General features: G+C 62.0%; 36 protein-coding genes (2 of these 36 only partly in view). 18 read left to right on the top strand and 18 right to left on the bottom strand.

Annotation, left to right across the window (positions count from 1 at the left end):
• A protein-coding gene (locus KVH01_RS23200) for a type II toxin-antitoxin system Phd/YefM family antitoxin (RefSeq protein WP_225924326.1) crosses the window boundary here: on the bottom strand, nt 1–63 show its 5' end (the start). 297 nt of this gene lie to the left of the window's left edge; the window shows 63 of its 360 coding nt (coding positions 1–63); the start codon lies at nt 61–63; its stop codon lies beyond the left edge, outside the window.
• Between the two features lie 141 nt (nt 64–204).
• Nucleotides 205–1,137, bottom strand: a complete 933-nt coding sequence (locus tag KVH01_RS23195; RefSeq protein WP_217883060.1) for a LysR family transcriptional regulator — start codon at nt 1,135–1,137, stop codon at nt 205–207.
• A 117-nt stretch (nt 1,138–1,254) separates the two neighbouring features.
• Between KVH01_RS23195 and KVH01_RS23190 the strand changes: the two genes are divergently transcribed.
• From KVH01_RS23190 to KVH01_RS23165, 6 genes are all read left to right on the top strand, one after another.
• On the top strand, nt 1,255–1,743 hold the full coding sequence (locus tag KVH01_RS23190; RefSeq protein ID WP_043049516.1) for a DMT family transporter: 489 nt from the start codon (nt 1,255–1,257) through the stop codon (nt 1,741–1,743).
• Between the two features lie 4 nt (nt 1,744–1,747).
• Nucleotides 1,748–2,203 (top strand): DMT family transporter, encoded by a 456-nt coding sequence (locus KVH01_RS23185; RefSeq protein ID WP_217883059.1) that lies wholly within the window; start codon nt 1,748–1,750, stop codon nt 2,201–2,203.
• An 89-nt stretch (nt 2,204–2,292) separates the two neighbouring features.
• Nucleotides 2,293–2,463, top strand: coding sequence for a metallothionein (locus tag KVH01_RS23180; RefSeq protein WP_043049518.1), 171 nt, complete (start codon nt 2,293–2,295; stop codon nt 2,461–2,463).
• A 116-nt stretch (nt 2,464–2,579) separates the two neighbouring features.
• Nucleotides 2,580–3,356 carry an AraC family transcriptional regulator gene (locus KVH01_RS23175; protein WP_217883058.1) on the top strand — a complete coding sequence of 259 codons (777 nt, stop codon included), beginning with the start codon at nt 2,580–2,582 and terminating at the stop codon, nt 3,354–3,356.
• A gap of 69 nt (nt 3,357–3,425) precedes the next feature.
• A complete protein-coding gene (locus KVH01_RS23170) occupies nt 3,426–3,599 on the top strand; it encodes a DUF1427 family protein (protein ID WP_124400355.1) in 174 nt (57 codons plus the stop codon).
• Nucleotides 3,600–3,627: 28 nt separating this feature from the next.
• Nucleotides 3,628–4,587 (top strand): quinone oxidoreductase family protein, encoded by a 960-nt coding sequence (locus KVH01_RS23165; protein WP_217883057.1) that lies wholly within the window; start codon nt 3,628–3,630, stop codon nt 4,585–4,587.
• 911 nt (nt 4,588–5,498) lie between these two features.
• On the opposite strand, the gene KVH01_RS23160 is transcribed toward KVH01_RS23165, so the two are convergent.
• The 3 genes from KVH01_RS23160 to KVH01_RS23150 form a co-directional block, all read right to left on the bottom strand.
• Nucleotides 5,499–6,530 carry a purine-nucleoside phosphorylase gene (locus KVH01_RS23160; RefSeq protein ID WP_217883056.1) on the bottom strand — a complete coding sequence of 344 codons (1,032 nt, stop codon included), beginning with the start codon at nt 6,528–6,530 and terminating at the stop codon, nt 5,499–5,501.
• Between the two features lie 14 nt (nt 6,531–6,544).
• The gene (locus KVH01_RS23155) at nt 6,545–7,495 is read right to left on the bottom strand and encodes a nucleoside-specific channel-forming protein Tsx (protein ID WP_217883055.1); all 951 of its coding nucleotides are present in this window, start codon (nt 7,493–7,495) and stop codon (nt 6,545–6,547) included.
• 172 nt (nt 7,496–7,667) lie between these two features.
• Nucleotides 7,668–8,591: an AraC family transcriptional regulator gene (locus KVH01_RS23150; RefSeq protein ID WP_217883054.1), complete on the bottom strand. Its 924-nt coding sequence runs from the start codon at nt 8,589–8,591 to the stop codon at nt 7,668–7,670.
• A gap of 211 nt (nt 8,592–8,802) precedes the next feature.
• Between KVH01_RS23150 and KVH01_RS23145 the strand changes: the two genes are divergently transcribed.
• Both KVH01_RS23145 and KVH01_RS23140 read left to right on the top strand, forming a co-directional pair.
• Nucleotides 8,803–10,113, top strand: a complete 1,311-nt coding sequence (locus tag KVH01_RS23145; protein WP_217883053.1) for an ABC transporter substrate-binding protein — start codon at nt 8,803–8,805, stop codon at nt 10,111–10,113.
• 18 nt (nt 10,114–10,131) lie between these two features.
• Entirely contained in the window at nt 10,132–10,905 is a 774-nt protein-coding gene (locus tag KVH01_RS23140) for an L-iditol 2-dehydrogenase (protein WP_217883052.1), read from the top strand.
• 39 nt (nt 10,906–10,944) lie between these two features.
• Here the strand turns inward: KVH01_RS23140 and KVH01_RS23135 are convergent, their stop codons facing one another.
• Nucleotides 10,945–11,637 carry an NUDIX hydrolase gene (locus KVH01_RS23135; protein ID WP_217883051.1) on the bottom strand — a complete coding sequence of 231 codons (693 nt, stop codon included), beginning with the start codon at nt 11,635–11,637 and terminating at the stop codon, nt 10,945–10,947.
• A gap of 145 nt (nt 11,638–11,782) precedes the next feature.
• Between KVH01_RS23135 and KVH01_RS23130 the strand changes: the two genes are divergently transcribed.
• Genes KVH01_RS23130 through nadE form a run of 3 tightly spaced genes read left to right on the top strand, consistent with a single transcriptional unit; the run spans nt 11,783 to nt 14,470 of the window.
• Nucleotides 11,783–12,430 carry an isochorismatase family protein gene (locus KVH01_RS23130; RefSeq protein ID WP_217883050.1) on the top strand — a complete coding sequence of 216 codons (648 nt, stop codon included), beginning with the start codon at nt 11,783–11,785 and terminating at the stop codon, nt 12,428–12,430.
• 11 nt (nt 12,431–12,441) lie between these two features.
• Entirely contained in the window at nt 12,442–13,659 is a 1,218-nt protein-coding gene (gene pncB, locus KVH01_RS23125) for a nicotinate phosphoribosyltransferase (RefSeq protein WP_217883049.1), read from the top strand.
• A gap of 1 nt (nt 13,660) precedes the next feature.
• On the top strand, nt 13,661–14,470 hold the full coding sequence (gene nadE, locus KVH01_RS23120) for an ammonia-dependent NAD(+) synthetase (protein ID WP_217883048.1): 810 nt from the start codon (nt 13,661–13,663) through the stop codon (nt 14,468–14,470).
• Between the two features lie 121 nt (nt 14,471–14,591).
• Here nadE and KVH01_RS23115 read toward each other — a convergent pair whose 3' ends face one another.
• Genes KVH01_RS23115 through KVH01_RS23085 form a run of 7 tightly spaced genes read right to left on the bottom strand, consistent with a single transcriptional unit; the run spans nt 14,592 to nt 21,030 of the window.
• Nucleotides 14,592–15,623 carry an ABC transporter substrate-binding protein gene (locus KVH01_RS23115; protein ID WP_217883047.1) on the bottom strand — a complete coding sequence of 344 codons (1,032 nt, stop codon included), beginning with the start codon at nt 15,621–15,623 and terminating at the stop codon, nt 14,592–14,594.
• 13 nt (nt 15,624–15,636) lie between these two features.
• A complete protein-coding gene (locus KVH01_RS23110) occupies nt 15,637–16,734 on the bottom strand; it encodes an NAD(P)/FAD-dependent oxidoreductase (RefSeq protein WP_217883046.1) in 1,098 nt (365 codons plus the stop codon).
• Nucleotides 16,731–18,074, bottom strand: coding sequence for an FAD/NAD(P)-dependent oxidoreductase (locus KVH01_RS23105; protein WP_217883045.1), 1,344 nt, complete (start codon nt 18,072–18,074; stop codon nt 16,731–16,733). Before KVH01_RS23105 ends, KVH01_RS23110 begins: the two co-directional genes overlap by 4 nt.
• Nucleotides 18,071–18,361 (bottom strand): (2Fe-2S)-binding protein, encoded by a 291-nt coding sequence (locus tag KVH01_RS23100; RefSeq protein WP_043049533.1) that lies wholly within the window; start codon nt 18,359–18,361, stop codon nt 18,071–18,073. The genes KVH01_RS23105 and KVH01_RS23100 overlap by 4 nt, the downstream gene beginning before the upstream one ends.
• Nucleotides 18,361–19,155 (bottom strand): ABC transporter permease, encoded by a 795-nt coding sequence (locus KVH01_RS23095; protein WP_043049534.1) that lies wholly within the window; start codon nt 19,153–19,155, stop codon nt 18,361–18,363. Before KVH01_RS23095 ends, KVH01_RS23100 begins: the two co-directional genes overlap by 1 nt.
• 4 nt (nt 19,156–19,159) lie before the next feature.
• Nucleotides 19,160–20,005 carry an ABC transporter permease gene (locus KVH01_RS23090; RefSeq protein ID WP_217883044.1) on the bottom strand — a complete coding sequence of 282 codons (846 nt, stop codon included), beginning with the start codon at nt 20,003–20,005 and terminating at the stop codon, nt 19,160–19,162.
• Nucleotides 20,002–21,030 (bottom strand): ABC transporter ATP-binding protein, encoded by a 1,029-nt coding sequence (locus KVH01_RS23085; protein WP_217883043.1) that lies wholly within the window; start codon nt 21,028–21,030, stop codon nt 20,002–20,004. The genes KVH01_RS23090 and KVH01_RS23085 overlap by 4 nt, the downstream gene beginning before the upstream one ends.
• Before the next feature lie 240 nt (nt 21,031–21,270).
• Between KVH01_RS23085 and KVH01_RS23080 the strand changes: the two genes are divergently transcribed.
• The 3 genes from KVH01_RS23080 (at nt 21,271) to KVH01_RS23070 (ending at nt 24,140) form a co-directional block, all read left to right on the top strand.
• Nucleotides 21,271–22,101: an IclR family transcriptional regulator gene (locus KVH01_RS23080; RefSeq protein WP_217883042.1), complete on the top strand. Its 831-nt coding sequence runs from the start codon at nt 21,271–21,273 to the stop codon at nt 22,099–22,101.
• A gap of 88 nt (nt 22,102–22,189) precedes the next feature.
• Entirely contained in the window at nt 22,190–22,762 is a 573-nt protein-coding gene (locus KVH01_RS23075; RefSeq protein ID WP_217883041.1) for a DUF2239 family protein, read from the top strand.
• A gap of 22 nt (nt 22,763–22,784) precedes the next feature.
• Nucleotides 22,785–24,140 carry an MATE family efflux transporter gene (locus KVH01_RS23070; protein WP_217883040.1) on the top strand — a complete coding sequence of 452 codons (1,356 nt, stop codon included), beginning with the start codon at nt 22,785–22,787 and terminating at the stop codon, nt 24,138–24,140.
• Here the strand turns inward: KVH01_RS23070 and KVH01_RS23065 are convergent.
• Complete coding sequence (locus tag KVH01_RS23065; protein ID WP_043049540.1) at nt 24,124–24,711, bottom strand: TetR/AcrR family transcriptional regulator; 588 nt, start codon at nt 24,709–24,711, stop codon at nt 24,124–24,126. The genes KVH01_RS23070 and KVH01_RS23065 overlap by 17 nt on opposite strands.
• A gap of 132 nt (nt 24,712–24,843) precedes the next feature.
• On the opposite strand from KVH01_RS23065, the gene KVH01_RS23060 reads away from it, so the two are divergent.
• From KVH01_RS23060 to KVH01_RS23050, 3 genes are all read left to right on the top strand, one after another.
• Nucleotides 24,844–26,016 (top strand): MFS transporter, encoded by a 1,173-nt coding sequence (locus KVH01_RS23060; RefSeq protein WP_217883039.1) that lies wholly within the window; start codon nt 24,844–24,846, stop codon nt 26,014–26,016.
• Between the two features lie 272 nt (nt 26,017–26,288).
• Complete coding sequence (locus KVH01_RS23055) at nt 26,289–40,322, top strand: non-ribosomal peptide synthase/polyketide synthase (RefSeq protein WP_217883038.1); 14,034 nt, start codon at nt 26,289–26,291, stop codon at nt 40,320–40,322.
• A gap of 3 nt (nt 40,323–40,325) precedes the next feature.
• A complete protein-coding gene (locus KVH01_RS23050; RefSeq protein ID WP_217883037.1) occupies nt 40,326–50,813 on the top strand; it encodes an amino acid adenylation domain-containing protein in 10,488 nt (3,495 codons plus the stop codon).
• 129 nt (nt 50,814–50,942) lie between these two features.
• Here KVH01_RS23050 and KVH01_RS23045 read toward each other — a convergent pair whose 3' ends face one another.
• Together KVH01_RS23045 and KVH01_RS23040 are read right to left on the bottom strand one after the other, a co-directional pair.
• Nucleotides 50,943–53,375 (bottom strand): TonB-dependent siderophore receptor, encoded by a 2,433-nt coding sequence (locus tag KVH01_RS23045; protein ID WP_217883036.1) that lies wholly within the window; start codon nt 53,373–53,375, stop codon nt 50,943–50,945.
• A gap of 117 nt (nt 53,376–53,492) precedes the next feature.
• Nucleotides 53,493–55,145, bottom strand: coding sequence for a cyclic peptide export ABC transporter (locus tag KVH01_RS23040; RefSeq protein ID WP_217883035.1), 1,653 nt, complete (start codon nt 55,143–55,145; stop codon nt 53,493–53,495).
• A 202-nt stretch (nt 55,146–55,347) separates the two neighbouring features.
• Between KVH01_RS23040 and KVH01_RS23035 the strand changes: the two genes are divergently transcribed.
• Entirely contained in the window at nt 55,348–56,175 is an 828-nt protein-coding gene (locus tag KVH01_RS23035) for a formyltransferase family protein (RefSeq protein WP_217883034.1), read from the top strand.
• A 121-nt stretch (nt 56,176–56,296) separates the two neighbouring features.
• Here KVH01_RS23035 and pvdO read toward each other — a convergent pair whose 3' ends face one another.
• Together pvdO and pvdN are read right to left on the bottom strand one after the other, a co-directional pair.
• Nucleotides 56,297–57,169 carry a dihydropyoverdine dehydrogenase gene (gene pvdO, locus KVH01_RS23030; RefSeq protein ID WP_217883033.1) on the bottom strand — a complete coding sequence of 291 codons (873 nt, stop codon included), beginning with the start codon at nt 57,167–57,169 and terminating at the stop codon, nt 56,297–56,299.
• Between the two features lie 28 nt (nt 57,170–57,197).
• A protein-coding gene (pvdN, locus tag KVH01_RS23025; RefSeq protein WP_217883032.1) for a pyoverdine-tailoring periplasmic protein PvdN crosses the window boundary here: on the bottom strand, nt 57,198–57,671 show its final stretch. Its footprint extends 795 nt past the window's final position; only the last 474 of its 1,269 coding nucleotides appear in the window; its start codon lies beyond the right edge, outside the window; it ends in the stop codon at nt 57,198–57,200.

Raw genomic sequence — 57,671 nt, 5'->3', positions numbered from 1 at the left:
GGCTCGACCACTGGTCAAAGCCGCTCGTTCGGCACGTGATGGCTTGTAATACACGACATCCATGGCGTCTCTCCAAAAAAGAATTCGCCAAAGTCTGCCCCAACGCACCGTGCCCAAAAATACTGGCCCGCAAAATCAGAACGTGCCTACTTTTCCTACGAGGAAATTTCCCTCACCAGTGGCGTGTCTGGAGCGTACCAGGGGTCACCTATCCCAATACGGCACCACCCCAAAACACTCCACGAAATAATCAATCACCGTACGCACCTTCAACGACAGCCTCCGGCTGCCCGGCCACAACGCAGCAATCTGCTGAGGCTCCAGGGTCGTTGCGACTTCATAGTCGGTCAGCACGGCCCGCAAAGTGCCGGCGCGCAGGCTTTCGCCAATCAGCCAGGAAGGAAACACCACCAGCCCCAGGCCCTGTTCGGCGGCGTGGGTCAGGGTGTCGGCGTGGTTGCCGGTAATCGGGCCCTTGACGCTGTAGGGTGTCCAGTCGCCCTGGCCGTGGCGGAAGAACCAGCGTTGCTGGCCGGTGATGCCTTTGTAGGCCAGGCATTGGTGGTGGGCCAGTTCGTCGGGGTGGCGCGGCGTGCCGTGTTGCGCCAGGTAGGCGGGGCTTGCGGCGAGGCGAAAGCGCTGGGGCGCGAAGATGCGTGCCTGCATGCCGGAGTCATTGAGCACGCCAATGCGGAACAACAGGTCGGTGCCATCTTGCAGCGGGTCGACGAAAGTGTCGGTCTGCTGGATATCCAGCTGCAGCTTTGGGTAGCGCCGGCACAACGCGCCCAGCCAGGGAGACAGGTGGCGCTGGCCGAATACCATCGGCGCGTTGATCCGCACCAGCCCGCTGGGCTCGCTGTCCTGTTCCTGCAGGGCCTGGTTCGCCATTTCCAACTGTTCCAATACCAGGCGCGCGTGCCGCCCGAGCAGGCGCCCGGCTTCGGTGGGGCTCACGGCGCGGGTATGGCGATACAGTAATTGCTGGCCGAGGGCCTGTTCCATTAGTTGGATCTGCCGTGAAATGGAGGAGGGCGCCAGGCCCTCGCGGCGGGCCACTTCGGAAAAGCTGCCATGGTCCAGTACGGCCACGAACAGGCGAAGCGCCTTGAAGCTCAGTTCATTCAAGCCCTGCATCATGTCTCCAGGCTGTGCGTATTGCGCAAAGGTGTTGTCCGTATACTCCCATTTATCGCACAGGGCGGCCACCGGATAATGCGCGCCATGTTTCCTTTATTGATACGCAGGTGATGTATGCAGGCACGCACAATCGAGGGCTTGGCGCAGGCCAGGCCAAATAAAAACCTCCTACGGTTGCTGCTGTTGCCGTTGGTGATCCTGGCGGGCATGGGGCTGTCAGTGGAGGCCGGATTGCTTGGGCCGTTGGGCGCGCAGGTCGGACATTTGTGGGCGACCTTGAGCATCTTCGGTGTCGGCACGGCGATCCTGCTTCTGCTGTTGCTGTTCAGCGGCCCGCAGCAGGGCCCGGCATTCACCCAGCTGCCACGCTGGCAGTTGATCGGCGGGTTTTTGGGGCCGATGTATGTGGTGGTGCTGACACTCGCCACGCCGCACATCGGTATCGCCATGACCATGATTGCGATCCTGTCGGGCCAGGTGGGCAAGAGTGTGTTGATCGACCATTTCGGCTGGTTCGGCACGGCGCGCAAGCGCGTCAATGGCGAGCGCTGGATCGCGCTGGCGTTGATTGTGGCTGCACTGGTCCTGATTGCACGAGGGTAAGACGATGAATCTGATTCTGTTGTTGGTGGTGGTGATAGCGGCGGGGGCGGTGTTGAGCGTGCAGGCCGCGATCAATGGGCGCCTGGGCCAGACGGTTGGGGTGTTGCGCAGCAGCCTGCTGACCTTTGCCGTTGGCGCGCTCACCACGGCGTTGTTGGTATTTTTCTTCGAGCCGGCCCAGGCCGTCAGCCTGCTGGACGTGCCGAAGTGGCAATTGACCGGCGCCTTGTTCGGTGTGGTGTACATGCTGGTGATGGTCGGTGCGGTACCGGTGGTCGGCACGGCTGTCGCCACGGTGGCGGTGATTGTCGGGCAGTTGGGCATGGGCATGCTGATCGACAACTTCGGCTGGCTGGGCAACCCGGCCATCGAATTATCAGGTAGCCGCATCGTGGCGATGCTCTGCCTGGCCCTGGCGCTGGTGTTCATGTATCGCAGCAATACCCGGGCGGCCGACTGATGGCACTGAACCTTGGCGTCGTATGCGCAGTCACTGCTTAAGGTGCGGTGTTCGCCGCATCGCGACGACCATGAAAAAGGAGTCTGACCATGCCAGATCAAACCTGTGCTTGCCCACACTGCAAATGCGTACTGGGCAGCGATGCGATCATGAAGGACGGTAAGGGTTATTGCTGCCAGGGCTGTGCCGAGCACCATGCCCACGGTGAGCCTTGCGCCGCCGCGACGGGCTGCGAGTGCGCCAAGTCGGCCCACACCTGAGGTGTTCGACCTGCAGGCCCGGGCAAACCGGTGCCTGCAGGCTGAGTTAAAACAGTTCGCTTGTCGGCGGTGAGTCTTTACCATGCCCACCTGTCTTCGATTAATGTGCACCCGCCATGGCCCTGGCCGCGCCTCCCGACCTCAGTAATCACGCCGTCCCTGTGCAGCCGTTGGCGCGCACCTATCCGCGTGGGTTATACGTGGAGCCCCATAGCCACGATTGGGGCCAGTTGCTCTATGCCATGAGCGGTGTGATGTGGGTCGAGACGCCCCGCGAAGCCCTGGTGGTGCCGCCCCAGCGCGCCGTGTGGTTGCCGCCGGGGGTGGAGCACGGGATCCGTGTGGTTTCCGATTTGCAAATGCGCAATATCTACCTGCGTCCGGCATTGGCAGCGACGCTGGACAGCCAGGTGCAGGTCATCGAAGTAGGCCGGTTGTTGCGTGAATTGATCGTGACGTTGGTCGAACAAAGCGATCATGGCGATGCCGGCTACTACGAGGCGGTCGTCGGCCTGGCCCTGCTGGAGCTGCAACGCGCACGCCGCTCGCCAATCCGCATCGCCATGCCGGTGGCGGCTGATCGGCGGCTGATCAAGGCCTGCCAGGCGGTCATGGCTGCGCCCTCCCTGGAAATCCCCTTCGAGCAGCACGCCGAGGCCGCGGGCGCCAGCGTGCGCACCCTGGCGCGACTGTTCCAGAACCATCTGGGCATGGGCTTTGCCGAGTGGCGGCGCCAGGTGCAGTTGGCGACGGCAGCCGCGGAGCTGGTCCAGGGCCAGTCGGTGAGCGGCATTGCCCGCGGCCTGGGTTATTCGCCCAGCAGTTTCAGCGACATGTTCCGCAGGGAACTGGGGGTATCGCCTTCGCAGTACGCGGGTTGGCCGAAATCCTGAAGCACTTGGCCGATGCCGACCCCAGGCGCGCCTTAAGCTGAGCCCATCAATCAACTGGGCCTAGCCTCCATGAACTATCTGATTTCCCTGGCCATCGGCCTGTTTGTCGGCGTGATCTACGGCGCGCTGGACTTCCGCTCGCCCGCGCCGCCAGCCATTGCCCTGGTGGGCCTGATGGGCATATTGCTCGGCGAAAAACTCTGGCCCATGGGGCGACAGCTGTTCAGCGGTTGGTTGTCCTGACGCCGTTTCCCCTCGAAGGATGTCTTTGATGAAAGCACTGCAATTTAGCGCCACTGGCGACCTCGCCAACCTGCACCTGGTCGATGTCGCCATGCCCGTGCCGGGCGCCGATGAAGTACTGGTCCAGGTAAAAGCCGCGGGCCTGAACCCCAGCGACGTAAAAAATGTACTCGGCCGTTTTCCCTACACCACGTTGCCACGCATTCCCGGGCGTGACTTTGCCGGCGTGGTGGTGGACGGCCCGCAAGCGCTGCTCGGCCAGGAGGTCTGGGGCACCGGTCGTGACCTGGGCTTTTTCGCTGACGGCTCCCATGCCCAATACCTTCGGGTGTCAGCCACAGGCGTGGCGCATAAACCCAGTCGCCTGAGCTTTGCCCAGGCCGCCAGCCTGGGTGTGCCGTATACCACCGCCTGGGATGCCCTGGAGCGCAGCGGGGTCGGTAAGGGCACGCGCTTGCTGGTGATTGGCGCCAATGGTGCCGTCGGCAGTGCGGCGTTGGCACTGGCCAGGATTCGCGGCGCCCAGGTGTTGGCGGCGGTGCGCAAGGCTGATCAGGTCGAGGCATTGCGGGCGCAAGGGGTTGACGCGATTGGCCTGGGCAAGCCGGAAGCACTCGGTGCCCAGGTGCATGCAGTGTTCGAGGGCGGCGCCGAGGTGATCTTCGACACCACCGGTTTCTGGCTGCCCGCTGCGGTGGCGGGGTTGGCGCCGTTCGGGCGTATCGCGATTATTGCCGCACCGGTCGACGGCCACGTGCAACTGCCGGCCCTGGCGCTGTACCGCAAGGGTGGGTCGGTGGTGGGAGTCAATTCGTTGCTCTATAGCTGTGAGCAATGTGCGGTGATGCTGGAGGCGTTCGGGCGGTTCTTCGATGAAGGCTTGTTGCCGTCGCCGACCGGCCTGCGCGAAGTAGCGTTGGCTGACGGAATTGAGTGCTATGAGCAAGTGAACAGCGGTAGCCCGGATAAAATCATCTTCCTGCCGTAAACCGTATCAAATGTGGGAGTCCCCACCACTCGGCACCTCGCCCAGGCTCGGTGTGCCCTCACTCCGGCTTGAAACCGTGGGCCGCCGTCATGGGCCATCCTTGGCCCAGGACGGCTAACCCGGCGTCCTGCCGGGTTACCCACGGCTTCAAGCCTGCGTTCGGCCAGCGTGGTTTAACGGGGCGCCTGAGATCAAGATCAAAGGCGACTCGCTGCGCATCGCAGATACGCTGGCGGCGCGTCTGCTTTTTTGTAGGAGCGAGCTTGCTCGCGAAAAGCCTGAGAACGCCGCGTTCTTTCTGGTTTCCCACGTCATCGTTAACGACCTTCGCGGGCAAGCCCGCTCCCACAGGGGTACGCGCAAGCTTCAACGATCAGGTCGGCTATAAGGCCGCCTCGCTGTGTTTTTGATCTTAGGCGCCCCGTTAAACCACGCTGGCCGGAATTCGACAGGGATTTGGGGGGTAAACCGGCAGGGATGCCGGTTTAGCCGCCCCGCGCCATGGATGGCGCGTGGCGGCGGCCCCCCAAATGCATGTCGGATTACGGGCACACCGAGCCCGGGCGAGGTGCCGAGTGGTGGGGCAAGAGCGTTTTGCTTACTTTGCCGCTTTTGCAAAGTGAGCCGCCGTAAGGGCGGAACCTATAGTGGGCCGTTACCTAAACAACGGATATGTACTCGCCCCAACAACCTCACAACCCGGTCACATCGCCGACGTGGCGCCGTCGCGCAGCAACCTGGACCGCCGCCAAAATATCCGGCGTTAAGACTAAATTTAAACTCTTTGAGACATCAGTAACTTACTTGACGTTTGATAAGAGGGGGCTTGCTCCCGATGGCGGTGTGTCAGTGTCAGATGTACTGACAGACACACTGCCATCGGGAGCAAGCCCCCTCCCACATTCAGATCTTTACTTGGTCTCAGGTACGCCTTTTTCCCACGCCGACCAATCTTTCACAATCGCCTGGACCAACGGATTGCCCGTGCGATACAGGTTTTCCAGCGCCGGTACAAAGCCGCCCTGGTCCGCATATTTGAGCAGGTTGTCTACCTCGCTGTAACCCGGGTAAGGCCGGTCAAAGTCCGAGCCCGCGCGCACCACGGCCAGGCGCTGGATGTCCACCAAGCCTTCGCGGCTGGCACGCAGCAGCGCTTCATAGGTGGAGTTGTCTTCCTGTTGGGTGGTGCAGTACTCGCCTTTATTGTCGGTGAGCAACTTGGTCCAGACTTCGGCGCGCTCGCTCAAGCGTGTGCCGGAAAACCAGGTGTTGCCCGCCAGGGTGTCGCAGCGCGTGACTTGTGGTGGCTGGTTGGCCGGGGCGGCAGGGTAGTGTTTGCGCCAGGCCGCCGACTCCTTGCTTTCCGTCAGCTCAACCTGGTGCGACAAGGCAAAGGCCTTGGCTTGCAGCTTAGGGTTCAGCTCGAACACTTCGGTCTTGTAGTCCAGTGGTGGTTTTTCGTTGGGGCCCTTGGTGTTGATGCCGATATAACCGGTCGGCCAATCCTTGGGCGCATCGCGGGAATCAAGCTCCCACTGGGTGCCAAACTCCACCAGGTAATGAGCCCAGGCAGCAGTGCCGATGGTGCCGTGCTTGGGGCTGATGCCGGCAATCCCGGCGATCAGGAAGTAACTCTGGCGCAGGTCGAACTTGGGCGACAGGGCCAGGGCCAGGGTCGATGCGGCAGCATTGGTCTGGCCCATGCCGGTCACCAGCAGGCACACGTCCTGGGTATTGCAGCGAATCACCGGATAGTCGGCAGACAAACCCGGCACGCGCACTTCTTGCTTGAGCTCCAGGCGGTCGATCCAGGTCTGCGCCTCGGGGGCGAACATGGTGATCAGCATCACCTTGGGCTTGATCGGCGCCGGGTTGTCCGCCAGCACCACGTGGGGCAGCAGGGCCAGGCCGACGGCCAGCGAGACACGGGTAAGTGTTTTCATCTATAGCTCCTTGATCAGAATTGGTAGCCCACGCCGGCGTAGTAACCCCAGCCGTCGGAGCGGGCGCGGAAGTTGCCTTCGCCGAAATTCAACTCGCTGCCGTCCTCCCAGTTACCGCCGTTATGAAAGTAACGTCCCACCAAGGTAAAACGCAGGTGAGTGAATGAGTACAGCAGCACGTTGGTGGCCACCAGGGAATTGGCGGTGCGCGCCGGGTTGTCCTTGTGCAGGTCGGAACCGAAATCGTAGTTGGTAAAACCGATATAAGTGAGCGAAGCACCATTGTCGAACTTGCCGATGGGCACGATGTACTTCATTTGCGCACGGTAGCCGTCCCAGGAATATTCATTGCTGGCGCCGTAGTTTTCCCATTGGTAGCGCCCGTAGAAGTTGGCCGACAGGTTGACCCGCGAGTGGGTCTCGATATCGGTACCCAGGCCGCTGTACAGGGTGTTGGCGCGGTTTTCCTTGTTGCTGCCATGGTCGTAGATCCAGTCAAAGGCCACATACCATTCCTTGAACGGGCCAATCGCCAGGCTGCGCCCCGCGAGGTAGTCGATGGAAATGCGCGGTTCATGCTCCATGAACACCGGCGAGCCATGGTCCCACACGCCTTTGTCATTGCTGTTACCGATGGTGAGGATCTTCGGTACGTCGATATAACCGTACAACTCAAAGGGCCCTTTGCGCCCGAAGTACTCGTACTCCAGGTAGACGTCGTCCTGGGGCTTGGGGCCGAAGCTGATGTCTTTGCTGCCGATCAGCGTCAGGTCCTGGTTGAACCACTCCGACAGATAAACGCCTTTTTTTGCCGGGGGATTGGCTTCTGGGCTGAGGGCTTCGCCCTGTGCTGAGTCATCGACGGGCTTTTCCTGCGCCAAAATGGGTGCACTGAGTACTCCCGTAACGGCAGCCAGTAGCAAGGAAACACCAAAGCAAGCGCGGGGCCTTGAGGTGGGGAGCATTGAAAATCCTTATTCGTACGCGGTTGGAGCCCGATTTGCCGGGTAGGGGTGAACTTGGCGCGCAAGTTCGTTCCGCAAACGTTTGCACAGGCTGTACCAACTTTGCTCAATGGCTTGAACTGTTTAGAAAAAACGCGAATTAGCCGACGGTTTGGTCAGAAAACCAACAGGCTCAGACCTTGCCGATGGGGTTGAATAGATGCAGTGCGGTCTGCCGCCGATATTCGCTCGGCGTCTGGTGCATTTCGATGCGAAAGTGGCGGTTGAAATTGGACAGGTTGGCGTAGCCCACCTCAAAGCAGATATCCGCCACCGACATCTGGCTTTGCAACAACAACCGGCAGGCACGCTGCACGCGGAACTTGCGCATCAGGTCGATAAAGCCGTGGCCGGTATTGCGCTTGAAAAAGCGTGAGAAGCCCGGTTCGCTCATCTCCAGTTGCCGGGCAATGTCCGACAGGCGCACATCCCCCGTCAGTTCGCGCATCAGGTAATCGAAGGCTTGGTTGATGCGTTCGGCACTGCGCGCATCCAGGGTCGGCGCATAGCATGGGCTGGCCAGGGCCTTGGCCTGTGAGGGCGGGGCATGTTTGAGGATATCGAGCAGTTGCAGGAACAGGATCAGGCGTTGCAGGCCATGGGCGCTGCCGATGGCTTCCATCAGCCTGGCGGCGTTAACCGCCGCCTCACCGGTGAATTCGACGCCACGTCTTGCCTGTTCAAACAGCGGCTGTAAATCGCCAAGTTCCGGCAGGGCCTTGCGCAGGGCGAGGAGGGCGGCGCCGTCGAATTGCAGCACCACATCGCGGCCACTCAGGTATTCGCCGGGGGCCAGGTCGCCGATCCAGTCGTGGGGCAGGTCGGGGCCGATCAGTGCGACGTGCCCGGCGCAGAAGGCACCGATATAGTCACCCGCCACCAGCTTGCCGCTGCCTTGGCGGATCAGGTGGATTTCGAATTCGGGGTGATGGTTCCAGCGCGCCAGCTCATAGGGATAGTCATGTTCGAACCAGCGAAAGCAGTGCTCCGGTTCGGGCAGGATCACTTCGAGTTCGGCTGGGCGGTGCTCAAACAGTTGGACGCGACTGACGGGCATGCTGATGCCTCTTGTAGGTATGCAATGGCCTTAAAAATACGCGCACTGGCAATCAGTGCGCTACTCCCGGTTTCACCTGGCACTGATACTTTTTTGCTCCTGGGCCCGAGGTTAAAAAAGTATCAGTCGCGGATTCGCCAAGCGTTTGTGAGGGCCAGGCCAAGCTGCTGTAATCGGGGCTCGACAACAAAAACAACAGGTGGAAACCGCCATGCTCAAGCTACCGCAAGCACTGTTCCTGCTGACCGGCCTGGCCCTGGCCATACCCAGCCACGCCGCTGAAACCGTCACCATCGCCACGGTCAACAACAGCGACATGATCCGCATGCAGCGTCTGTCCAAGGTCTTCGAAGCGCAGCACCCGGATATCCAGCTCAATTGGGTGGTGCTGGAAGAAAATGTGCTGCGCCAGCGTCTCACCACTGATATCGCCACCCAGGGCGGGCAATTCGACGTGCTCACCATCGGCACCTACGAAACCCCGTTATGGGGCGCCAAGCACTGGCTGGAGCCGCTGACCCAACTGCCGGCCGACTATGACATCGAGGATATCTTCCCCTCGGTTCGCCAGGGCCTGTCCGTCAACAATACCCTGTATGCCTTGCCGTTCTACGGCGAAAGCACCGTCACCTACTACCGCACCGACCTGTTCAAGCAAGCCGGCCTGAGCATGCCCTCACATCCGACCTGGACCGAACTGGGTGAATTCGCTGCCAGACTCACCGCCAAGGACAAAGACCAGTACGGCCTGTGCCTGCGTGGCAAGGCCGGTTGGGGCGAGAACATCGCCTTGCTGAGCACCATGGCCAATGCGTTCGGCGCGCGCTGGTTCGACGAGCATTGGAAACCCGAGCTGACCAGCCCTGAATGGGCTGCGGCCGCCAACTTCTACGTCAACACCCTCAAGCAATACGGCCCGCCAGGCGCGTCCAGCAATGGTTTCAATGAAACCCTGGCGCTGTTCAACAGCGGCAAGTGTGCGATCTGGGTGGACGCCAGCGTCGCCGGCTCCTTCACCACCGACACCAGCCAGAGCAAAGTCGCCGACCGCGTAGGTTTCGCCGCAGCCCCCACCGAAGTCACCGACAAGGGCTCGTCCTGGCTCTATGCCTGGTCCCTGGCGATCCCGGCCACCTCCAAGCACAAGGACGCCGCCAAGGCGTTTATCAGTTGGGCGACATCCAAGGCCTACATCCAGCTGGTCGCCGAGAAAGAAGGTGTCACCAACGTACCGCCGGGCACCCGCCAGTCCACCTACAGCGCGGCGTACCTGCAGGCCGCACCGTTTGCCCAGGTGACCCTGGAGATGATGAAGCACGCCGACCCCGCACATCCTTCGGCCAAACCTGTGCCATACGTGGGCATCCAGTACGTGACCATCCCCGAGTTCCAGGCCATCGGCACCTCTGTCGGCAAGCTGTTCTCGGCGGCGCTCACCGGCGGTATGTCGGTTGAGCAGGCATTGCAGCAGGCGCAGGCCAGCACCGAACGCGAGATGAAACGCGCCGGCTACCCGAAATAACTTTGACAGGACATTCCGATGAAACGACTCGAAGGTAAAAGCGCGCTGATCACCGGATCGGCGCGGGGCATTGGCCGTGCGTTTGCCCAGGCCTACATCGCCGAAGGCGCCACGGTTGCCATTGCCGATATCAACCTGCAACGGGCCCGGGCTACAGCAGCCGAACTTGGGCCTCAAGCCTACGCGGTGGCGATGGACGTCACCGACCAAGCATCCATCGACACTGCCATCGCCACGGTGGTGGCCCATGCCGGCAAGCTGGATATCTTGATCAACAATGCGGCACTGTTCGACCTGGCGCCCATCGTCGACATCACCCGCGACAGCTTTGAGCGGCTGTTTTCGATCAACGTTGCCGGCACCCTGTTCACCTTGCAGGCCGCAGCCCGGCAGATGATCCGCCAGGGGCATGGCGGCAAGATCATCAACATGGCCAGCCAGGCGGGGCGGCGTGGCGAGCCGTTGGTGGCGGTTTATTGTGCGACCAAGGCAGCGGTGATCAGCCTGACGCAATCGGCGGGGCTGAACCTGATCAAGCAGGGCATCAACGTCAACGCCATCGCCCCGGGCGTGGTGGACGGCGAGCACTGGGATGGCGTGGATGCGCTGTTCGCCAGGCATGAAGGTTTGGCGTCGGGCGAGAAGAAAAAGCGGGTAGGGGACGAGGTGCCGTTTGGGCGGATGGGTACGGCCGAAGACCTGACCGGCATGGCTATCTTCCTGGCTTCGAAGGAAGCCGACTATGTGGTGGCCCAGACCTACAACGTCGATGGCGGTAACTGGATGAACTAAAGCCCCGCGGATTTACCCATCGCTGTTCTTGCAAGAACGTCAGTCAGCAAAGCTTCGATCAAAGAAGTAAACCGCCCCAGGTTTCAAGTTTTCCATCGTCGCCTGGGGACGGCCGCCTTCGCCATTCTTCTTGCGCCCCGTCTCGCGCAGATATCCCGCCTCCATGAGTTTCAACAGGCGCTGGCGAATACTGGTCTTCAACACCGGCCGCGCCAGCACCAGGGAGAAGATCGTGGTCGCTTCCGGCGCGCTGAATTCATGGCCCAGGAACATCAGCGGCAAGCTGCTGTACAGCGACTTTGACAACAGCCGCTCATGCACGGCCGCCACGATGCTGTTGTGATCGAATGGCAGCTTGATACTGCCATCGGCCACTGAATTCAGTGAAAACCAGCCCTGGTGCCCGCCCAGCTCCATTTCATCCGCCACGATTGCCAGATAGTAAGTCGACGACGACCAGCAGCGCGGGTCGCGAAACGCGTCGCCCACCGTGCCCACCTGTTCGCTCCAGGCCAGGTCCAGGCCGACCTTGTCACTGGCGCGCAAGCGTTCCACCGCATCCTTGAGGCTCAGGTCTTGCACGTCGCCATTCACTACCACACCCGGCAATGCCCAATGCCCGGCGAACGGCTCAGCTTCGCGTTTATTCAGCAGCAGCTTCAATTCTGCAGCGGCGCGGCAATAACACAGCACGCAGAGATCGACGGTGTGCAGGTAGGCGCTAAGTGGCATGACAGGTCCTTATCAACAGTGGCCGGCATAGTCTAACGGATCGAACAGATATGTCATGAACTGACCTGCGCCTAAATAAACAAATGTTTCTTGCCATGAAAGTACATGACGTGTACTTTTGTTTTCAGGCCACCGGAGAATCGCCATGACCCTTGCTAAAACCGCTGTCGCTTCATTCGACGTCGACGCCCAGAAAAGCTTCACGCCGCTGTGCCCCAATGAATTGCCGGTGGCCGGTGGCGACCGCATCGGTGCCGAGCTCAACTACATGGCCAGCCTTGCCGGCCATCGCATCGGCAGCAAGGACGCCCACACGCCCCACGCGCCATGGGTGGTAGCGCAGCACAGCGAGATGCTGCAACCCACCGGCCTGGTCCACGCCGATGTCACCTGGGTCAGCCACTGTGTGCCGGGCACCGAGGGCTTCACCTTGCTCGACGAGTTGCCCAGCCCCTATGACTACGACTACTTCACCTGGAAAGGCGTCGAACCCGACCTGCACCCCTATGGCGCCTGCTACCACGACCTGCACGACAAGCTGTCCACCGGGGTGATCGAGTACCTCAAGGCCCAGGGCGTCGCCCGCGTGATCGTCGGCGGCCTGGCCCTGGACTACTGCGTCAAGACCACCGCACTGCAACTGCTCAAGGCTGGCCTGCAAGTCGTCCTGCACCTGCCGGCCTGCCGCAGCATCAGTGAGGAGGGCGGTGTACAGGCCGTGAATGAGTTGCTCAAGGCCGGTGCTGTCATCAGCAGTACCCGCGAAGAACTGGCCGCGATGGCCGCGCGTTAAGGAGACCCACCATGGAAAGTGCCTACGACAAGCAATCCCCAGTGATCCAGGGCCTGCTCGATACCGACTACTACACCTTCACCATGATGCAGGCGGTGTTGCACCAGCACCCCAATGTCGATGTGGAATACAACTTCATCGTGCGCTCCAGGGAAAAACTCGGGCACCTGATCCCGCAGCTGCGCGACGAGCTGGAAAAACTCGCCGGCCTGCACATGCGCGAAGGTGAGCTGCGCTTTTTGTTCAACCCGCGTTTTCGCGAATACCTCACCCCGGACTACGAGCGCTTCCTTGGCCTGTTCCGCTTCAACCTGCGCTATATCCACGTCAGTGAGGTCGACGGCCAGCTCAACATTCGCGTAATCGGCCCGATGCTGCACTGCATCATGTTCGAACAACCGGTCCTGGCCCTGGTCAGCGAATTGCGCAACCGTGACAAATACCCAGACGTCACCCTGGAGGACGTCACCCGCAAGCTGTACCAGAAATTCGACTGGCTGGAAAAAAACCTCAGCCGCGATGAATTGGCCGACCTGCGCGTGTCTGACTTCTCGACCCGCCGGCGCCTGTCCTTCAAGGCCCAGCGCGAAGTGGTAGACATCATGCGTCGCGACTTTCCCGGCCAGTTTGTCGGCACCAGCAACGCGCACCTGGCCTACGAGTTCGACCTGCCTCTGATCGGCACCATGGCCCACCAATGGCTGATGGTGCACCAGCAGCTGGGGCGCCTGCGTGAAAGCCAGAACGCCGCGCTGGAAAACTGGGTGCGCGAGTACCGTGGCCGCCTGGGCATTGCCCTGACCGACTGCATCAGCACGGATTTTTTCCTCAAGGACTTCGACCTGTACTTCGCCAAGCTCTACGACGGCCTGCGCCAGGATTCCGGTGACCCCATCGCCTGGGCCGACAAGGTGCTGGCCAGATACAAGGAACTTGGCATCGACCCCATGACCAAAGACCTTATGTTCTCCGATGGCTTGAACTTCGAAAAATGCCTGCCGATCCTGCGCCACATCCGTGGCAAGGCCAGGTTCGGCTTTGGCATGGGCACCAGCCTGGCGTGTGATGTGCAAGGTGTGGAGCCGCTGAGCATCGTGATGAAACTGGTACGGGTGCACGGCGAGCCGGTGGTGAAGTTCTCCGATGACCCGGTCAAGAACGTTTGCGAAGACGCCTCGTTTTTGCAATACGCGGCGCAGGTATTCAATGTCGGCAAGGTGGAGGTGTGACATGCAGGACCGTATCGCACAGGAACTGAATATCAATCGGCAACTGGTGAAGGGGGGCGAAGCCAAGGAAATCCAACGTCGCATCGACTTCATCAAGCGCACCTTGCGCAATTCGAACTGCAAAGCTCTGGTGCTGGGCATCAGTGGTGGCGTCGACTCGCTGGTCGCCGGCCGCCTGTGCCAGCTGGCGGTCGAGCAGCTGCGCGCGCAGGATTACGTCGCGCGGTTCATCGCCATGCGCCTACCGTACAAGAGCCAGGCTGACGAGCACGATGCTACCGCGTCCCTGGACTTTATACGGCCGGACCAGATCGATATCGTAAACATCGCCGCCAGTGTCGATGGCCTGATGAGCAGCCTGCCTGCCGGCGAGGTCGATGCTGAACGCGTGGACTTCATCAAAGGCAACGTCAAGGCGCGCACGCGGATGATTGCGCAATATGCCGTCGCCAACCTGCAAAACGGTCTGGTGGTCGGTACCGACCAAGGCGCTGAAGCGCTGATGGGTTTCTTCACCAAATTCGGCGACGGCGCCTGCGACCTGGCACCGCTGTCCGGCCTGACCAAAACCCAGGTACGCCTGCTCGGCACTGCACTGGGCGCCCCCGACAACCTGGTCAAAAAAGCCCCGACCGCCGACCTCGAGGAATTGGCGCCAGGCAAGCTGGACGAAGTCGCCTACGGCTGTACCTATGACGACATCGATGCGTACCTGATGGGTGAGCCCGTGAGTGAGCACGTAAGAACTATTGTAGAGAGCGCCTACAGCAAGACCGCGCACAAGCGTGCGCTGCCCATCGTGCCTCTTTAGGCAAAGTTGCCCTTACAACTTTGTTACGCCGCTGGACCTGTGGGAGCGGCTGGTCAGTCAAGAGATGGCCCAGGCAATCGGTGACTTGGCCGAGGAAGCTTGCTCCCACAGGCCCAGAAGCCTACCGCTCAATCGACCGACTCCACCGCGCATTCCACTGCGGCCGTGCCTGATTCACCTGGTCCCAATCAATCGAAATCGCCGTCTGCAGATAACTCTGCATGGCCTCCACACGTTCACGGGTCTTCTCGGTGGTGGGCGTGGTCGGGTTCGATGGAATCTGGTCGCCTTCTTCCAACGCTGGCGCCTGGGCTTCGGCGGTCAGCAGGAAGGCGGCGAGCTTCTGCGCCAGTTCCGGCTGGTCGTTGCGGGCGATCACGCATTCGGCGACGTTGAGCACCACTGCGCCTTCCTTGGGTTGTGCGTACTCCATGGGCACACCGAGCAGCTTTTGCGTGGCGACCTGGGTCGGAGTCAGGGGGAAGATTGCGGCTTCATCGGTTTGCACCATCTCGGAGATTTTTGCCGAGCTGGCGATATATTCCAGCACATTGGGGCCGACGGTGCTTGGCCAGGCCTTGAAGCCCGGTTCCACGTTGGTTTCATCGCCACCCTGGAGGCGGTTGAACATCAAGAACCCGTGCAGACCGAAGGTGGAGGAGGCCAGGGACTGGAACACCACTTTTTCCTTGAAGCGCGGGTCGGCCAGGTCCATCCACGAGGTGGGCGCTGCCCAGCCTTTTTCCTTGAACAGCCTGGCGTTGTAGCCCAGGCCGGTGACGCCCAGGGTCACGGCCACCGCCTGCTCCTTGATCCTGGCCTTGGCCGGGATTTGCGCCAGGGTCGGGCTCGGCGCGAGCTTATCGCACAGGCCCATGGCGATGGCGCGGTACATGATGCCGTCGTCAAGGAACATCACATGCATCTGCGGGTTGGCCTGGTTGGCCTGGACCTTGGCAAGGATGTCCGATGAAGTGCCGGGCACGATCACCACCTTGACGTTATTGGCCTTCTCGAAGGCGGGCAGCACCTTGTCGGCGTACACCCGTTCCATGGTGCCGCCGTTCATGCCCAGGTACAGCGTCGGTGCGGCGTGGGCGGTGCCGGTGAGCAAGGCAAGGGACAAGCAGGACAACGCAAGACGTAAGTGCATGGGGTTTTTCCTCTCAGGCTTGGAAACGACGGATGGAAAACGCTTCGATAGGTTGGCGACTGGCGCCTGTGCAGACGATTTCTGCCAGGGCCTCACCGACCGCGGGCCCCAGCTGGAACCCGGCGCCGGCGAAGCCAAAACCGTGGAGCAGCCCTGGTTGGGTGCTGCTGGGGCCGATCACCGGTTCGTGATCGGGCAAGTAACCTTCGGTGCCGCTCCAGGTCCGAATGGCCTGGGCGCCCTTGAGAAACGGATACAGCTCGCCGGCATTGCGCAAAATCTCCAGCACCGCCACCTGGCCTGGCCTGGCCCTGCATGGGTCGACGGCAAAGCCACGACCGCCGCCGAGGATGCAATTGCCTCTGGCGACCTGTCGCGCATAGATGCCGCCGCCCTCGACGCCGGTGCTGACTGTCATCACCACCGGCAACGGCTCGGTCACCAGCATTGCCGGGTGCGCCGAAGTGATCGGCACCGGCTCGCCAAATTGCGCGGCGACACTGCCAGCCCAGGCGCCGGCGCAGTTGAGCAGCCAGGGCGCCTGTAAGTGCAAGCCATTGGCGCAATGCACCTGGAACTGGCGGCTGTCATGTTCGATGCGGGTCACCTCGGCTTGCTCATGCACCGAGGCGCCGAGGCGTTGCGCGGCGCGGGCGAAGGCCGGGGAGACCAGACGTGGGTTGGCATGCCCGTCTTCAGGGCACAGCGAGGCGCCCACGGCCACGTCACCCACCCAAGGGAAACGCACGCGCAATTGGCGCTGATCCAGTAACTGCAAGTCCAGGCCAAAGCCATCGGTTTGTGTGGCGTACGCTTGCAGCGTGGCGAAGTCCGCAGGGCTGCGGGCCAGCTTCAAATGCCCGCAGCACACGTATTCGCCGTCTATACCGATCAGCCCCGGCAAGTCGGCCCACAGCTGATGGGCGCGCTGGGACAATGGCAACTGATGCAATGGCCGCCCCTGACGGCGCACGCCGCCGTAATTGACGCCGCTGGAATGCGAGCCGCAAAAGTCCCGCTCCACCAGCGCCACCCGCTGACCTTTCTGCGCCAGCATCAAGGCCGCCGAAGCGCCGACGATGCCGCCGCCCAAGACGATCACGTCGATCACGGTTGTACCTCCACGCCAAACGGCAATGGTTTGATCGGCGCCTGGCCACGCAGGCGTCCCACCTGATCGATGCGACGCCCACTGCGCTCCGCGACAATTTCCGCCGCCGCCAACCCGCACATGCGGCCCTGGCAACGACCCATACCGACGCGGCAATGGGCCTTGACCCGGTTGATTTCCCAGTGGCCTTCATCTACCACCGCCCGCACCGCGCCGGCGCTGACCTCTTCGCAGCGGCACAGCATCAATTCGTCCGGCGCTTGCGCGGCCCAGTGTTCAGGGAAGGGGAACGCGGTTTCCAGGCCCTGGCGAAAGCGTCGGATACTCGCCAACTGTTTCTGCAGTGCCTCCCGGCGGCGCTGATCGACCGTGCTGCCGGCATCCTCCAGCAGCGCCAACGCCGCACATTCGCCGGCCATTTGCGCCGCATCCGCGCCCATGATCCCGGCGCCGTCGCCGGCCAGGTACACCGCTTCGACACTGCTGCGCCCGGCGCTGTCCCGTTGGGGCAACCAGGCTCGGTTGAGACTGTCCCAGGCAAATTCACAGCCGAGCAAATCCGCCAATTGTGTCTCGCTGCGCAGGGCATGGGCGAAGGCCACCGCGTCGCATTCCAGGCTCTGTTCGCCCCAGCGAATCCCGCGAACCCGTTGGTCGCCGTCGATCTGCCTGAGTGTCGCGCCCTGATGCACGGGGATCCCGTGGGCGCTCAGCCAGGCGCGGTAATACATGCCTTTGGCCAGGGTCAGCGGTTGCCTGAGCAGCGCCGGCAATGCACGACACTGGGCGCTGAACGGTGCGCTGTCGAGCACCGCCACCACCTTGGCGCCGGCCTGGGCGTATTGGTAAGCGACCAGATAGAGCAGTGGCCCGGAACCACAAAACGCCACGCGCCCGCCAATCGCGCAGCCCTGATATTTCAAGGCGATCTGTGCCGCGCCCAGGCTATAGACACCTGGGAAGGTCCAGCCCGGTACCGGCAGGATGCGGTCGGTGGCGCCGGTAGCGACGATGAGCCTGGAGTACTCGATGCTCTGGGCGCGACCATTGTCGAGCAGGTCGAGGCGGCCGTCCTCAGCGTTCCACACCAGGGTGTGCGGTCGGTAGTCGATCAACCCTGCGAGTTCATCCATGGTGTGGTGCACAGCCTGAGCCTTGCCTGCTTCAAAACCGTAAAGCTGCCTGGCAGAGCGCCGGAAATTTTCCGGTTGGCGCCGATAGATCTGCCCACCTGCGCGCAGGTTCTCGTCGATCAGGCAGGGCCGGATGCCGTGGTCAAGCAGTGTGCGGGCGGCGCGGATGCCCGCCGGGCCTGCGCCGACAATCACCACCGGCTTCATGGCTGGCGCCCCGGGTCACGGCTGATCGCCTGGCCGGCTTCGAGCAAGGTCGAACAGGCCCGCACCCGGCGCCCGTCCCCAAGTCGTACCCAGCAATCCTGGCAGGCGCCCATCAGGCAAAAACCGGCGCGGCGTTCGGCGCTGAAATCGCTGCCGCGCACATGCTCGGCGCAGGTCAGCACGGCGGTCAGCAGCGTATCGCCAAGCAAACCCGTGGCGGGCTGGCCATCCAGGGTGAACGCCAGGGCAGGGCGCTGGGTTTCGGTCAAGCGCTTGAACAAGGCCATCAGTGTTTCCCCACCAGCACGCGATCCAGGCCGTAGACCCGGTCGAGCACAATCATGGTGGCTGCGGTGAGCGCGATCACCAGTGCCGATACGGCGGCCATCATCGGGTCGATGGACTCGGTGGCGTACACGTACATACGCACCGGCAGGGTTTGAGTCGCCGGCGAGCTGACGAAGATCGACAGGGTCACTTCATCGAAACTGTTGATGAAGGCCAGCAACCAGCCGCCCGCCACGCCGGGCAGGATCATCGGCAGGGTAACCAGCCGAAACAGCGTGAAGCGCCCGGCGCCGAGGGACTCGGCAGCCTGTTCGGCACTGCGATCGATACCGATCGCAGCGGCCAGTACCAGGCGCAACACATAGGGGGTAATGATCACCACGTGTGCCAGCATCAGCCAGGTGAAGCTGCCGTTGACGCCCATGAGCGCAAACAGGCGCAGCATCGCCACCCCCAGCACCAGGTGCGGGATGATGATCGGCGACAGAAATAACGCACTGAAAAAATTGCGCCCAGGGAACGCATAACGACTGATCGCCAGGGCCGCCGGCACCGCAATCAGGGTCGCCAGGGACGCGGCGGTAAAGGCCAGGATCAAACTGTTATAGAACGCCTGGATAAAGTCGGCGCGCTCGAACACCGCGCGAAACCAACGCAGGGAGAAGCCCGAAGTGGGCAGGCTCAAGGTATTCTCCGGGGTGAACGCCACCAGGCACACCACCACCAGCGGCGCCATCATGAACACCACCACCACCGTATGAAAACCTAGGGCCAAAGGACCGTTTCTAGACATGCGCTTAAACCCCCAGGGACTTTTTGTAGCGGCCTTCGACCATGCGGTTCCAGCTCAGCATGATCAGCAGATTGACCAACAGCAGCACCACGGCAATGGTCGCGCCCATGGGCCAATTGAGTTCCGACAAGTATTGGTCGTACACCACGGTAGCGACCATTTTCAGGCGGCGTCCACCCAGCAGCCCGGGGATTGCAAACGAGCTGGCGGCCAGGCCGAACACGATCAGGGTGCCGGACAACACCCCGGGCATTACCTGGGGCAGCACGATCTTGCGCATCACCGTGGTCTGGCTCGCACCGAGGGACAGCGCAGCTTGCTCAGCCGAGGGGTCGAGCTTTTGCAGCGAGGTCCACACCGGGATGATCATGAACGGCAGCATCACGTGCACCAACGCGATGATCACCGCGAACGGCGTGTACAGCAGCTTCAGCGGACGCCCGCCGAGGGCCTGGATTACCTGGTTGACCAGGCCGTCGGCGCCGAGCAGCAAACTCCAGCCAAACGCGCGAACCACCACCGAAATCAGCAGCGGTGTGAGGATCAGGATCAGGAAGATCGAGCGCCACGGCGTACCCATGCGGCTGAGGATGTAGGCTTGCGGCACGCCTATTACCACACACAGCAGGGTCACCAAGGCGCTGATCCAGAACGTGCGCCAGAAAATCTCGTAGAAGTAGGCATCGCTGAACAACGCCAGGTAATGGGCCAGGGTCCACTCATCGGCCTTTACGCCCACCTGGTAGTCGAACACGTTGAAAGACAGCACCAACGTCAGGCCCAGCGGCAGGATCAGCAGCCCGGCAAACAGCACCAACGCCGGCAGCGAGAGCAGGTAACCGCGACTCATGGGTGCACCTCATCCGCCGCCAGCACCCGCAGCAGATCCGCGTGCCATTGCAGGCCCACCGCCGTGCCGCGGCCCAGCGGTGGGCTGCCGTCATTGCTGCGCACCACGGTGATTTCGCCGAGCGAGGTGTGAATGCGGTACAGCCATTGGCTGCCAAAAAAATAGCGGTCGAGCACCTTGCCTTGCACGCGGCCGGTGCCTGCATCCACCAACTGGATCTTTTCCGGGCGCAGGCTCAGGGTCAGTTCGCCATCGCCACCCTCGTGACGCACCTGGGGCGTGCCGAGGGCGTCGTAGTCGCCGGCCAGCATGTTGGCCTTGCCGACGAAGTCCGAAATAAAGCGCGTGCGCGGGTGTTCATAGAGCTTGTACGGTACATCGATCTGGGTCACGCGTCCGGCCTGCATCACCACCACACGGTCACTGATGGAGAGCGCTTCGGCCTGGTCATGGGTGACCATCAAGGTGGTAATACCGACAGTGCATTGGATGCGGCGGATTTCAAATTGCATTTCTTCGCGCAGGTTGGCGTCGAGGTTGGACAGCGGCTCATCCAGCAGCAGCACCGGCGGTTCGATGACTAACGCACGGGCCAGGGCCACGCGCTGGCGCTGGCCGCCGGACAACTCCCGGGGGTAGCGTTCGGCGTGGGGAGCCAGGCGTACCAGCTCGAGTACCTGCTTGACCTTGCTGGCAATTTCCACGGCCGGCACCTTGCGCATTTTCAGGCCAAAGGCGACGTTGTCGCGCACGCTCATGTGAGGGAACAGCGCGTAGCTCTGGAACACCACGCCCAAGCCACGGCTGGCAGGCTTGGCGTGGGTGATGTCGCGACCGTCGAGCAGGATCTGCCCGCCGCTCACATCGACAAAGCCGGCGATCATTTGCAGGGTGGTGGTCTTGCCACAGCCCGAAGGGCCGAGCAGGGAAACGAACTCGCCTTTTTCCACCGCCAGGTCAGTGGCGACCACTGCGTCGACGGCGCCGTAGCGTTTGCTCAAGGCGTTGAGTTGGAGAAATGCCATGTCTGCGTTCCACCTTTTTTCAGTCGCGTCGAAACGCGCTTTTTTGTTTTGGGCAGATGCGAATGAAGTGTTGCCGGTGCGTTGGCGCTCGATCGAGTCGGCTGCCGTTTGTTGTTCATTTCGCCCCTGTGGACGCAGATTAGGACGAAGACTAGGATGGGCGGAAGATGGAATTTCACTCAATGGACTACTATTTTAATATTTATTCATTCAGCAGAATTTTTTATGGAGATACTTGATTTGAATTCCACTGATCGGAATGGCGGCAGCAAGGAAGTTGGCGCGGGCGGCGTGTCTCGGTTGTTCGCATTGTTGCGTACCCTGGGCGAGGTGCCCGACGGCGGCGAGCGTGTTACCCAACTCGCCCAACAGGTTGGCTTGTCCCAACCTACTACCCACCGCCTGCTGCGTAGCCTGGTGGAGGAGGGCATGGTCGAGCAGGATGCGCGCAGCAAGCGTTATCGCCTGAGCCTGGAATTCTTTGCCTTGGCGGCCAATGCCGGCAAGACCGGCAACCTGCGCGAGCTGGTGCGCCCGAGCATGCTGCGCTTGAGCGCTTCGTTGGGCGATTCGTTGTTCCTGTTGGCGCGCAGCGGCTTCGATGCGATTTGCCTGGACCGCAGCGAAGGCCCGTACCCGATCCGCACCTTTACCGGCGATATCGGCGGGCGCGTGGCCTTGGGCGTGGGGCAGGGCAGCCTGGCGATCCTGGCGTTCCTGCCGGAGGAGGAGCGCGAGACAGTGATTCGCTACAACCTGCCACGGCTCAGGGACTTCCATCTGTACGACGAAGTGCTGCTGCGTTCGGAAGTGGAGAATGTCCGTAGCCTGGGGTATGCGGCACGCAATACCGGGGTGCTGGAGGGCATGGCGGGGTTGGCGGTGCCGATCCTCAATCGCGACGGGCATGCGGTGGCAGCATTGAGTGTGGCGACCATCAGTGACCGCCTGGGGCCGAGCCGCTTGCCGATGGTCGTGGAGTTGCTCAAACGCGAAGCCACGGCAATCGGGCCGCGCGTCAACCCATTCGACCCCACGTTGCGTCGGCCCTCGCAGGCTTTTGGCGGGTAGGCGATTGCGCCCGCAAAAGATTCTTGCAAGTCGGCCATTTCAGTCTAATATAACCCGGGTAAAACAAATAACATCCGGGTAATAAATCATGGCTGCGCACAACCTTTCCCTATGCACCGCCTTTACAGGCCATCAACGCATTGCCGCCGGCACCTATGCCGATGTGGCCGAGGTTCTTGCCGCGCAATCATTGCCCGCCGGTAGCTTCCTGGTCTTCGATGACACCACGGGCACCCAGGTCGATTATCCGTGGCCAGCGGGTTACGCGTCGCAGCCCCCGGCCCCAGCCGAAAACGACGACGAGCCACCTGCAGCGCCCTCGGTGGGCCGCCCGAAATTGGGCGTGGTCGCCCGTGAAGTCACCTTGCTGCCACGTCATTGGGAGTGGCTCGGCCAGCAGCGCGGCGGCGCATCGGCGGCCCTGCGCCGGTTGGTGGATGAAGCCCGCACGGCCCATGCCAGCGTTGATCAACTGCGCCAGGCCAAGGAGGCCAGCTATCGCTTCATGAGCGCGATTGGCGGCAACCTGCCGGGCTTTGAAGACGCCGCGCGCGCGCTGTTTGCCGAGGACAGGGCCGGCTTTTCCAACAACATCGCGCACTGGCCGGCGGACGTGCAGACGTACCTGGGCTGGTTATCGCGCAATGCCTTCCCAGCCTAATCACTTCGGGACTCGAACCAGCATGGAAGTTACCCAGCAACGGCCGTTGTGGCAGATCTATCTGATCTTTCTGGCACCCATGGTGCTGTCCAATTTTCTGCAGAGCTTTTCCGGCACCCTCAACGGCATCTATGTCGGGCAAATGCTCGGCACCCAGGCGCTGGCGGCGGTGTCGGGCATGTTCCCCATCGTATTTTTCTTTATCGCCCTGGTGATCGGCCTGGGGGCGGGCGCTTCGGTATTGATCGGCCAGGCGTGGGGCGCCCAGGAGACGGGGCTGGTCAAAGTAATTACCGGCGCCACCCTGACGTTGGGCGCGCTGGTGGGCCTGATCGCCGCAGTACTGGGCAGCCTGTTTGCGCGTCCGGCCTTGCAGGCATTGGGTACGCCGCTGGACGTGCTCGACGATGCGGTGGGTTACGCCCAGATGATGATGTTGATCATGCCGTTGTTGCTGGTGTTCATCCTCTATACCCAATTGCTGCGCGGGGTGAGCGACACGATTTCGCCGCTGCTGGCGTTGATGGTCTCGACCCTGGTGGGTCTGTTGCTGACCCCGGCGCTGATCCGCGGCTGGATCGGCCTGCCGCCCATGGGCATCCAGAGTGCGGTGTACGCAGGTCTGGTGGGGAACGCCTTGGCGATGCTGTTTCTGGTCCTGCGGCTGCGGCATAAAAACCATGTGATGGCGCCGGATCGCGAATTGCTCGCGGCCTTGCGCCTGGACCGCGTCATCCTCGGCAAAGTCCTGCGTATCGGCTTGCCGACGGGCCTGCAGATGGTGGTGTTGTCGTTGTCGGAATTGGTCATTCTGGCCCTGGTCAACGGCCACGGCTCACAGGCCACGGCGGCCTATGGCGCGGTCACGCAGATCGTCAACTATGTGCAGTTCCCGGCGCTGTCGATTGCCATCACCGCCTCGATCCTTGGTGCCCAGGCGATTGGCGCCGGGCGCCTGGAGCGCATCGGGCCGATCCTGCGCACCGGGTTGGTGATCAACCTGTGCCTGACGGGTGGCCTGATCGTACTCGGCTACGGTTTGTCGCACTGGCTGCTGGGGTTGTTTATCACCGACGACAGCGCACGGGTCAGGGCCGAACACCTGTTGCACATTATGCTCTGGAGCATCCTGGTGTTCGGATTCCAGGCGGTGATCGGCGGCATCATGCGCGCCAGTGGCGTGGTACTGATGCCGGTGGCGATCTCGATTTTCTGCGTGCTCTGCGTGGAACTGCCGATGGCTTACCTGTTCAACGCCCACTTCGGTCTGGAAGGGGTGTGGATGGCCTTCCCGGTGACCTACCTGGCGATGCTGGTGTTGCAGACTCTGTACTACCGGCTGGTGTGGCGGCATAAGCAGATCAAGCGCTTGGTTTGAGGCTCAGCCCGCGCAAGAGTAGCTCCAGGCTCTGCAAACCTTCCTCCAGCCGTGTGCCTGGGTGGTCATCCCGGGCAATCCACAGCGCGGTATTGACCAGGCTGCCGTTGATCATTTGGGCCAGTGCCTGGCTGGGCGCCTGAGGGGTCAGCCCGGCCTGCATCAAAGCCTCCAGCAATTGGCGCAATGATTCCACGCAATGTTGTTGGCCGCCTGTGTCGCCTAGCACCGCTGGCGCATCCTGCAATACGATGCGCTGGATTTCAGGGTCCTGGGCCATGCGCAGATAAGCGCGGCAGCGTTCGCAAAAACCGCTCCAGGGTTCTGCGGCCTGCTCCGAGATGCGCTGCAAGCGCTCGTCCATCTCGCTGTCGAGCTGCGCGACCACGGCCGCCAGCAAGCCTTTTTTGTCACCGAAGTGATGGTACAACGCGCCGCGTGTGAGTCCGGCCTGGGCGGTGAAGTCATCCATCGATGTATTGGCATAGCCTTGGGTCGCGAAGGCTCGGCGCGCGCTGGCTATCAGGCGGGCGCGGGTGGCTTCGATCATTTCGGCACGGGCTCGACTCATGGGAATCTCTTGGTTGAGTGATTGACATACGCTGCGTATGCGAAGCATGATTCGTTACATACGCATCGTATGTATTTTGCCCTGATCGCTACAGATAACAAGTCCGGGGCTTCAAGCAAGAGGTCAAGCAGTATGGCAAACCCCTACGCCGAATTATTCCAGGTCCGCGGCGCCCGGGCCTTCGTGCTCGCCGGCATGCTGGCGCGAATGCCGATATCAATGACGGGTATCGGCCTGATCACCATGCTGTCCCAGGTGCATGGCGGCTATGGCCTGGCCGGTTCGGTGGCGGCGGTGTTCGCCCTGGCTACGGCGTTTTGTGCGCCGCAAGTCTCACGGTGGGTGGACCGCTACGGCCAGGGCAAGGTGTTGCCGATTGCCGCGTCGATCGGCGGCGGGGCGTTGTTGATGGTGCTGCTGTGTACGCGCTTGCAGGCGCCGAATTGGACGCTGTTTCTGTTTGCCGCGCTGGCCGGTTGCATGCCGAACATGTCCGCCATGGTGCGGGCACGCTGGACCGAGCTGTACCGTGGCCAGCCCAGGCTGCAAACCGCTTTTGCCCTGGAGTCGGTGCTCGATGAGGTGTGCTTCATTATCGGCCCGCCCATTTCCGTGGGCCTGAGCGTGGTGCTGTTTCCTGAAGCCGGGCCCTTGGTCGCAGCGTTGCTGCTGGCCGTCGGCGTTACCACCTTTGTATTGCAGCGGCAGACCGAGCCACCGGTCCATACGCACCACGACGCACACGGTCGCTGGCTGATCGCTTCGCCCTCGGTACTGATCCTGATGATCCTGCTGCTGGCGATGGGCGTGATCGTCGGCGTGGTGGATGTGGTCAGCGTGGCGTTCGCCCAGCATCAAGGCCAGCCGGCGGCGGCGAGTATCGTGCTGTCGGTGTACGCCATCGGTTCGTGCCTGGCTGGGCTGGCCTTTGGCGCCCTCAAACTCAAGGCACCGTTGCCCCGGCAGTTCCTGTACTGCGGCGTGGCCACGGCGGTGACTACCTTGCCTTTGTTGCTGGTGAGCAATATTCCGGGCCTGGCCGCCGCGATTTTTATCTCCGGCCTGTTCTTCGCGCCCACCTTGATCGTGTCCATGGCCATGGTCGAGCAGATCGTCCCGCCCAGCCGCCTCACCGAAGGCATGACCTGGCTGATCACCGGCCTGAGCATCGGCGTGGCCATCGGTGCCGCCAGCTCCGGTTGGATGATCGATCATTTTGGAGCCGCCAGCGGATTCTGGGTGGCGTTGGCGGCGGGGGCGGTGGTGTTGGGCTCGGCGGTGTTGGGTTACCGACGGTTGGGATGAAGGGCGTGCATTGCGTTCCAGGTCAAGAATATTACTCACGGCCTCGCGAAAAGGCTGTGTCAACGGCTGGATAATCTGACGTCGGCAAGCCTGGAACGCACGCATCGCTGAAAATATCGGCAGCGTACTGGTTTGTCGTAGGACGCTTTCCGCAAGCCCACGCTTCCCGCGGGCAGCAGCCCCCATCCCCGCGCTAATTTTTCCCCTTCCGGTTCGTTTTATAGGGACGACGTGCCTTTGTGCTTCCCGCCTATTGCCCCGGATTCGAAGAAATGAATGCTGAAGACTCCTTGAAACTTGCTCGCCGGTTTATCGGGCTGCCTCTGGAAAAACGCCAGCTGTTCCTGCAAGCCTTGCAGAAAGAAGGCGTGGAGTTTTCCCGGTTTCCGATTCCGGCAGGGGTAGAGGCGCAGGACCGCCAGGCGCTGTCCTACGCACAGCAGCGCATGTGGTTTCTCTGGCAATTGGACCCGGCCAGCGGCGCCTATAATCTGCCCGGCGCGGTGCGCTTGATCGGCGCGCTGAACCTGTCAGCGATGGAACAAGCATTCGCCAGCCTGGTGGCGCGTCACGAAACCCTGCGCACCGTGTTCCAACGCCAGGCCGATGAGCATCTGGTGCAGGTGGCGATAGAACCGTCGCTTGCGGTCGAGCAATTGGACGTCAGCGCCTTGCCCGCCGCCGAGCGCGAGCAGGCCGTCAACGACGCCGCTACCCGCCAATCCTTGTTGCCATTCGACTTGGAACACGGCCCGCTGCTGCGCGTGCAATTACTCAAGCTCGCCGATCAGGAACACGTGCTGCTGCTGACGCTGCACCACATCGTCTCCGACGGTTGGTCGATGAACGTACTGATCGACGAGTTCATCCGTTGCTATGACGCCCATGAGCGCAACGAAACGCCGCAGCTGCCCGAGCTGCCCATCCAGTACAGCGACTACGCCCTGTGGCAGCGACGCTGGCTGGAAGCGGGCGAGCAGGCCCGTCAACTCGAATACTGGCAGGCGCGCCTGGGCACTGAGCATCCGGTGTTGGAACTGCCGACCGACCATCCGCGCCCGGCGATGCCCAGCTATCAAGGCACGCGGTATAACTTCGCGATTGGTCCGGCGCTGGCTGCGCAACTGCGCAGTTGCGCGCAAAAACACAACGTCACCCTGTTCATGCTGCTGCTGGGTGCCTTTAATGTGCTGCTGCATCGTTACACCGGCCAGGGCGATATCCGCGTCGGCGTGCCGGTTGCCAATCGCAACCGCACCGAAGTCGAAGGGCTGATCGGCTTCTTCGTCAACACCCAGGTACTGCGCACCGAGCTGAGTGGGCAAACCCGCGTTGCCGAGCTGTTGCAAGGCATCAAGGAGCACGCCCTGGGTGCCCAGGCTCATCAGGAGTTGCCCTTCGAACGCCTGGTGGAAGCGCTGAAGCTCGAGCGCAGCCTGAGCCACACGCCGCTGTTCCAGGTGATGTATAACCACCAGCCGGTGGTCGCCGACATTGCTGCGGTGAGCACCGCGTCCGGCCTGGAATTGGCCTTGGTGGAGTGGCAAGGCCGCACTACCCAGTTCGACCTGACCCTGGATACCTATGAAAAATCCGGCACCCTGCATGCGGCCCTGACCTACGCCAGTGACCTGTTTGACGCGCCGACCATCGAGCGCATGGCCCAACACTGGATCAGCCTGTTGCAGGCGATGGTGGTGGATGGCGCACAGCGTATCGGCGAATTGCCGATGCTCGGCGCGAGCGAGCAGCTGCGGCTGGTGTACACCTGGAACCAGACCGCCGAGTCGTACCCGACCGAGCGCGGGATACATCACCTCATCGAAGACCAGGTGCAACGCACCCCGGATGCTCCGGCACTGGTGTTCGGTACGACCACCTTGACCTACGCCCAGCTCAACGCCCGCGCCAACCAGTTGGCCCATGCCCTGGGCGAGCAGGGCGTAGGTCCCGACGTGCTGGTGGGAGTCTGTGTCGAGCGTTCCGTCGAAATGGTCATCGGCCTGCTGGCGATTCTCAAGGCCGGTGGCGCCTATGTGCCCCTCGATCCCGAGTATCCCCAGGAACGCCTGGCCTACATGATCGAAGACAGCGGCATTCAATTGCTGCTCAGCCAGCAAAGCCTGTTGGCCTTGCTGCCCGCTGCCGGTATCCAGGTGATTGCCCTGGATCAGCCGGCGCTGTGGCTCGACGGTTACAGCCGCGAAGCGCCCGCCGTGGCTGTTCATGCCCTCAACCTCGCCTATGTGATCTACACCTCCGGCTCCACCGGCAAGCCCAAGGGCGCCGGCAACAGCCACCGTGCGTTGGTCAACCGTTTGAGTTGGATGCAGCAGGCCTATGGTCTGGGTGCCAGTGATGCAGTGTTGCAGAAAACCCCGTTCAGCTTCGACGTCTCGGTGTGGGAATTCTTCTGGCCGCTGATGACTGGTGCGCGCCTGGTGGTTGCTGCGCCTGGCGAACACCGTGAACCGGCGCGCCTGATCGAAACCATCGGCCGGCACGCCATCACCACCTTGCACTTCGTGCCGTCGATGCTGCAGGCGTTTATCCACGAGCCGGGCGTGCAGGCGTGCACCCACCTCAAGCGCATAGTGTGCAGCGGCGAAGCCTTGCCCCTGGATGCGCAACTGCAGGTGTTCGCCAAGTTGCCGGGTGCGGCGCTGTACAACCTCTATGGCCCGACCGAAGCGGCCATCGACGTCACTCACTGGACCTGCATCGACGAAGGCGCCGACAGCGTGCCCATCGGTCGTCCGATCGCCAACCTCGGCACCTATGTGCTGGACGCGCAACTCAACCCGGTACCGGCCGGTGTTGCCGGCGAGCTCTACCTGGGCGGCACCGGCCTGGCGCGCAGTTACCACCAGCGCCCGGCGTTGACCGCCGAACGTTTTGTGCCCAGCCCGTTCGTGCCCGGCGAGCGTCTGTATCGCACCGGCGACCGTGTGCGCCAGCGCGCCGATGGTGTGATCGAATACCTTGGCCGCCTCGATCATCAGGTCAAGCTGCGCGGCTTGCGTATCGAGCTGGGTGAAATCGAAACGCGCTTGATGCAGCACCCGCAGGTGCGTGAAGCGGTGGTGTTGGTGCAGGGCGGCAAGCAGTTGGTCGCGTATCTGGTGCTGGAAGACGAAAAACCGACCGACCTCAAGGCCTGGCTGCTCAGCAGCTTGCCGGAATACATGGTGCCGACGCACTTCATCACACTGACCAAGCTGCCGGTGACCGCCAATGGCAAGCTCGACCGCAAGGCATTGCCCGCGCCGGACGCAGCGCTGCAACAGGCATTTATCGCGCCGGAAAATTCCTTGCAAAAAGCCTTGGCGGCGATCTGGAGCGATGTGCTCGGCGTTGAGCAAGTCGGCCAGGATGACAACTTCTTCGAACTGGGCGGCGACTCCATCGTGTCCATGCAGGTGGTCAGCCGGGCACGCCAGGCCGGTATTCGCCTGAGTCCACGCGACCTGTTCCAGTACCAGAGCATCCGCAGCCTGGCGCTCGTGGCCAGCTTCGACCAAGTCAGCGTGATCGACCAAGGCCCGGTCAGCGGCGAGGTGATCCTGACCCCCATACAGCAGAGCTTTTTCGCCCAGGCGATTCCGGCGCGTCATCATTGGAACCAGTCCTTACTGCTGACGCCGCGTGAAGCGTTGGCGCCTGCGCGGCTTGACGCTGCTTTGACGCAATTGGTCCACCATCATGACGCCTTGCGCCTGCGTTTTGTGCAGCAGGCTGATGGCTGGCAGCAGGCTCATGCTGCGCCGGTCAGCGAACCGCTGTTGTGGCAATGCCAAGCCAGCTCCGAGGCTGAATTGGCGGCGCTGTGTGATGAAGCCCAGCGCAGCCTTGACCTGGCGCAAGGCACGCTGCTACGTGCCGCGTTGGTGAGCATGGCCGATGGCAGCCAGCGTTTGCTGCTGGTGATCCACCACTTGGTCGTTGATGGCGTGTCCTGGCGCATCCTGCTTGAAGACCTGCAACAGGTTTACCGCGAACAGGCGCTGCCAGCGAAAACCAGTGCCTATCAGCACTGGGCGCAACAGCTGCAAAGCCACGCGCAAACTATTGATGCGCAACTGCCGTACTGGCAAGCGCAATCCATCGACGCCGAATTACCCTGCGATCACTCCGAGGGCGGCCTGCAAAATCGCCTGGGCAAAAAACTGGAAACGCGCCTCGACGCCGAGCAAACCCGTCGCCTCCTGCAAGACGCACCAGCGGCCTATCGCACCCAGGTCAATGATCTGTTGTTGACCGCTTTGGCGCGGGTAATCAGCCGCTGGAGCGAGCAACCCGCAGCGTTGATCCAACTGGAAGGCCACGGCCGTGAAGACCTGTTCGACGGCATCGACCTGAGCCGCACCGTCGGCTGGTTCACCAGCCTGTTCCCCGTGCGGCTGCACGCTGCAGGCGCGCTGCCCGATGCGATCAAGTCGGTCAAGGAGCAACTGCGTGCGGTGCCCGACAAGGGCCTGGGCTACGGCCTGCTGCGTTACCTGGGCACCTCGCAGGCCCGCGAAAGCCTGTCGAACCTGACTGCACCGCGCATCACCTTCAACTACCTGGGCCAGTTCGACCAACAGTTCAACGACTCGGCACTGTTCGTACCGGCCAGCCAAGGCAGTGGCCAGGCCCAAGACCCGCAGGCACCGCTGGCCAACTGGCTGACGGTGGAAGGGCAGGTGTATGGCGGCGAGCTGGCGCTGCAATGGGGGTTCAGTCGTGAGATGTTCGAGGCGTCGACTGTCCAGCGTCTGGCGGACGAGTACACCGCCGAGCTCAAGGCACTGATCGAACATTGCTGTGCCACGCCGGCGGGGCAGGCGACCCCGTCGGATTTCCCACTGGCACGTCTGACCCAGCTGCAGCTGGATGCATTGCCGGTGGCCGGGCCAGCCATCGCAGACCTTTACCCGCTGTCGCCGATGCAGCAGGGCATGTTGTTCCACACCTTGCTTGCGCCTGAAGGCCAAGCGTATATCAACCAGTTGCGCCTTGATATCGAGGGCCTCGATCTGCTGGCCTTCGGGCGTGCCTGGCAGGCCGCACTGGACCGCCATGACATTCTGCGCAGCAGTTTCCACTGGCTCGGCCTGGACAGCGCCCATCAGTTGATCCAACGCCAGGTCGACCTGCAATTGCAAGTGATCGAAGACCCCCACGCCGACTTTGATGCGCTGGCCCAGGTTGAACGTGAGCGTGGTTTTGCACTGAATACCGCGCCGTTGTTCCGCCTGACGCTGGTGCGCGGTACCGGCGCGGCCTGGCACCTGATTTTCACCAGCCACCACATTCTCATGGATGGCTGGAGTAACGCGCAGTTGCTTGGCGAAGTCATTGCCCACTACGCAGGCCAGTGCGTGCCTGCACCGCTGGGGCAATTCCGCAATTACCTAAGCTGGTTGCAACAGCAAGGCTCGGGGGAAACGTTCTGGAAAGCTTCGCTGGCGGCGTTGCCGGCGCCGACCCTGCTGGCGCAAGCGTTGCGCAAGCCGGTGGACGGGGTTGGCATGGCCGACCATCACATGGCACTGGACAGCGACGTTACCCGACGCCTCGGCGAATTCGCGCGTCAGCACAAAGTGACCCTCAATACCGTGTTGCAAGGCGCATGGGGCGTGTTGTTGCAGCGCTACACCGGCCAGGATTGCGTTGCCTTTGGCGCCACCGTGGCGGGGCGTTCCGCGCCGCTGCCGGGGATCGAGCAGCAACTGGGCCTGTTCATTAACACCTTGCCAATCATCAGCGCGGCCTCGCCCGCCCAGTCGGCGGCGAGCTGGCTTGGCGAACTGCAAGCGCTTAACCTCAGCCTGCGCGACCATGAGCATGTGCCGCTCTACGACATCCAGAGTTGGGCCGGCCAACAAGGCGCGTTGTTCGACACCCTGCTGGTGTTCGAAAACTTTCCGGTGGCCGAGGCCCTCAAGCAAGGCGCACCGGCGGGCCTTACCTTCGGCAGCCTGCACAACCACGAGCGCACTCACTATCCATTGACCCTGGGTATCGAGTTGGGCGCCAGCTTGCGCCTGGAGTTCAGCTATGACCGCTCCCACTTCAGCGACCTGCAGGTCGCGCGTCTGAGCGCCGACTTGCAACATCTGCTGACGCAACTGCTCGCAGATGCGCAAGTGCCCCTTGGCAACCTGCGTCTTCTCGATGCTGGAGCGCAGCGCGATAGGCTCGCCCTTAGCCGGTCTGCCGCGGGTGCCCTGGGTAGCGAGCGCGTGCATCAGCGCATCGCGGCCCAGGCCCAGGCCACGCCAGACGCATTGGCTGTGCAGGCCGGTAACGAGTGCCTGAGCTACGCCCAGCTTAACCAGCGCGCTAACCGCCTGGCCCATCGCCTGCTGGAACTGGGCGTCGGTCCCGGCCAGCGGGTGGGCCTGGCTTCGCGCCGTGGCCCGCAGTTGATCGTCAGCCTGCTGGCGGTGCTGAAAAGTGGCGCGGCCTACGTACCGCTGGACCTGAAATACCCGGTTGAGCGCCTGGCCTATATGCTCGCCGACAGCCGCCTGAACCTGCTGCTCAGCGAAGCCGGGCTGCTCGCCGACCTGCCGTTGCCGCATGGCCTGACCCGCGTGGACTTCAGCGCTTGCGTTGATGAACTCGCCGGCTACCCGACGACCAATCCACCCAACCATGCGGCCGCCGCTGACCTGGCGTATGTGATCTACACCTCCGGCTCCACCGGCCAGCCCAAAGGCGTGGCCATCGACCATGCCGCCCTCGGCCAGTTCTGTGACAGCGCCACGCTGTACGGCCGCCTGAGTGCCGAGGACCGCGTGTTGCAGTTTGCAACCTTCAGCTTCGACGGTTTTGTCGAGCAGTGTTTCCCGTCCTTGTGCGTGGGCGCGGCGTTGATCATGCGCGGCGATGAACTGTGGGACGCCGGGCAACTGGCACGGGAGATTGTCGAGCAAGGTGTGACCCTGGCCGACTTGCCGGCTGCCTACTGGTACCTGTTGGCGCAAGAGTGCGCTGTGGAGCGTCGCTCCCTGGGTAAGTTGCGTCAGGTGCATGTGGGCGGTGAAGCTATGTCGGTGGAAGGCGTGCGTGCATGGCACGCCGCCGGGTTGGGGAGCGTGCGTCTGGTCAACACCTACGGGCCGACCGAAGCCACTGTAGTGTCCAGCGTGCATGACTGCCAGCTGGCTGATGCCAGCGATGCATATGGCGTGCCGATCGGGCAGGCGATTGCAGGGCGCTCCCTCTATGTGCTCGACAGCGGTTTCGAACTGTTGGCTACCGATGGCGTCGGCGAGTTGTGCATTGGCGCCGAGGCCGGTCTGGCCCAGCGCTACTTCGACCGCCCGGCGCTGACTGCCGAACGCTTCTTGCCGGATCCGTTTTCCGCCACTCCCGGTGCGCGGCTCTATCGCAGCGGCGACTTGGCTCGTTACACCCCAGCGGGTGTCCTGGAATATGTCGGGCGTATCGACCATCAGGTGAAAATTCGCGGTCTGCGTATCGAAATGGGCGAAATCGAAGCCTGCCTGCAGGCCTTGCCCAACGTGCGTGAAGCGGCAGTGATCGCCCAGCCGAGCGCGACCGGCACGCAATTGGTGGCGTACGTAGTACCCGCTGAAGGCCACGAACTGGACACGCAGGCACTGGCGACGCGCTTGCGCCAGTCGTTGCCGGACTACATGGTGCCGGGGCATTGGCGGGTACTCGATGCTCTGCCATTGAACAACAACGGCAAGCTCGACCGCCGGGCGCTGCCAGCGCCGGACCTGAGCCAAACCTCAACCGCCTATGTGGCGCCTCAAAGCCCGTTGCAAATTCAGTTGGCGGCGATCTGGCAGGCGGTACTGCAAGTGGAACGGGTTGGCTTGGACGATCACTTCTTCGAACGCGGCGGCCACTCGTTGCTGGCTACCCAGGTGATCTCCCGGGTGCGCCATGATCTCAAGCTGGATGTGCCGTTGCGGGCCCTGTTCGAGCAGCCGACGCTGGCCGCCTTTGCGGCAGCTTGCCCTGGCTTGCAGGCCGACGCCGCACCGGTGATGCAGGCGCTTGGGCGTGAACAGCCGCTGGCGTTGTCCTTTGCCCAGGAGCGCCAATGGTTTCTCTGGCAACTGGACCCCACCAGCGCGGCCTATCATGTGCCCACCGCCTTGCACCTGCGCGGTGAATTCGACAGCGCCGCACTGGAACGCGCCGTCCAGGCCCTGGTACAGCGCCATGAACCGCTGCGCACCACGTTTGTGGAGGCGGGCGAGCACACATTGCAAGTCATCCACCCACGCCTGTCAGTGCTGATTGAGCAACAAACGGTCGACGTCGACGCCATTGAGCAGGCGGTCACCGAAGAGATCCAGCGCCCGTTCGACCTGTGCAACGGCCCATTGCTGCGCGTCAAGTTGCTGGTCGTTGCGCCTGAACACCATGTGCTGGTCATCACCCAACACCACATCATCTCTGACGGCTGGTCGATGCAGGTGATGATCGACGAGCTGTTGGCACTTTACCAAGGCGGCGCTGGCTTGCCGGCATTGCCGATCCAGTACGCTGACTATGCCCAGTGGCAGCGCGACTGGATGGCAGCAGGGGAGAAACAGCGCCAACTCGATTACTGGTGCGCGCGCCTGGGCGACGAACATCCACTGCTTGAACTGCCCCTGGACCACCCGCGCCCGTCGGTGCAAAGCCATCGCGGCGCACGCTGGCAGATCCATCTGGACCGCGTGCTGCTGACTGAGCTGAAGGCCTTGGCCCAACGGCAGGACGTGACGCTGTTCATGCTCCTGCTGGCGTCGTTCCAGGCCGTGCTGCACCGCTACAGTGGCCAGTCGCGGATCCGTGTCGGCGTGCCGATTGCCAACCGCAACCGCCTCGAAACCGAGCGGCTGGTGGGCTTTTTCGTCAACACCCAAGTGCTGCAGGCCGACCTGAATGGGCAGATGCCTTTCGAGCAGTTGCTGGCCCAGGTCAAGCAGCGCGCCTTGGAGGCCCAGGCCCATCAGGACCTGCCGTTCGAGCAGTTGGTGCAAGTGTTGCAGCCGGAGCGCAGCCTGAGCCATAACCCGCTATTCCAGGTGATGTTCAACCATCAAGACAACTTGCGTTCGGGCCCGGTGCAATTGCCCGGCCTGGCCTTGCAGCCGGTGGACTGGGCCGGGCACAGCACGCAATTTGAGCTGAATCTGGAAACCGAAGAATCAGCGGACGGCCTTTGGGCCTCGTTGACCTACGCCACCGATCTGTTCGAAGCCGCAACCGTGGAGCGCCTGGCCGAGCATTGGCAAAACCTGCTGCGCGCAGTGCTGCACGATGCCGCCCAGGCGGTAGACGAACTGGCGATGCTCAGCGCACCGCAATGGCAACAGATGGTGTACGACTGGAACCGCAGTGGCACCGTTTACCCGCGGGAGCGCTGTGTACATCAGCTGTTCGAGGCGCAGGTCCTGGCGCAACCCGACGCCATCGCGCTGCACTTCAACGACGAGCGCCTCAGTTACGGCGAACTCAACCTTCGGGCCAATCGCCTGGCCCATCACTTGATCGCCATGGGCGTCGGCCCGGACGTGCTGGTAGCGGTGCATGTGGAGCGCTCCCTGGACATGGTCGTCGGCCTGCTCGCGACGCTCAAGGCCGGTGGTGCCTATGTGCCGCTCGACCCGCAATTTCCGGCAGAGCGCCTGGCGTTCATGCTCGAAGACAGCTGCGCCCGGGTGTTGTTGACCCAGCCACACCTGCAGGGGCGCCTGGCGCAGCCGCAAGGCTTGCAGGTGCTGCTGGTGGAGGATGCTTGCACTGAAGAGCATAACCCGCAGGTCGCCGTCACCCCGGAACATCTGGCCTACGTGATCTACACCTCCGGCTCCACCGGCAAGCCCAAGGGCGTGATGGTGCGCCACCAGGCGCTGTGCAGTTTTACCAGCGGCATGGCCGGCACCCTGGACATCGGCCGGGATGCACGGCTGTTGTCGCTTACTACGTTCTCGTTCGACATCTTCGCCCTGGAGCTGTACGTGCCGCTGAGTGTGGGGGCCACGGTATTGCTGAGCGCCCAGGAACTGGCCCTCGACCCGGAAGCGATCCTCGACCTGGCTCAGCGCCAAGCGGCCAGCGTACTGCAAGCCACGCCATCGACCTGGCGCATGTTGCTCGACAGCCCGCGTGCGCAGGTGCTGCGCGGCGTTGCGTGCCTGTGCGGTGGTGAAGCGCTGCCGACCGATCTGGCCCAGCGCATGCTCGACCTGCAAGGCTCTTTGTGGAACCTCTATGGCCCGACGGAAACCACCATTTGGTCAGCGGCGCACCGTCTGCACGAGGCGCAGCCTTTTGTCGGACGACCTATCGCCAATACCGGCTTGTTCATCCTCAATGCCGGCCTCACCCCATGCCCGCAAGGCGCAGCCGGTGAGCTGCTGATCGGCGGCGTCGGCCTGGCGCGAGGTTACCACGGGCAAGCGGCGCTGACGGCTGAACGCTTTGTGCCCAACCCGTTTGGCGCACCCGGCGAACGCTTGTATCGCACCGGCGACCTGGCGCGCTACCGCGCCGACGGTGTGGTGGAGTACATCGGCCGGGTCGACCATCAGGTCAAAGTCCGCGGTTTCCGTATCGAATTGGGTGAAATTGAAGCCTGCCTGCGTGAGCACGAAGGCGTACGCGAAGCTGTGGTGCTGGCCGACAACGACCGTCTGATCGCTTACCTGGTCAGCACTGCGCCTCAGGAGCAGCAGGTGTACAAAGCCGCGCTGCGCGAGCGTCTGCCCGACTATATGGTGCCAGCGCAATTAATGTTCCTTGACAGCCTGCCACTGACTCCCAATGGCAAGCTCGACCGCAAGGCTCTGCCCAAGCCGGATGCCGGCTTGTTGCTCAAAGGCCATGTCGCGCCGGTCACCCCGCGTGAACAGCAGGTGGCGGCGATCTGGGCCGAGGTCTTGGAGGTGCCGCAGGTCGGCCTCGACGATCACTTCTTCGAGCTCGGCGGGCATTCATTATTGGCAACACGAGTGGTGTCGCGGATTCGCCAGGCCCTGGCGCTGGAAGTCGCGCTCAAGACCTTGTTCGAACAACCGCTGCTGGGAGATTTCGTGCGAGCCCTGGGCGAGGAGGGCGTTACTGCGCCGGCGTTGCTCAAGGCCGACCGCACGCAGCCTTTGCCGCTCTCCTACGCCCAGGAGCGCCAGTGGTTTCTCTGGCAACTGGACCCCACCAGCGCCGCGTACCACATCCCCAGCGCCTTGCGCTTGCAGGGCCCGCTGGACCAGGCGGCGCTGCAACGCAGCTTCGACAGTTTGCTGGCACGCCATGAAAGCCTGCGCACGCATGTGCGCCAGGACGCCAGCGGCGCGGTGCAGGTCATTGAAGCCCAGGGCCGTATCGATATCGAGCGGGTCGACAGCGATTACGCCGGCCTCAAGGCGCGGGTTGCGCAGGTGGTCGCACGCCCGTTCGATCTACTGCGCGGGCCGCTGCTGCGGGTCAAGTTGTTGCGTCTGGCCGAGGACGACCATGTGTTGGTGCTGGTGCAGCACCACATCGTCTCCGATGGCTGGTCGATGCAACGGATGGTCGAGGAGCTGGTGCAGTTGTATGCCGGCTTCAGCCAGGGCCAAACCCCAAGCCTGCCGGCGCTGCCGATCCAGTACGCCGACTATGCCGTGTGGCAGCGCGACTGGATGGCGGCGGGTGAGCAGGCGCGTCAATTGGCCTACTGGCGTGGGCAACTGGGCGGTGAGCAACCGGTGCTGGAGTTGCCGTTCGACCACCAGCGCCCGGCACAACCAAGCCATCGCGGCGCACGCCTGGGCGTCGAGCTGGCGCCCGAGCTGTTGGACGGCTTGCGCAGCCTGGCACGCACCTCTGGTGTGACGCTGCCGATGGTGCTGCTGGCGTCTTACCAGGCATTGTTACATCGCTACAGCGGCCAGGAAGATGTGCGTGTCGGCGTGCCGATTGCCAACCGCAACCGCCTCGAAACCGAGGGCTTGATTGGCTTCTTCGTCAACACCCAAGTGCTCAAGGCCGATATTCACGGGCAGATGAGCGTGGAGCAGTTATTGCGCCAAGTGCTCCAGCGTTCTCTGGAGGCCCAGGCCCATCAGGACCTGCCGTTCGAGCAGCTGGTACAGGTGTTGCAACCGGAACGCAGCTTGAGCTTGAGCCCATTGTTCCAGGTGTTGTTCAACCACCGTGTGAGCACTGCCGACAGCCACCTGCGCCTGCTCACTGACCTGCACATCGAAGTGTTGAATTCGGATGAGGGCGTGGCCCAGTTCGACCTGGCGCTGGATGTGGAAGAAAGCCCGATGGCACTGCGCGCTTCCCTGAGCTACGCCACCGACCTGTTCGCTGCGGCGACCATCGAGCGCATGGCCGGGCATTGGCAGAACCTGTTGCGGGCGATGGTTGCTGATCAACAAAAGCCCATCAGCCAATTGAACCTGCTGGGCCAGGATGAGCAACAGCACATCCTGGAGCTGTGGAACCAGACCGACGCCGGCTTCTGCGCCGAGCGTCTTGTTCACGAGTTGGTGGCTGACCGCGCCCGGGAAAACCCGACGGCGATGGCGGTGAAGTTCGACGCGCAAACCCTGAGCTACGCCGAACTGGACCACCAGGCCAACCGTCTGGCTCATGCCCTGATTGCCCGTGGCGTCGGCCCGGAAGTGCGCGTGGCCATTGCCATGCCGCGCAGTGCCGAAATCATGGTGGCATTCCTGGCGGTGATGAAAGCCGGCGGCGTGTATGTGCCGCTGGATATCGAGTACCCGCGTGATCGCTTGCTGTACATGATGCAGGACAGTCGTGCGCAACTGCTGCTGACCCACAGCCATGCATTGCAGCAACTGCCGATCCCCGAGGGGCTGACTACCCTGGCAATCGATCGCCGCGAAGAGTGGTGCGGCTACAGCGACACGGCACCGGACGTGGCACTCGATGGCGACAACCTCGCCTACGTGATCTACACCTCCGGCTCCACCGGCTTGCCCAAGGGCGTGGCGGTGTCCCATGGACCGTTGGTGGCGCATATCATCGCCACCGGCGAGCGCTATGAAACCTCGCCGGCTGATTGCGAACTGCACTTTATGTCGTTCGCCTTCGACGGCTCCCACGAAGGCTGGATGCACCCGTTGATCAACGGCGCCAGCGTGTTGATCCGCGACGACAGCCTATGGTTGCCGGAGTACACCTATGAGCAGATGCACCGTCACAACGTGACCATGGCGGTGTTCCCACCGGTGTACCTGCAACAGTTGGCCGAACATGCCGAGCGTGACGGCAACCCACCGGCGGTGCGGGTGTATTGCTTCGGCGGTGATGCCGTCGCTCAAGCCAGCTATGACCTGGCTTGGCGCGCGCTGAAACCCAAGTACCTGTTCAACGGCTACGGCCCTACCGAAACCGTGGTTACGCCGTTGCTGTGGAAAGCGCGCAAGGGCGACCCATGCGGTGCAGTCTACGCACCCATCGGCACCTTGCTCGGCAACCGCAGCGGTTACGTCCTGGATTCGCAACTCAATCTGCAACCCATCGGCGTGGCAGGCGAGTTGTACCTGGGCGGCGAGGGCGTGGCCCGGGGTTACCTGGAGCGCCCGGCACTGACCGCCGAGCGTTTCGTGCCGGACCCGTTCGGCAAGCCCGGCAGCCGCGTGTACCGCAGTGGCGACCTGACCCGTGGGCGTCCGGATGGGGTGGTGGACTACCTGGGGCGTGTCGACCATCAGGTGAAGATTCGGGGTTTCCGTATCGAGCTGGGTGAAATCGAAGCGCGTTTGCGCGAGCAGGCCAGCGTCGGTGAAACCGTGGTAGTGGCTCAGGAGGGTCCCACCGGCAAGCAGCTGGTGGCCTACGTAGTGCCGGCCGACGCCAGCCTGGCCGACCAGGCCGAGTTCCGTGATGCCCTGCGCCGTGCCCTGAAAGCCGACCTGCCGGACTACATGGTGCCCAGCCACTTTGTGTTCCTGGCGCAGATGCCGCTGACCCCCAACGGCAAGCTCGACCGCAAGGGCTTGCCGCTGCCGGATGCGAGCCAGATGCAACAGCAGTACGTGGCCCCGCAAACCGAACTGGAGCAGCAGATCGCCGCCATCTGGGCCGACATCCTGCATCTGCCGCAAGTGGGCCTGAACGACAACTTCTTCGAAGTTGGCGGCCATTCTTTGCTGGCGATCCAGATCACCTCGCGGGTGCAGGCCGAGTTGGGCCTGGATGTGCCGCTGATGGAACTGTTCCAGACCGAATCACTGCGTGCCTACGTGCAGGCCGCCGCCGCTTTGCGCGCCGGCAGCGTGGAAGATTTTGATGACCTGCGTGACTTTTTGAGCGAACTTGAGGCGATTTGAACCATGCTTTCCAACCCTAATATCGACTTGGTGTCGCGCTTTCTTCGCTTGCCTCTGGAGCAGCGCCAGCAGTTTTACCAGCGTCTGCAAAGCCGGGGCATGAGTTTCGCTCAACTGCCGATTGCCCCCACCCGTCACGACAGCGACACCCCGACGCTGTCCTACGCCCAGGAACGCCAGTGGTTTCTCTGGCAACTGGACAAGGACAGCACCGCTTACCACATCCCCGGTGCCCTGCGCCTGCACGGCCGCCTGGATCTGGCGGCGTTGCAGCGCAGTTTCGACAGCCTGCTGGCCCGGCATGAAAGCTTGCGCACGCAATTGGTCGAGGACGGCGAACGCTTATGGCAGGCAGTAAAGCCCCGGGCTCATGTGCAGATCGAGCAGGCGCGCATCGACGAGACGCAGTTGATGGCGCGGGTGGAAGCCGAGGTCGCACGACCGTTCGATTTGCACCAGGCGCCGCTGTTGCGCGTCAGCCTGTTGCAACTGGCCGATGATGAACATGTGCTGGTGATGGTGCAGCACCACATCGTCTCCGACGGTTGGTCGATGCAGGTGATGGTCGAAGAGTTGGTGCAGTTCTATGCCGCTCACAGTCAGGGCCATGATTTGCAACTGCCTGAGCTGCCGATCCAGTACGCCGACTATGCCCTGTGGCAGCGCGGGTGGATGGAAGCCGGAGAGCAGGCGCGCCAGCTGGCGTATTGGCAGGCCCTGCTGGGCGGCGAGCAGCCGGTGCTGGAACTGCCACTCGACCGTCCGCGCCCGGCGCAACAAAGCCATCGCGGGGCAAGCTTGCAGGTGCATCTGCAACCGGCGCTGGTGGCCGGCCTCAAGCGTCTGGCGCAGCAAGAGGGCGTGACGGTGTTCATGCTGTTGCTGGCGTCGTTCCAAGTCTTGTTGTATCGCTACAGCGGGCAATCGGATATTCGCATTGGCGTGCCAAATGCCAACCGTAACCGCGTCGAAACCGAGCGACTGATCGGCTTCTTCGTCAATACCCAGGTGCTCAAGGCTGACCTCGACGGGCAGATGAGCTTTGCCCAACTGCTGCAACAGACCAAGCGCCGCGCGCTGGAGGCCCAGGCGCACCAGGACCTGCCGTTCGAGCAACTGGTGGTGGCGTTGCAGCCCGAACGCAGCTTGAGCCACAACCCGCTGTTCCAGGTGATGTTCAACCACCAGACCGACGCCCAGGGCGGCCGCGAAGGCCAGCAATTGCCGGGCCTGCGCGTGGTAGAGCTGAATTGGGACAGCCAGACCACCCATTTCGACCTGAGCCTGGACACCCATGAATCCGCCGAAGGGCTCTGGGCCGCGCTGACTTACGCCACTGACTTGCTCGACGCCGCCACCATCGAGCGCTTGGCGCAGCACTGGCAGCACCTGTTACAGGCGGTGGTCAGCGCACCGCGCAGCTGTCTCTGCGAGCTGCCGATGCTGGGCGCCGTGGAGCAACAGGTGATGCTCCAGGATTGGAATGCCCCGGCTTGCGCCGCTACCCTGCACGCCGTGCACCGGCTGTTCGAAGCTCAGGCTGACCGGCAGCCGGAACGCCAAGCCCTGGCCCTGGATGACCAGGCCCTCAGCTATGGCGAACTGAACCGTCAGGCCAACCGCCTGGCCCATTACCTGCTAGCCCAGGGCGTAGGCCCGCAAGGGTTGGTGGGGATCGCCGTGGAGCGCTCCTTTGCCATGGTGGTCAGCTTGCTGGCGGTGCTCAAGACGGGGGCGGCCTATGTGCCGCTGGACCCTGAGTACCCGCGCGAACGCCTGGTGCATATGCTTGAGGACAGCCGCGTGGGCCTGGTGCTGACCCAGTCCCACCTGCGCGGGCGTCTGCCGCTACCGGCCCATTTGCAGGCCGTGGATATCGACCTGGCCCACACGCAATTGTCGCTGTGTGCCGAGGACAATCTATCGGCTGATGTCGAGCCCCAGGGCCTGGCCTATGTGATCTACACTTCCGGCTCCACCGGCAAGCCCAAAGGGGTTGCCATCAGCCATGGCGCATTGAGTGAGTTCGTTGGTATTGCGGCGGACTACTCACAGCTGGTTGAGCAAGACCGGGTGTTGCAGTTCGCAACCCTGAACTTCGACGGTTTCGTCGAGCAGCTGTATCCGGCGCTGACCCTCGGTGCCACCGTGGTGCTGCGTGGCCCGCAACTGTGGGACGGTGACGAGCTGTACCGGCAGATCATCGCCCAGGGCATTACCCTGGCCGACTTGCCCACGGCCTACTGGAAGCTGTTCCTGCAAGATTGCCTGGCAGCAGGTTCGAGGTCTTATGGCGACCTGCGTCAAATCCATATCGGCGGCGAAGCCATGCCGTTGGATGGCCCACTCCTGTGGCAGCGCGCCGGGCTTGGCCATGTGCGCTTGCTCAACACCTACGGGCCTACCGAGGCCACTGTGGTCTCGAGTGTGCTGGACTGCACTGACGCGAGCGCCGTCAGCGCCGCCGGTGCCAGCCCGATTGGCCGGGCGCTGCCAGGGCGTGGCTTGTATGTGCTGGACCGCGACTTGAACCTGCTGCCGCTGGGCGCCGTCGGCGAACTCTATATCGCCAGCGCCAGCGGCTTGGCCCGCGCTTATTTGCAGCGGCCGGGCCTGACTGCCGAACGCTTTGTTGCTGATCCATTCGGCACAGCAGGCGAGCGCCTGTATCGCACCGGCGACTTGGCGCGTTATCGCGCCGATGGCGTGGTGGAGTATGTCGGGCGGGTCGATCACCAGGTCAAGATCCGCGGTTTTCGCATTGAACTGGGTGAGATCGAAACCGTACTGCTGGCCCAGGACAGCGTGCGTGAAGCCCTGTTGCTGGCCGCCGACAACCAACTGCTGGCCTACCTGGTGCCTGCGCAGACGCTATCGGAAACCGAGCGTGCCGAGACTGGCGAACAGCTGTTGGCCACCCTGCGCAAACACCTGCCGGACTACATGGTGCCAGCGCATCTGATCTTCCTCGACCGCATGCCTTTGAACCCCAACGGCAAGCTGGACCGCCAGGCGCTGCCCAAGCCCACTGCCAGCGCAGCACAGCAGGACTGGCTGGCGCCGGTCACACCGCTGCAACAACAGGTGGCAGCGATCTGGGCGGATATTCTGGGCACCGAGCGCGTGGGCCTGAACCAACACTTCTTCGAATTGGGCGGGCATTCGCTGCTGGCCATGCAGGTGGTATCGCGGATTCGCCAGACCCTGAGCCTGGAAGTGCCGCTCAAGGCTGTGTTCGAACACCCACGCCTGGAGGCATTTGTCGCCGCCTTGCAGGCCCAGGACAGCCCGATGCCGACGGCGCCACCTCTGCTGCCGGCGGGCCGCGAGCAGCCCTTGCCGCTGTCTTATGCCCAGGAGCGCCAATGGTTTCTGTGGCAACTGGAGCCCCACAGCGCGGCGTATCACATCCCCAGCGCATTACGCTTGAAAGGGCAGTTGGACCTGGCTGCACTGCAACGCAGTTTCGATAGCTTGCTGGCGCGCCATGAAAGCCTGCGCACCCATATCCGCCAGGAACACGACGGTGCTGTGCAAGTAATTGAGCCGCGGGTGTCCTTACCCATCATCCGGGCCGATGTCGATGAGGCCCAGCTCCAGGCCCGGGTGGAAGCGTTGATTGCCCAGCCGTTCGACTTGCAAGAAGGCCCGTTGCTGCGCGTAACGTTGCTGCGCCTGGCCGCCGACGAGCATGTACTGGTGCTGGTGCAGCATCACATCATCTCCGACGGCTGGTCGATGCAGTTAGTGGTCGAGGAACTGGTGCAGTTGTATGCAGGTTACAGCCAAGGCCAGGACGTGCACTTGCCGGTGCTGCCGATCCAGTACGCGGACTATGCCGTATGGCAGCGTAACTGGATGGACGCTGGCGAGAAGCAACGTCAGCTGGCGTACTGGCGTGAGCTGTTGGGTGGTGAGCAGAGCGTGCTGGAGCTGCCGCTCGACCACCAGCGCCCGGCAGTGCAAAGCCACCGTGGTGCGCGCCTGGCCTTCGAGCTGGCGCCCGAACTGACCCTGGGTCTCAAGGCCCTGGCCCAGCAACAGGGCGTGACCCTGTTCATGTTGCTGCTGGCATCGTTCCAGACCCTGTTACATCGCTACAGCGGCCAGGAAGAAATACGCGTCGGTGTGCCGATTGCCAACCGCAACCGCAGCGAGACCGAGCGCCTGATCGGCTTCTTCGTCAACACCCAGGTGCTCAAGGCGGATGTGCATGGGCAGATGAGTGTCGAGCAGTTGTTGCAGCACACCCGGCAGCGCGCGCTGGAGGCCCAGGCCCATCAGGATTTGCCGTTCGAACAGCTGGTAGAAGCCCTGCAACCCGAACGCAGCCTGAGCCACAACCCGTTGTTCCAGGTGATGTTCAACCATCAGACCGACATCGGCCAAGCCCAGGTCCAGCACCAACTGCCGATGTTGCGGGTAGAAGGGCTGGAGTGGGAAAGCAAGACCGCGCACTTCGATCTGGACCTGGATATCCAGGAGTCCACCGAAGGCATATGGGCCACCCTGGGTTATGCCCAGGACCTGTTCGAAGCCGGCACCGTGCAACGCATGGCGCGTCACTGGCAGAACCTGCTGCAGGGGATGGTTGCCAACCCACGGCAGCAGCTCAGTCAGTTGAGCTTGCTGGACGCGGCCGAACAACGACAGATCCTGCAACTCTGGAACCGCACGGATTCCGGCTTCTCGGCCGAGCGCTGGGTGCACGAATTGTTTGCCGATCGCGCCCGGGAAAACCCGACGGCGGTGGCGGTGAAGTTCGACGCGCAAACCCTGAGCTACGCCGAACTGGACCACCAGGCCAACCGTCTGGCTCATGCCCTGATTGCCCGTGGCGTCGGCCCGGAAGTGCGCGTGGCCATTGCCATGCCGCGCAGTGCCGAAATCATGGTGGCATTCCTGGCGGTGATGAAAGCCGGCGGCGTGTATGTGCCGCTGGATATCGAGTACCCGCGTGATCGCCTGCTGTACATGATGCAGGACAGTCGCTCGAAGTTGCTGCTGACCCACTCGGCGGTGCAACACCGGTTGCCGATCCAGGAGGGCCTGGAGGCCTTGGCGGTGGATCAGGTACACATCTGGTCTGGCTACAGCGACACGGCACCGGACGTGGCACTCGATGGCGACAACCTCGCCTACGTGATCTACACCTCCGGCTCCACCGGCCTGCCCAAGGGCGTGGCGGTGTCTCACGGGCCGTTGGTGGCGCACATTATCGCCACCGGCGAGCGCTATGAAACCTCGCCGGCCGATTGCGAACTGCACTTTATGTCGTTCGCCTTCGACGGCTCCCACGAAGGCTGGATGCACCCGTTGATCAACGGCGCCAGCGTGTTGATCCGTGATGACAGCCTGTGGTTGCCCGAATACACCTATGAGCAGATGCACCGCCATAACGTGACCATGGCGGTATTCCCGCCGGTGTACCTGCAACAGTTGGCCGAACATGCCGAGCGTGACGGCAACCCACCGGCGGTGCGGGTGTATTGCTTCGGCGGTGATGCTGTCGCTCAAGCCAGCTATGACCTGGCTTGGCGCGCGCTGAAACCCAAGTACCTGTTCAACGGCTACGGCCCTACCGAAACCGTGGTTACGCCGTTGCTGTGGAAAGCGCGCAAGGGCGACCCATGCGGCGCCGTCTACGCACCCATCGGCACCTTGCTCGGCAACCGCAGCGGTTACGTCCTGGATTCGCAACTCAATCTGCAACCCATCGGCGTGGCAGGCGAGTTGTACCTGGGCGGCGAGGGCGTGGCCCGGGGTTACCTGGAGCGCCCGGCACTGACCGCCGAGCGTTTCGTGCCGGACCCGTTCGGCAAACCCGGCAGCCGTGTGTACCGCAGCGGCGACCTGACCCGTGGGCGTCCGGATGGCGTGGTGGACTACCTGGGGCGTGTTGACCATCAGGTGAAGATCCGTGGTTTCCGTATCGAACTGGGTGAAATCGAAGCGCGTTTGCGCGAGCAGGCCAGTGTCGGTGAAACCGTGGTAGTGGCTCAGGAGGGCCCCACTGGCAAGCAACTGGTGGCCTATGTCGTACCGCTGGACTCAACACTTCTGGACGACGCAGTCGCTCAATCAAACGGTCGCGAAACCTTGCGTCGCGCGTTGAAATCCCGCTTGCCGGACTACATGGTGCCGACGCACTTGATGTTCCTCGAACGCATGCCGCTGACCCCTAACGGCAAGCTCGACCGCAAGGGCCTGCCGCTGCCGGATGCGAGCCAGATGCAGCAGGTGTATGTGGCACCTCAGAGTGAGCTGGAGCAACAGGTGGCGGCCATCTGGGCCGAAATCCTGGGCGTGGAGCGTGTCGGTCTGGCCGATCACTTTTTTGAATTGGGGGGGCATTCATTATTGGCAATGCAGGTAATTTCGCGCCTGCGTCAGCTGTTGGGGCGGGAATTACCCCTCAGAACAATGTTTGAGCAACCGGGACTGCAGGGTTTTGTCGAGACCCTGTGCAATTCCCATGAATCACAGGCGAGTGTGCTGCAAATCCTGCCGGTCAGCCGTCAGCAGCCGTTGGCGCTGTCTTATGCCCAGGAGCGCCAGTGGTTTCTCTGGCAATTGGATCCGCACAGTGCGGCCTACCATGTACCTAGCACCTTGCGCTTGCGTGGCTGGCTGGATCATGCGGCTTTGCAACGCAGTTTCGACAGTCTGGTAGCCCGTCATGAAAGCCTGCGAACTCAGGTGTATCAGGACGAAGGGCAGGCCTTCCAGGTAATCCGTGACAACGACACTGTGGACATCCTTCATGAGCAGGTCAATGAGATGGACCTGCAGCGTCGGGTAGAGACCGAGATCGCACAACCTTTCGATCTGCAGCAAGGGCCGTTGCTGCGCATAACATTGTTGCGCCTGGCCGAAGACGACCATGTGTTGGTGCTCGTGCAGCACCACATCGTTTCCGATGGCTGGTCAATGCAGGTGATGGTGGATGAGTTGGTGCAACTTTATGCCGCCTACAGCCAGGGCCAGGATCTGCAACTGCCGGCATTGCCGATTCAATATGCTGACTATGCCCAGTGGCAGCGTGACTGGATGACGGGTGGTGAACGCGATCGGCAAATGGGTTACTGGCAGGCTCTGCTTGGCGGTGAGCCGTCAGTGTTGGAGCTACCCCTTGATCGGCCGCGGCCTTCGGTGCAGAGCTTTCGTGGTGCAAGCCTGGAGATCAAGCTTGCACCGGCATTGGTGGCGGGGCTCAAGGCCCTGGCGCAGCGTGAGAATGTCACGCTGTTCATTGTTTTGTTGGCGTCGTTCCAGGCTCTACTGCACCGCTACAGCGGGCAGCAGGATATTCGCGTCGGTGTACCTATTGCGAATCGTAACCGGATCGAAACCGAGCGCCTGGTAGGTTTTTTCGTCAACACCCAGGTGCTCAAGGGAGATTTCGACGCGCATCTGACGGTCACCCAGCTGTTGCAGCAGGCCAAGCACCGGGCGCTGGACGCCCAAAGCCATCAGGACCTGCCGTTCGAGCAATTGGTCGAAGCCCTGCAACCTGAACGCAGCTTGAGCCGCAACCCGTTGTTTCAGGCGCTTTTCAATCATCAGAGTCAAGCGCGTCTAGCCAGTACGAGCCAGCAACTATCCGACCTGAGGATTGAAGGCTTGGAGTGGGACACGCAAACTGCGCAGTTCGATTTGAGCCTGGACACACAGGAAACCGTCGATGGGCTATGGGCAACCCTGACTTATGCCACCGACCTGTTCGACGCCGCCACGCCCAATCGCATGGCGCGCCATTGGCAAAACCTGTTGCAGTCCATGTTGGGTGACCCTCACCAACGTGTCGCTCAGCTACCGCTGTTAGAACCTCTTGAGTATCAGGTGATAGTCGAACAGTGGAACGACACGGCGCAGGATTATCGCTTGGAAGACAACGTGCAGAGGCTGATCGAAGCGCAAGTGCGGCGCGCACCCAATGCCCAGGCATTGGTGTTTGGTGCTCAGACACTTAGTTATACGCAGTTGAATGCACGAGCCAATCGCTTGGCGCACCGCTTGATCCAGGCCGGTGTCGCGCCTGATGTGTTGGTAGGTGTGGCAATGGAACGCTCCATTGAAATGGTGGTAGCACTTCTGGCTGTGCTTAAGGCAGGTGGCGCCTATGTGCCGCTGGATCCGGACTACCCGCGCGAACGCCTGGCCTACATGCTGCAAGACAGCAACGTACAGCTGCTGCTGACGCAGGCGCATCTGTTACAGGCCTTACCGGTCAGCGAGCCCTCGCAGTGTCTGGTGGTCGAGCCCGACGATCACTGGCTGAGCGAGTATGCCGATACCGATCCTGATGTGGCCGTGGACGTGGAAAATCTCGCTTACGTCATTTACACCTCCGGTTCCACCGGCCAGCCGAAAGGGGCGGGTAACCGTCACTGTGCGTTGACCAATCGATTGCTATGGATGCAACAGGCTTATACGCTCGGCGCCGAAGATACGGTGTTGCAAAAGACACCGTTCAGTTTTGACGTATCGGTATGGGAGTTTTTCTGGCCCTTGATGACCGGTGCACGGCTGGTGGTAGCGGCCCCTGGAGATCATCGGGATCCATCGAAGTTGGTGGAGTTGATCAATCGGCACCAAGTGACCACCCTGCATTTCGTGCCTTCCATGCTGCACGCATTCCTGCAGGATTCACAGGTGGCCAGCTGTCAGGGGTTGCGCCGCATCATCTGTAGTGGCGAAGCGTTGCCTGTGGGGGTGCAGCAACACGTATTCGCCGAGCTGCCGAATTCGGGCTTGTTCAACCTGTATGGACCGACTGAGGCTGCGATTGATGTGACTCACTGGACGTGCGTCGATGAGCATCGTGACAGCGTGCCGATTGGCAGACCCATTTCCAATCTGCGCACGTACGTGCTGGATGCGCAGTTGCAGCCAGTCGCGGTGGGCGTTGCGGGCGAGTTGTACGTGGGGGGAGTCGGGCTAGCACGCAGTTACCATCGGCGTCCCAGCCTGACCGCAGAGCGGTTTGTACCGTGCCCGTTCCAGCCTGGCACGCGGTTGTATCGTACCGGAGACCGGGTGCGACAGCGCAGGGATGGCGTGATCGAATACATCGGGCGTCTGGATCATCAAGTAAAACTACGCGGTTTGCGCATAGAGCTGGGTGAGATTGAGGCGCGCTTGCTGGAGCATCCACTGGTGCGCGAAGCCTCGGTGCAAGTGCATGACGGCAAGTATCTCGTTGGCTATCTGGTGCTGCAGGATTCGACATTCGCCTGGCGTGATGCACTGAGCACTCATTTATTGGCACATGTGCCGGGCTACATGGTGCCTGCGCAGTGGGTACTGCTGGACCATATGCCACTGAGCCCCAACGGCAAACTGGATCGCAAGGCTTTGCCTGCGCCGGATTCAAACTTGCAAGAACGGCACTTCGTCGCAGCGCGCAATACGCTGGAGCAAACACTTGTAGCCATTTGGCGCGAAGTCCTAGAGCTTGAGCAGGTGAGTGTCGAAGATAACTTCTTCGAGTTGGGCGGGCATTCTTTGCTGGTCCTGATGCTCAAGGAGCGCATCCGCAAAGCAGTTGGCGTGGAGCTGTCGGTGAGTCAGCTGATGCTCAATCCGAGCGTCGCAGGACAGGCGGCTTGCCTTGAGGGAAGCGCTGGCAGTTCGTTGATCGTAAGGCTCAACAGTCAAAGCTGTGGAACACCGTTGTACCTGTTCCATCCCAGCTATGGCTCGGTGCATTGTTACAAGGCGATTGCCCTCGCGTTGCGTGAGCACAGGCCGGTGATGGGGGTGATGTGTCGCGCCTTGGCCGAGGAGGGCAGCGAGGTGCCAGCCTGGGCTGCGATGGTCGAGGACTACACGGCGCAATTATTGAAGGCCCAGCCCGAAGGACCGTTTCGTTTGGCAGGTTGGTCTCTGGGGGGCAACCTGGCGATGGAAGTCGCCTATGGCCTGGAGCAGGCGGGCCGACAGGTCGAGTGTGTTGGCTGGATCGACGCATCCCCGCCGCAGTGGGTCAAGCCGTTTTGGGATACGGCGGTGATGGTTGACGAAAGAGATATTTCTGCCAATGAACGGCGTGTGGAGCTGTTGGAGGTGATGTTCCCTGAGTTCTCCCAACAAATTCGCGCCCATTGGTCCGGGCTGCAATGCTTAGAGGCTGCAGAACGCGAGCAATGGACTGCATTCAGCCACTGGGCCGAGAAAACCCTGGGCTCGCGCTTTGGCGAGCTCAAGGATGAGTTGCTCAGTGGCCACGAAGCGCAGATTTCCTGGGAGGTTGACCGCATTCTCGGGCAGCGCCTGCACGATGCCGACTTCAAGGCGATCAAGGCACCGATAAGTTGCTGGTGGGCGACCTTGAGTCGTACTGGGGTACATCGTCAATTGATTGAGGCGAGCATGCTGGAAGTTGCAGTGCAATCAACGATCGAGCGCTCAGTGTTGATCGAGACCAGCCATGACCGATTAATCGATAACGCAGAGTTCGTCCGTAGCTTTGCCGCCGCGATGAGCTGACCAGAGGCCAATATGAAAAGCCCCCAGTCACCTTGAGCGACTGGGGGCTTTTTTATGGCGCTATCTATAGTATTCGGACAAACAAAACGCCCCGGGCAGCCAGTGCCTCGGGGCGTCTGATTTCATGTTTTAGAAGTCCCAGCGAGTGCTGAGCATGAAGTTACGGGGTTCACCATAAGCGGCAGAATTGTAGAAGCCGATGTTGGTGTAATAGGACTTGTCGAAAACGTTGTTGATGTTCAGCGTCGCCGACACGTTTTTAGTGAATTGATAACGGGTCATCAGGTCCACCAACCAGTACGCTTCTTGAGAGAACTCCTCGTAGCCACCACGGGGAGAGTTATAGATATTCTGCCAGCCAATGCTCTGCCAGCGAGCGCCACCGCCAACGGTCAACTTGTCAAGATTACCCTTGAGCTTGTAAGTGGTGTACAGGCTGACCTGGTCTTCGGGTTCGAAAGTGGAAATCTTGACGTCTTTGTCGTCACGCACAATCTTGTGCGTATAGCCAGCCTGGAGCTGCCAGCCCGGAGCCAGTTCGCCGGACATCTCCAGCTCGTACCCCTTCGTCACGGCCTGGGTGCCTTTGAACGCGTAGTTCGAGGGGGTAGGTTTCAAGTTGTTGTAGTCATCGTCCGAAACGGAACGGTTGTCTTCATGGATCTCGAAGTAGGCCGCACTGGCGTTTACACGACCATCCAGGAAGTCGGCCTTTACACCCAACTCCCAATTCTGGCCTTCGTCCGGCTCAAGCAGCTTGTTGTCCCTGTCGCGGTTATAGCTTTCCTGGGGCATGAAAATATCGGTGTAGCTGGCGTAAACCGAGTAGGTGTCATTCAGGTCGTACACCGCACCGACATAAGGTACGAAGCGTCCTGACTCGCGATAGGTAGGGTTGTAACCGGTCACCGTGTAGTTGACTACCCGGCCACCGAGCAGCAGCTTCAGGTCGTCAGCAAGGTTCAGCCGTGTTGTCATGTACATGCCGGTCTGGCGGACAGTGTCGTCGATTTTCGATTGTGGTTTGCCCCAATCAGGCTGCGGGGCGTTGCCGTGCCAGTTATTGAAGTCCACCAGGTTGGGGGCGAGGTTCCAGTAACCGTTGCCATTCCATTCCGAAGCGCTGATGGAACCGCCGAATACCAGTTCATGCTCCCGACCGCCCAGACTGAACGGACCGCTCACATACAGGTCGGCGGAGTCGCTGACGGTTTCACCGGTGTATTTGCCCGAAGTGAGCTGTGACTTACCATCCAGTCCCGGGGTATCCCCCTGGATGGAGCCCATCAGTGCGTGGTAACCGTTGATCTTGTGATCCAGTTGCAGCTTGGTTATCCAGCCGTCACCCAGGTCGTGCTCCAGCATGGCGAAGACGGTGCGGGTGTATTGCTCCCAACTGCTCCAGTCGGCCGCGTTGTTGAACGAACGCTTGACGTTGTTGCGATTACCCTGGGCGTCGATCAGCGGAAAGCTGCCCGACCACGACGAGCCTTTCGGCAGGCTGTCTTGGTAATCACCGCCGACGGTCAGCATGGTGTCGGGAGACAGGTCGAACTCCATGATGCCATAGTAAGTCGGGCTTTTGCGCTCGTAGCGGTCCATGAACGAATGTTTGTCCTGGTAGGCGGCAACCGCCCGGCCACGGACATTGCCGGTCTCGGTCAGCGGGCCACTCACATCCAATTCACTGCGGTAGTTGTCCCAGGAACCTGCCCCCAGCGTGGCATGACCTTGGAATTCAGAGGTCGGTTTTTTGCGTACCAGGTTGATGGTCGCACCCAATGACCCTGCGCCGGTCAGCAGGCCAGTCGCGCCCTTGAGCACTTCAACACGGTCGTAGATCGCCATGTCGCTCAGCGTGTTCCCCGCCGAGTAAGCAACGTTGCGCGCGGTGGAAGGAATCCCGTCATATTGGAAGTTGTTGATGGAGAAACCACGGGCGTAGTAGTTGCTGCGCTCGGTATCGAAGGCTGAAACGGTAATCCCCGGCGTGTGGCGCATCACGTCGTCGACATTGTTAAGGCCAAAGTCATCCATGTGCTGGCGCGTGACGACGGTCACCGATTGTGGAGTTTCCTTGGGTGTCAGCACCAGGCGCGTTGCGGTTGCGATGGAGCCTGGCGTATAGGAACCCGTATTCTCGGTGACATTACCCAGCATGTTGCCAGTGACTTGTGTGGGGCTCAACTCCAGCCCGCCACCGCTGCTGGCGGCGGCAACGGTCAAGGTATTGCCATTGAGGCTATAGGTGGTCTGGCTGCCAGCCAGCAACGCATCGATGGCCTGCTGCGGCTGCATCTTGCCTTTGACAGCACGGCTGTTCTTGCCCTGTACATCGCCTGGGCTGTACAGCACTTGCACATTGGTCTGGCGGCCAAATTCCTGCAGTGCGCTCCCCAGCGACTGCGCAGGAATATTCAACTCGATCTCCTGGGCCTGCACATAGCCTGCAATCGGCATCGACACAGCCAGCGCCAGGGCACTCGGCAAGAGGTTGATGTTCAGGGCCCGGCGCATGGATAGCGCTTTGCTCAGGGGGCTGAGACCGAGTCGTGCTGGCATGGATGCTTTCTCTTCTATGTTTTAAGTGGGCAATTAAAAGTATTTATTGAGGTTAGTTCTCATTACCACTAGTGAGACGTTCCTACTTCGCAAAACCGGAAAAAATATTCCGATGCATCATGCAGGCTCCATTTCATGCACCACCTGGCCGGCACGCAGGCGCACCAATTGGTCGGCAATGTCGAAATAACGGTCGTCATGGCTGATCACGATGATGGTCTTGCCCAGGCGTTTGAGGTCCGGTAGTAGCTCGGTGTAGAAGATGCGGCGGAAGGCCGGGTCCTGGTCGGCAGCCCATTCGTCGAACACCAGTACCGGGCGCTCCTCCAGCCAGGCATTGACCAGGGCCAGGCGTTTGCGTTGGCCGGTGGACAGGTCGGTGGTGCTGAATACGCCATCCTTGACGCTGACCTTGTGGGCGATTTCCAGGCGTTCCAGGTATTTGGTGGCGCTGTCCAGGGACTGAGCGGCGCTGCCTTGTACCAAATCGTCGAACAGGTAGTAGTCAGAAAACACCGTGGTGAACAGCTGCCGATAATCGTCGCGTTCAGGGTCGGTCACCGCTGCGCCGTTGAGCAGAATCTCGCCAGCCTGAGGCGGATACAGACCCAGCAGCAGCTTGATCAAGGTGGTCTTGCCGCTACCGTTTTCGCCGACGATAAATACGATATCGCCTTGCTTGATGCTCAGGTTGATCGGCCCCAGATGGAACGGCTGGCTGCCTTCAACCGCTGGCGGGCTGTAGCTGACGCCGCGTAGTTCAAGGCTGTTGACCAGAGGCTTCGGCGCTTCACTGTCGTCCATCAACAGGTGGGGCTCGGGCGAAGAAAAACGCTCCGACAGTTCGCTGATGCGCCCAAAGGCAATCTTGGCCTTGCCCACGACTGGCAAATAACCCAGCAGATGCTCCAGCGGGCCTTTCATGTACAGCAGCACCAACACGAAGCCGGTGATCACCGTGGGGTCGGGGTTCGGGTTGTAGGCTTGCATTGCCAGGGCCAGGCCGATGACCACGAAGAACAGCATCGAACCAAAGGTCTTGGCGAGGATATAGATGTTGACCGAGCGCACCTGGATGTCGCTGATGCGGTCCGCGGTTTCCTGGATGCGGTGGGTGTTCATGCGAAAACGCCGCGGGCGGTGCATGCGCAGTTCCTTGGCGCCTGACGCAATCGCGTTGTAGTAACGCTGCAATTCATCCTCGTGGCCGCGCGCCAGGTCGAAACCCTGGATGCCCTTGCCCCCGGCAATGAACTGCACGGCGCTGCCGATGATGATCGCAACCACCATCATCAGGAACATCGGCACCGACAGGTAGGCCAGGTAACCCAGGCAACCCAAGGTCACCGTGGCGGCGATGGCCAGGGGCGTGAAGGCGAAGGAGAAGTCGCTGATGGTATCCACGTCATGGGTCAACACCGGGATCAGGCGGTGAGAGCGGTACTGCTCGATCTGCCCGATGGGCGCCGACAGCACCTTTTCACCCAGGTCCTTGCGCAGCGCGGCGATAATCCGTTGCCCGACGTAGTTGGTGCCGATGTCGGAAATGATCGAACTGACAAGCGCCACCACGCACAACGCGGCAAAGGTCAGGACCACGCCCTGCGTCATGCCGCCCTCCGAATGCAGGGCATTGTTGATGGTCGCCAGCAGCAGGGTGATGGCCAGGCCGCCCACCATGCCGAGGGCGACGGAGACCGTCACGATAGTACGGAAGGGCCTGAGCAATGCGAGCAAACCTTTGAAGGCGCCGCGCTTGGGGTCGGTCATAAATACTTCCCGGAAAGTGAAAAAGAGGGCGCTGGGCACACAGACCCTTACCCATGACAAACGAAGCGCCGACGTGACTATTTAGCTCGGCGTGCCCGGCGGTGGCAGTGACCGATAAATTGCCTGGGGCTTGGTTCGTTCTTCTCCTGTAGGCGCAGGTGTATTGACGCCATGCGTGGTCCTTTCAGCGAGAGCGAAACAAATGACGAAAAAGAACCTGGTGTATGTCTGGTCCCTGAGAAATGCCGCCGCCGACAAGGCCGGGCAGCCGGTGGCCTACAAGGACCACGAGCGCTACATGAAGTCAGTGCTGGAGTTTCTGGTGGGCTCGCTCAACGACACGCCGTTGGGCGAGGCTTACAACCTGGTGGGTGTGGTGTATGACGATGATGAGCAAAACCCACGGGACCAGCAGTTGGTGGCGGACTATGGCTTTGCCTGCAAGCCGGGTCGCCAGTGGCTGTATCCGGCGGATTTGCGTGTACAGGGCAAGTTGGTCAACGACCTGCTTTTAAGCGTGCCATCCACCTATCGTCGCCTGCCACGGGGCAGCGCCGAACATATCGCCGGCAAGCAGGATTTCGAGCGGCGCCTGCATGACACCCTGGTGGAGCTGAAGGCCGATATCGTGGTGCTGGATGGCCTGCTGGTGATCCTCGACGAGTTGGTACGACCAGGCGCACCGTTTGCCCGCCGCATCATGAACATCCACCCGGGCATCACTCGCATTGAGTCGCCATACGAGCGCCGGGGTGCCTATGCCACCTGGAATGCCTTGTACGGTGCGCGTGGGCAAGCAGTGGTCGATTGGGCGACCAAGCAGACGCAACAGTGCGAACCGCTGTACCTGACTGGTGCGTCGTTTCACTACGTGGATAACGGCATTGACTCTGGCGAGGTGTTCCACGATGTTCTAAAGACAGAGATTTCGCCCGAGGACACCATCCTCGAGCTGCGCTGGAACAACTTCAATAACAGTCTGTTCCCGGCGTTGCACGAAGGCTTGGAGCTGTTGGCCAAACAAGGCTGAGTACAATCTTGCTGATGCATGGGATCTAAAGGTGGGAGGGGGCTTGCTCCCGATGAGGGCATGTCAGTCAATGCATGGGTGACTGACACACCGCTATCGGGAGCAAGCCCCCTCCCACAATTTAGAGCTCGCGCACGACCCTAAAGCCAATCCAATCCCCACGGGTCTGCGGATAGATGTTATTGCGATTCCCCGAGCGCGAAAACACCGGAGCCTCCCCCCAGTCATTCCCGCGGATCTGATACGCCTCACAGTTGGGCTCAACCCACGCACTGCCATCGGTCGGTGCGCCGATGTAGTTCGGATGTTCGCAATCAGCCACCCGCTCGTACACATTGCCGTGCATGTCATACATGCCAAACGCATTCGGCGGGTAGCTGCCGACCGGCGATGAATAGCTGTAGCCATCCGCCGGACCGTAGGTGTTGGCGTGCTTGGCGATGCTGTAGCCCTTGCCCTCGTCGAACGGGAAGGGGAACGGGCCGGTAGTGCCGGCGCGAGCGGCGTATTCGCGCTGGGCTTCGCTGACCATGTGGTACTGCTGGCCGGTTTTCTTCGACAGCCAGCTCACGTACTGCTTGATGTCGTCCATGTCCATGCACACCGCCGGCTGGCGCGGGCCTTGAGGATAGCGCGGCTTGCTGGCGATGCATTCGCGTCCGGGGCGGTCGTCGCCATTGGCGATCTTCACGCCGGTCTGGCGCACGTAGCTGTCCCATTCAGCGGCGGTGATATGGAAACGGCTCATGGCGAAGGGCTTGGCGAAGGTCACGGCATGCATCGGGCCTTCGTCGGGCTCGCGGCCGACTTCACCTTCCGGCGTGCCCATGGTGAAGGTGCCGGCAGGCAATACCACCATTTCCGGGCAATCCTTGCAGTCTTTGAATACCTTGCCCGGTTGCGGCGCGGCGGCCTGGGCCAGGTTCGGCGCCAGCGCGCCGCACAGGGCGGTGAGCGCCAGGGCGGTCAGGGGTTTGAGTCGGAATGGAGTCATGTGGGCATCTCGTCCAAAGGGAAAAAGGTCATAGCCGTTGGCTCAGCAAGGTCACGAAGCGCTGGATCTCATCCGAGCTGTTGAGCAGGCCGGGCGCGGTACGAATCACCGGGCCGACGTCACGGTCGACTGCGTCCACCACCACGCGTTTTTTCATCAGGTAGGCCGCCACGTCGTCGCTGTCCTGGCCCTTGATTCGAAAGAAGGTGAAGCCCGCCGACAACTCTGGGCTGCGCGGCGTGACCAGTTCGACCTGCGGGCGGGCCAGCAACTGGTCCTTGAGTTCGGTGTTGAGGGCGTGGATACGCGCCTGCACCGGCGCTTTGCCCAACTGCAGGTGCAGCTTGAAGGCTTCGTCGGCGGCCCAGCGATGTTCGAAGGCGTGATAGCCACCGGGGGTCATGGTGGTGGCGAAGTCCTTGTCCTCGGAGAAAGTCGGCACCATCGGCGTGACGTATTTGTTTTCGGTATCGCGGGCGCACACCAGGCCAGTGCCGCGCGG

The organism is Pseudomonas khavaziana, from assembly GCF_019145205.1.
In the GTDB taxonomy this organism is placed as follows: Bacteria; Pseudomonadota; Gammaproteobacteria; order Pseudomonadales; family Pseudomonadaceae; genus Aquipseudomonas; species Aquipseudomonas khavaziana.
This window is presented reverse-complemented; position numbering and strand designations above follow the sequence as displayed.

Bases quoted from the DNA above. Each gene is read 5' to 3' on its own strand.
- KVH01_RS23195 (WP_217883060.1), bottom strand. From the start codon at position 1,137: ATGCAGGGCTTGAATGAACTGAGCTTCAAGGCGCTTCGCCTGTTCGTG.
- KVH01_RS23190 (WP_043049516.1), top strand. From the start codon at position 1,255: ATGCAGGCACGCACAATCGAGGGCTTGGCGCAGGCCAGGCCAAATAAA.
- KVH01_RS23185 (WP_217883059.1), top strand. From the start codon at position 1,748: ATGAATCTGATTCTGTTGTTGGTGGTGGTGATAGCGGCGGGGGCGGTG.
- KVH01_RS23180 (WP_043049518.1), top strand. From the start codon at position 2,293: ATGCCAGATCAAACCTGTGCTTGCCCACACTGCAAATGCGTACTGGGC.
- KVH01_RS23175 (WP_217883058.1), top strand. From the start codon at position 2,580: ATGGCCCTGGCCGCGCCTCCCGACCTCAGTAATCACGCCGTCCCTGTG.
- KVH01_RS23170 (WP_124400355.1), top strand. From the start codon at position 3,426: ATGAACTATCTGATTTCCCTGGCCATCGGCCTGTTTGTCGGCGTGATC.
- KVH01_RS23165 (WP_217883057.1), top strand. From the start codon at position 3,628: ATGAAAGCACTGCAATTTAGCGCCACTGGCGACCTCGCCAACCTGCAC.
- KVH01_RS23160 (WP_217883056.1), bottom strand. From the start codon at position 6,530: ATGAAAACACTTACCCGTGTCTCGCTGGCCGTCGGCCTGGCCCTGCTG.
- KVH01_RS23155 (WP_217883055.1), bottom strand. From the start codon at position 7,495: ATGCTCCCCACCTCAAGGCCCCGCGCTTGCTTTGGTGTTTCCTTGCTA.
- KVH01_RS23150 (WP_217883054.1), bottom strand. From the start codon at position 8,591: ATGCCCGTCAGTCGCGTCCAACTGTTTGAGCACCGCCCAGCCGAACTC.
- KVH01_RS23145 (WP_217883053.1), top strand. From the start codon at position 8,803: ATGCTCAAGCTACCGCAAGCACTGTTCCTGCTGACCGGCCTGGCCCTG.
- KVH01_RS23140 (WP_217883052.1), top strand. From the start codon at position 10,132: ATGAAACGACTCGAAGGTAAAAGCGCGCTGATCACCGGATCGGCGCGG.
- KVH01_RS23135 (WP_217883051.1), bottom strand. From the start codon at position 11,637: ATGCCACTTAGCGCCTACCTGCACACCGTCGATCTCTGCGTGCTGTGT.
- KVH01_RS23130 (WP_217883050.1), top strand. From the start codon at position 11,783: ATGACCCTTGCTAAAACCGCTGTCGCTTCATTCGACGTCGACGCCCAG.
- pncB (WP_217883049.1), top strand. From the start codon at position 12,442: ATGGAAAGTGCCTACGACAAGCAATCCCCAGTGATCCAGGGCCTGCTC.
- nadE (WP_217883048.1), top strand. From the start codon at position 13,661: ATGCAGGACCGTATCGCACAGGAACTGAATATCAATCGGCAACTGGTG.
- KVH01_RS23115 (WP_217883047.1), bottom strand. From the start codon at position 15,623: ATGCACTTACGTCTTGCGTTGTCCTGCTTGTCCCTTGCCTTGCTCACC.
- KVH01_RS23105 (WP_217883045.1), bottom strand. From the start codon at position 18,074: ATGAAGCCGGTGGTGATTGTCGGCGCAGGCCCGGCGGGCATCCGCGCC.
- KVH01_RS23100 (WP_043049533.1), bottom strand. From the start codon at position 18,361: ATGGCCTTGTTCAAGCGCTTGACCGAAACCCAGCGCCCTGCCCTGGCG.
- KVH01_RS23095 (WP_043049534.1), bottom strand. From the start codon at position 19,155: ATGTCTAGAAACGGTCCTTTGGCCCTAGGTTTTCATACGGTGGTGGTG.
- KVH01_RS23090 (WP_217883044.1), bottom strand. From the start codon at position 20,005: ATGAGTCGCGGTTACCTGCTCTCGCTGCCGGCGTTGGTGCTGTTTGCC.
- KVH01_RS23085 (WP_217883043.1), bottom strand. From the start codon at position 21,030: ATGGCATTTCTCCAACTCAACGCCTTGAGCAAACGCTACGGCGCCGTC.
- KVH01_RS23075 (WP_217883041.1), top strand. From the start codon at position 22,190: ATGGCTGCGCACAACCTTTCCCTATGCACCGCCTTTACAGGCCATCAA.
- KVH01_RS23070 (WP_217883040.1), top strand. From the start codon at position 22,785: ATGGAAGTTACCCAGCAACGGCCGTTGTGGCAGATCTATCTGATCTTT.
- KVH01_RS23065 (WP_043049540.1), bottom strand. From the start codon at position 24,711: ATGAGTCGAGCCCGTGCCGAAATGATCGAAGCCACCCGCGCCCGCCTG.
- KVH01_RS23060 (WP_217883039.1), top strand. From the start codon at position 24,844: ATGGCAAACCCCTACGCCGAATTATTCCAGGTCCGCGGCGCCCGGGCC.
- KVH01_RS23055 (WP_217883038.1), top strand. From the start codon at position 26,289: ATGAATGCTGAAGACTCCTTGAAACTTGCTCGCCGGTTTATCGGGCTG.
- KVH01_RS23050 (WP_217883037.1), top strand. From the start codon at position 40,326: ATGCTTTCCAACCCTAATATCGACTTGGTGTCGCGCTTTCTTCGCTTG.
- KVH01_RS23045 (WP_217883036.1), bottom strand. From the start codon at position 53,375: ATGCCAGCACGACTCGGTCTCAGCCCCCTGAGCAAAGCGCTATCCATG.
- KVH01_RS23040 (WP_217883035.1), bottom strand. From the start codon at position 55,145: ATGACCGACCCCAAGCGCGGCGCCTTCAAAGGTTTGCTCGCATTGCTC.
- KVH01_RS23035 (WP_217883034.1), top strand. From the start codon at position 55,348: ATGACGAAAAAGAACCTGGTGTATGTCTGGTCCCTGAGAAATGCCGCC.
- pvdO (WP_217883033.1), bottom strand. From the start codon at position 57,169: ATGACTCCATTCCGACTCAAACCCCTGACCGCCCTGGCGCTCACCGCC.